This window comes from Rhodococcus sp. T2V, from assembly GCF_029269925.1.
Lineage (GTDB): Bacteria > Actinomycetota > Actinomycetes > Mycobacteriales > Mycobacteriaceae > Rhodococcus_F > Rhodococcus_F koreensis.
Map to the genome: position 1 here is coordinate 1 of NZ_JARJBD010000073.1, position 51,966 is coordinate 51,966.

The window sequence follows — 51,966 nt, forward strand, 5'->3', positions numbered from 1 at the left end:
AGTACAACACCACCATCTACGGTCTCGACGACCGCTACCGCGGCGTCAAGGGCGGCCGGCGGGTGCTGTTCATCAACGAACTCGACATCACCGCCCTCGGGTACGCCGATGGGGATCGGGTGGACCTGGTCTCCGAATGGTCGACCCCGGACGGCAGTATGGAGGAGCGGCGGGCGGAGGATTTCCGCCTGGTGCCCTACCCCACCCCTCGGGGGAATGTGGCCGCCTATTATCCGGAGACGAATCCGCTGATCCCGCTCGATCACGTCGCGCGCAAGTCGAACACGCCGGTGTCGAAGGCGGTCACCATCCGCCTCGAGAAGCGCAACGCTGCCGAAGGGGCTCATACAAACCGAGCACCTTCCGCGACACAGCGAGATGGCGTCGGCTTCCTGGAATCGAGCCGTTGATCATGCTGCAGCTGTTCCTCCACATGATTCTCGCGTTCGCCTACCTACTTTTCCGCCGAATCGGACAGCGACCACCTGACTTCGATGCCGCCAAGCAGAGCCCGATGTCGCCGGCCAGTGAACCTAGCTACTACGCAGATACCGACCTCGAGGGGCGCTGTCGATGGGAAGAGTAAGCAGACGGACCGTGGTGACGCGGATCAGCGACACCCGGCAGTCGACCCGCCCGGACACCGTGGTGGTGGAGGAACCGCTGGAGATCCGGGTGAACGGGACCCCGTTGGCGGTGACGATGCGGACCCCCGGGTTCGGATGTGGAGTTGGCGCAGGGGTTTCTGCTGACCGAGGGCATCACCGCCGGGCGCGGTGATGTCGCGTCGATCCGGTACTGCAACAGTGTCGACGAGCACGGCGTCAACACCTACAACGTCCTCGACGTGGATCTGGCGCCCGACTCTCCGGCCGACTCGGAGTCGCTGTCAGCCGGGACACCCTGCTGCGGGCAGTGCGGTCGATACCCGACCGACCCACCGGTGAGGTGCCCGTCCTCGGTATCGACGACTTCGCACTCCGCCGAGGGCATGTCTACGGCACCGTCGTGGTGGACATGAAGACACGAACACCGATCGACCTGCTGCCCGACCGCACCGCCGGCACCGTCGCCACCTGGCTGCGAGACCACCCCGAGATCGAGGTGGTCTGCCGAGATCGGGCCGGGGCATACGCCGAGGGCATCCGCACCGGGGCCCCGGACGCGATCCAGGTCGCCGACCGCTGGCACCTGTGGCACAACCTCGCCGGTGCGGTGGAGAAGACGGTGAACCGCCACCGCGCCGACCTGCGCCCACCCACCGAGACCACGAGCCCCGACGACGGGACCGACAAACCCTCCGCGACCATCGACCCGACCGAAAGTGGCCTGGCCGACGGTCGCCTGGCCACCCGAACCCGGGAACGCCACGCCCCCGTCCACGAATTGCTCTCGCAGGGAAGAACGATCTCGTATATCGCCCGGACACTGCCACTCGACCGTAAGACGGTCCGGCGCTTCGCCCGCGCCGCCGACGTCCACGACATGCTGCCAACTACACGGACCGGCCGCAGCCTCCTCGACGAGTACGCACCCTACCTGCGTGAACGCGCCGCCAGCGGATGTGTCGACGCGGCCGTCCTCACACGTGAGATCACCGAACTCGGCTACCGCGGCAGCACCAAGACCCTGCGCCGATTCCTGCAGCCACTACGCACCGCCCACACCGCACCGCCCTCGAAGCCGGCCGTCCCCAGCGTCCGGCGGGTCACCGGGTGGCTGACCCGACGACCGGACCGGCTCACCGACGAGGACCGGGCCGGGCGCGACGCGCTCCTGGCGCGCAGCCCCGCACTCGCCACCACCGGCCGACTCGTCCGGGACTTCGCCGAGATCATGGTTGACCGTCGCGGCCACGACCTGAACGCCTGGATCGGCCGAACCCGGCGAGAAGGATCACCGGCACTTCGATCGTTCGCTGCGGGCTTGGTGCGCGATCTCGATGCCGTCACCGCGGGGCTGACACTGCCGCACAACTCCGGCGCTGTCGAGGGGCACGTGAACAGGATCAAGATGCTCAAACGGCAGATGTACGGACGAGCCAACTTTGACCTACTCCGCAAACGCGTCATACACGCCGGATAGTCAAGTGCCACATAGAAATCACGAAATTTGCGCCAGATCCAATTACGTGACGGTCGACACCGGGAGGACGTCGGCCGGCACAACGCCGTCGACAAGCTGATCGGATGGGCCACCGAACAGGACCGGGTCCCGCTGCGGGGCACGGTGCTGCTGGTGTCGGGTCGGGCGTCGTTCGAGTTGGCGCAGAAGGCGGTGATGGCCGGGATCCCGATCCTCGCGGCGGTGTCCGCGCCGTCGTCGCTGGCGATCGACCTCGCCCACGACACCGGGCTCACCCTGATCGGGTTCCTCCGTGGCACCACCATGAACATCTACACCCACTCCGACCGCATCACCCGGTTCGACTTACTCAACCGTGCACGTACGCCACCTGTGCCCTGCGGGCAGTAAGACTAACTGTCTTGGTCGACGCAGGACTTGTAACCGCGTCGACCAAGAGGCGTTCCGAATTGCACCGCGAAGTCTCGCTACGAATATACGCACGCTAGGAATTAGATTCAGGACGAACAGGTGCCGGACATGCTGCCGGGTCCCAGTAGTACGCGACGATCTCGCTGACCAATCCATCGTTGAAAACCCACTTCTCGGTGGCTGTCGAACTGGCGCGAAGCCCCGAATCTCCGGTACCAGCCCAGTCGAACCGGACCTCCGCGAAAACGACGGACTCGTCGCCTGCAAGCGCAACAATCCGCGGGCCAACCGGACCTACCACCGGCGGGGCCGCCGCGACTGCGGTGAACATCGATTCGAGCTTCGCTGCACCCGAAACGGTTCCACCGTAGGGAAGCCCGGGAGGCAAACGAAGCACCACGTCCGAAGCGAAATGCTCGGCCACGAGAGTGCCGATCGCCTCCGCATCACCCTCAGCGAGCGCCTCATAGAATCGGGTTACCACCGACACCGACGCCATATCACGATTCACGACCATATTGACCACCTTCATCGGCGGAACCAGACGGTTCCGCGACACATCTACCAGTACAGGCAACCAGGGACTCGTGGCGACTCCACTGTTGGCGACGATCGTTCACAACGTGACCCACAGAGCACACCGCCAAGCATTTTTGAAGAGAATATCTCATAACTATCACTTGGTGTTTAACTTCCGTCAACTCATACCGACATCCGACGAGTTACGGTCCGTGGACGGCACGCCGATTCGGCGCCACTGTCTCCCGAAAGGAATATTCATGAGGACGGCTGTCGAGATCGCGGGCACAGGAGTGACGCTAGTCGCGGACCGGTGGGCGGTCCCAGACGGAACGGAATCCCAGGGTTACGCGCTGTTGCTTCACGGCGGCGGGCAAACGAGGCATTCGTGGAGAACCACCGGCGCGAGGCTCGCCGCCTCCGGATGGAGCGCGCTCGCCGTAGACATGCGCGGCCACGGAGACAGCGAATGGCCGTCCGACGGCGATTACGGCACCGAAGCGCTGATTGCGGACCTCCGCGCGGTCATCGCGACCTCGACCGAGAAACCCGTGCTGATCGGCGCCTCGATGGGCGGAATGACATCCCTTATCGCGCTTGGCGAAGATTCCACCATTGCGCGCGGACTGGTGTTGGTCGACATCGTGCCCCAACCCGACCCGGACGGGATCGACGAGATCATCGGCTTCATGCAGAGCGGGCTCGACGGGTTCGAAACACTCGACCACGCGGCAGCCGCGATCGGAGCCTACAGCCCCAGCCAGGCACGGCGCTCGAGCATCGACGGCCTGCGGAAGAACCTACGCCTCCGGGAGGGACGCTGGTACTGGCACTGGGACCCCCGACTACTCGGCGAGTCGAACCGGGCGGAGAAGCAGTCCCGACAGCGCTATCTCCGCGCCTGTGCCGCCGCAGCAGCGATCCGCGTGCCCACCCTGCTCGTTCGCGGAAGTCGATCACACGTTGTCAGCCATGAGGGCGCCGACGAACTACTCTCACTGATCCCCAGCGCCGAACGAATCGACATCGCCGATGCCGGCCACATGATCGCCGGCGACGACAACGACCAGTTCTGCGAGAACCTACTCAGCTTCTTGGAACGCGAATTCCCCCAAAAACGCCGATAGGTCATCTCGCGTTTGAGATGCTTCGGCCGCCACGCGCCGTCCGTGACCGAGGTTGCCAGAAGGTGGGTAGTGAACGTACGTTCCGAACTGTTACATCTCACCAATCCCCTTCGTCGCGAGGAGTCTCCATGTCCGACGCCGTTATCCTTTCCGCCTGCCGCACAGCGATCGGCACCTCGTTCAAGGGCACTCTGAGGGACACCCACGCCACGGCACTGGCGGTTCCCGTCGTGGCCGAGGCGGTCCGCCGATCGGGAATCACCCCGGAAACATTCGACGACATCATCCTCGCGGAGTCTTTGTACGGCGGCGGCGTCCTCGCCCGGTATACCGCCCTCGAGGTGGGGATGCCGGACGTTCCCGGGGTCGCGATGAACCGACACTGTGCGGGCGGCCTCACGAGCGTCGTCACGGCGGCCGCGAACATCCGCGGTGGCTTCGACGATGCGATAGTTGCCGGCGGTGTGCAGTCGTCTTCCACAGCTCCGGGTCTGGTCCAGCGCCTCGATAGCACGGTCGAATGGCTGTCGGAGTCGCACCGCCCGACCCCGGAGGCGCCCGCCCACGATATGTCGATCACGGTTGGCTGGAACGCGGCCCAGCAAGCAGGAATCAGTCGGGAGGACATGGATGCGTGGGCTTACCGCTCTCACGTACGGGCCCACGCAGCGACAACCGGGGGCCAGTTCACGGACGAGATCGTACCGCTGAAGGTCACCACCGCCGACGGTTCGATCTCGACGTTCGAGGTCGATGAGCACCCTCGCTCCGATACCAGCCTGGAACGGCTCGCCGCTCTGCGCGTCCTGCACCCGGAGATCGAGGGCTTCTCCATCACCGCCGGCAATTCGAGTGGCATCAACGACGCCGCTGCCGCCGTGACGGTGGCGAGTTCCGACCTAGCGGCCCGACTGAACTTGACCCCTTTGGCCGTGGTGCGCGGCTGGGCCGCGGTCGGTGTCGAACCCGCACAAACCGGAACCGCGGCCATCGCAGCGATTCGGAAGGCACTGCAGCGCACGGGCCTGAGTCCGGCGGAAGTCGATCTCTGGGAGATCAACGAGGCTTTCGCGGCCGTGCCGATCGCGGCGGTCCGGGCCCTCGACCTTGACGAGGACCGCGTCAACCCGTGGGGCAGCGGATGTTCACTCGGCCATCCGGTCGCGGCGTCCGGAACCCGAATGCTCACCACCCTTTCGCACGAATTGGCACGCCGCGGCAGAGGCATTGCCGTCGCCGCGATGTGCGCTGGCGGCGGGATGGCGGCGGCGGTCGTCATCGAATCCGCCTGAGTCAGGCAAGCAGCGCTCACCCTCCACGGAACCTTTTCGGGCGGCCCTCACCCCACATTTGATGCAACGCAGCGCATCTCCGTACACCCCAAAGTGCGGCAGCACGCATCCGGAGTTCCTCGCGAGCTATCAATGTGCAGAAGCGGACATCGATGTCGGCCCGAGATTCCGCAATCCCCTTCCGGGCTTGTGATGAGTCCCACATGTATGGCATTTTGAGAATGATTGTTCAAATATTCTCATCATCGCACGAATCCGTGTGCAGTACAGTCTGGAGGACTCTCTCACTATGAGCGCACCAACAGCCGGCGCCAGTGCCGACCCCGCTGCCGCGAACATCGCCCTTCCAGTCCAGGCACCCACCCTGGCCGCGGCGTTCCAGCGCACCGTCGCCCTTCACGGAGATCGACCGGGACTCAGGACGATCGGCGGCAACGTGGAGCTGACGTGGAAGCAGGTCGGCGATCGCGTCGAGGCGATCGCCGGCGGGCTGTGGTCGCTCGGACTCCGCAGGGGGGACACGATCGCGATCCTTGCCACGAACTCGATCGAGAACCATCTCGTCGATTTCGCGGCGGCCCACATCGGGGCAATCCCGTTCGGAATCTTCAACAGCTCCTCCCCCGAACAGATCGCCTTCCAGGTTGGAAACGCCGAGTCGAGAATCGTCGTCGTCGAGCAGCAGTTCCTCACCAAGACCCGGATCGCGATCGCCGAACTCGGCGATCTCGTCGAACATGTCGTCCTTCTCGACGGTGAGCCGGACGGCGCTAGCCTGCCGCTCACCGAACTCGAAACTCTCGTCGATTCGGAGTTCGACTTCGAGGCAAGTTGGCAGAGCCTCACCGAAGAGGACCTCGAGTGCATCATCTACACCTCCGGTACCACCGGTCCGCCGAAACCGGTCCAATGGTCGAACCGCACTGTGATGTCGCAGTTGCGCGCGCTCGATGCCGCCCTACCGCTGCCGCGTAACGCCCTCATCTCGTTCCTCCCGATGGCCCACGCCGGGGGTCGGATCAACGGACCACACACCGCCGTCGTCTACGGAGCCACAATCACGGCGTGCCCGGTCATGAACGACGTACCCAAGGCACTCGTTGATGCGCATCCCGACGTGTTGTTCTCGTCACCCAGGCTCTTCGAGAAGCTGCAAGTTGCCATCGAATCGCTCATCGAGTCGACGACCGATTCGGACTTACTGGCACAGATGCGCGCGGCCCTCGAATTGGGCCTGCGGATCGCACGCGCGGAGGAAGTCGGCACGGATGCGACGATCGAGATGACGCCGGCCCTTGCCTCCGAGCGAGCGGCGGGTCTGACACTCTTCAAGTCGGTCCTGCACCGGCTCGGGCTCGACGAGATCAAGGTTGCCATCATCGGCGGTGCACCTGTGGCCGCCGAAGTTGTCCACTTCTTTCGCGCGGTCGGCGTTCCGATGCTCGAGGCCTACGGCGCTACCGAGGTATCGCTCAACATCTTCAACCGGATCGACGATTACAAGACGGGGACCGCCGGCAAGCCACTACCAGGTGTCGAGGTGAAGCTCGGCCCCGACGGCGAGATCCTGTGCCGCTCCGACCTCAATATGGTCGGTTATCGCAATAATCCCGAGCAGAACGCCGCCACGATCGACTCCGACGGCTGGGTTCACACCGGCGACATCGCCGAGATCGACGAAGACGGCTTCGTGAAGATCGTCGACCGCAAGAAAGAGATCATCATCAACTCGGCAGGCAAGAACATGTCGCCGGCCAACATCGAGATGGCGATCCTCGGCGAGAGCTCATTGATCGGCCAAGTCGTCGCGATCGGCGACGGCCGCAAGTACGTGACGGCACTAATCACTCTCGACCTGGATGCCGTCCCGAACGTTTCACACAAGCTCGGCCTCGCCGGGATGACGGTCGAGGACATCGTGAGGTCGTCGGAGCTCCGCGCGGAGATCCAGCGAGCCGTCGATCGGGGAAACTCACGCCTCAACAGCAACGAGCAGATCAAGAACTTCATGCTTCTGCCCGGAGCGTGGGCGCCCGACAGCGACGAGCTGACACCGACAGCCAAACTTCGACGCCGCGTCATCCATCGGAAGTACGCGGGGCAGATCGACTCGCTCTACTCCTGACCTGCCTCGTCGCTATCCACACTGCGGGAGCTGGCATGGCGAGAACCCAAGGCCGCTGGATTGACGTCCTCTGACGAGCGCCCACGTCCCACTGCCTGCGAGCCGGGGCGGTCCCCATCCAGCCCACGGGAACCACACTGCTATCGGCGGCCGGGCCGCCGGGTCGGCGAACAAGGCGATCGCTCCACTACGTGATTCGCCGCCGACTGTGCAATTATGAGACGACCCAGCTCTACGATCGCGAGGTACTCGCAGACATGACCGACGACACCGCAGAATCGACTGCTGTCGACCTGAGCGCCAGCCGCGCCGACGAGCCGACCCGGCGTGGACCCGGACGGCCGCGACGACGCATCTCCATGGAGGACGTAGCCGATGTTGCGGTCCAGTTGTTCTCCGAGGGCGGTTACGACGCGGTGTCGGTCGAAGCTGCCGCCGAACGCCTGTCCGTCTCACGCGCCACGCTCTACCGCACCGTCGCCACCAAGGACGACCTACTCGGCATCGTCCTCGAACGACTCACCCATGAGTTGAGCGAAGGCGCCGCCGAGCTGATGGACGCCACCGAAGATCCGGAGGAAGCCCTCCTCGGTCTGCTGCGCCTGCAGATCGCGGCCGCGATCAAGACGCGCCGCTACCTCGCTGTATTCTTCGGTGGCGTCGGGCTCGCACCTGAGGCCTACGCCCGCTGGCAGGAATGGAGCCGCGACTACGAGGCTCTGTGGACTACCGCCGTCACCCGCGCGATGAAGGCCGACGTTCTGCAGTGGTCCGACCCCCGCATCACCACCCGGCTCCTTCTCGGCATGGCTATCTGGGTCTCCCGCTGGTATCGACCCGCCGAAGGCTTCACCGCCGAGGAGATCGCCGAAGCCGCAGCACAGCTCATCTCTTCACACCGTGCCACATGATGATGTAGCGCCGACCGAGTTCAGCGTCGGGTGGACGTGGGATGCCACGTCCAACCGACGTCGAATCGCTCGGTCCACCAGCCGCGGTGTCAGCCGGCCCGGCGGTCCGCGCCGAAGATGACCGACAGGACCCTCGCGGTCGAGGCTCCGCGGTTGCGCCATGTATGGACTACGCCATTGACAACGATCGAGTCACCGGCCTCGAGTACCCGTTCGGCGCCGTCTTCGAGTTCGAACACCACGGATCCCGACAGGATGACGTTTACGTCGACCGAGTCGGTTGCATGCGCACCTCCGGATGGAAGCTCGCCGGCACTCGTCACACCGGCTTGATCCTCACCTGCGGTGCTGTGGGGTGGGATGGTCCACGCGAGAACCCATGCACCCCCGGGGGTGGGGAATCCGAAGCCGTCCTCGACGGGCACCTTCGGCGGAATCTGCAGTCTGCCGTTCGACCGCCACACCGACGACAAGGTGGTGTTCGCCTGGAGCAGTCCCTCGAGTTGCTCGTCGGAAACGAAGACCGACTTGCCGTTCTCGTCGAAGCCGGTCACCACTCTTCGTGTACTCACAATTGAACTCCGTTCCGTGGGGATTGCGCCGGGTCTGGGCCGAAAATCGTGGCGTGTCAGAGTGCGCCGCCGGCGTCGACCGAGTGAGTGCTGCCGGTGACGGCCCGGCCGCTGTTGCCGACCAGATAGAGAACCGCTGCAGAGATGTCGGAAGATTCCGTCAATGGAAGCGGTAGCGCGTTCAAGGTGCTAGCGGCCCGGACGAAGTCGTCTCGAGTCGGCTCCTCGAGATCGGGCCTGAACAGTTTGTAGGTTGCGTCGTTGAGGACCATCTCGGTTGCCACGGTGGTCGGATGAATCGTGTTGACGCGGATACCGGTCGGCGCGAGTTCTTTGGCGAGGACTCGCATGAATCCCACCAGCCCGGACTTTGCGGCCGAATAGTGGGCGATGTTTCCGTTCGGTCGCAGTGCCGCGAGTGAGCTGGTGATGACGACCGAGCCGCCGCGCCCGCCTGCGATGATGTGGGGAACCGAGGCGCGGATTGTCTTCCACACGCCGGTGAGGTTGACGTCGATCATCGTTGACCACATCTCCTCCGACATCGTGAGTGTGGGCGCCGGGGCCGAGATGCCGGCGTTGGCCAATACGACATCCAGTCGGCCGAACTGCGCAACTCCCTTTTCCACCACCGCTTCCAGGCCGGCGAGATCGCGTACATCGACGTGTTCTGCAACGATTCCCCTGCCGAGCTGTTCGACCTGGCGCACCGTCTCGGCGAGGTCGTCCTGCGACGCCAGGGGGTACGGCACGGTGTCGATCTGCCGGCAGACGTCGACCGCGATGATGTCTGCGCCCTCACTGGCGAGGAGAAGGGCATGACTGCGTCCCTGTCCACGCGCAGCGCCGGTCACGAACGCGACCATTCCATCCAATTGGCCCATGGTGCGAATTCCTTTCGAATTGCCGCCGTCATCTAACAATCGGCGGGTTGACCGGCGGGACGGAGCACGATCTCGTTGACGTCGACCGATGCCGGCTGGTCCAGTGCGAACAGCACTGCACCAGCGACGCTGTCCGGCTCGAGTTTCGGTCTCGCGCGCAGATCGTCCCGCAGGTCACCTGAATCGATGACACCGGGGTGGATCACGGTGACCCGGACACCCGTTCCGACAGCTTCGGCCCGAATCGACGCCGCCATGGCCGACACCGCCCATTTGGTGGCGGAGTAGAGACCTGGGCGCATTATGCGTCCGGCAACCGAGCCGAGGAGAACGAGGTGGCCCTGCGTGCGAGCGAGGCCTGGTAGCGCGGCGCGGGCGGTGAGCGCGGTCCCGAGGACGTTCGTCGACACCATCTGACTCCAGTCCTCCGGGTCCGACCCTCCGTCGCCGAAGAACGACACCGGCAGCGCAATACCGGCGTTCGCGATGGTGCCGTCAATGCGGCCGAAATGCTGCTCGACAGCCGCCGTCGCATCGGCGATCTCGGACCAATTGGAGACGTCTGCCGTGAGAGGGAGGATGTCCCCGTCGCCGAGGTCGCGCACCACCTTCTCCAGATTCGCACTGCTGCGTGCGATCAACGCGAGACGAAATCCCGCGCCGAGCGCCGAGCGCGCTAACGCTGATCCGAGTCCACGAGAGGCACCCGTGATCAGCAGAACCCGACCCTTTTCCGTCGATGTCAATGGATCTGCCGAATCATGCCGTACTCGCTCTGACCGTATCCAACTCGACCGTCCGTGGTGTGCAATGCGAGGATCTCATCGAACGCTGCGAACGTGGGCCCTTCCCGACGCGGGAGGCCAATCGGGCACCATCCGCCCCACAGTCGTTCCTGGTCAACGAGTACCAACTCGGTTCCATCCGCGAGGTCGTATCGGGTCTCGATGGCGAAGCCCGAGATGTTCTTGGGGATATGAACATTCAGGATGGGGACGGTGCCGGAATCGTTGATTAGTGCGCCGCCGGTCCTCTGAACGCCGTCAGGGTGCAGGTGCTTGATCACCGCGATATCGAAGTCGTCGAAGGTGGCCCACAGGTAGTAGTACTCGGGAAACTGTACCGAGTCGTCCCGGAAGCCCCAGGTGCGCGTCCGGTAGCCGAGGGCATCGATCGCGAACTCGCGGCCATCTAGCGACAGGTTGCCGGTCATGCTGAGGGGATGCTGGAAGTGCTGCAATGGCTTTTGGTCGCCGAACTTCGGAATAGAGCCGCCGGACCCGAAGTCGATCGGCGCACGGCGGGGGGCGAGCGACAGCCGTCCCTGAACACGTTGATGATCGATCTGGATCGTGCTCTTCATGTCGAACTTGATCGACTCACTGTCGAAGCGGTCGACCCGCGCTGGCAATTCTTCCCGAAGGTCGAAGATCTTTCCGCCGATCGATAGGTTGAGTTGCGCCTTCGTTGTCGGGTGGTTCGGAGACGAGTTCCAGTGAAAGAATCCGTATGCGTCGTTGGCCACATCCCAGAATGCCAGGTAGATGTGGTCTTTCCAGGGCGCGGATCCGTCCTCGATGGAATCCTTGGCGGGATAGCTGTTCGGCCCCCACACCGGATCGAGTTCGTAGAAGTGCCGGTCGATCGGTGGAGCGAGGGAGCTGTCGACGGTCATGGATCCTCCGTGAGTAGTGTTGATACATTGTTTGTTTCGTCTTGAAGGTGAGTCAGTGGGCGTGGGTGCGCTCGAGGACCTCGATGGATCCGGAGGCTCCGTCGATCCGCACTCGGTCGCCGGTGCGGATATGGTGGGTGGCAACTTTTGTGTTGACCACGCAAGGAATGCCGAGTTCGCGGGCCACCACGGCGGTATGACTCATGACACCGCCGATATCGGCCACCAGCGCCGACGACAAGAACATCAAAGACGCCCAGGCTGGGTCGGTGTCACGGGCGAACAGCACCTCACCCTTCTCGACATGAGCATCCGACGGATCGAGCACCACACGCGCTCGGCCTTCGACGATGCCGGGGCTCGCCGGCGTGCCGCTGATGGTGTCGATGGTCTCGTCTGGCGTGATCGAATGGGGAAGGGGTACTCCCTGCCAGGCATCGGCGATCTCGATGGCCTCGTATCGGCGCCGCAGTGCGCGGCGTTCCCGGACGAGTCGCCGACCGAAGGGAACTCGGAGGGATCGAATCTCATCGACGGTGAGGTAGAAAACATCGTCCGGAGAATCGATGTCGCCGCGTTCCGCAAGGAGAACACCTGCGCGCCGCGTCGCAGACCGCACAACGTCCAGTCCTTGCAGGAACGCCGTCTTCGACACGCCTCGCATCGGCAGGTAGTGCGCGGACACAAGCAGCACGAGCCGGGCGAACGGGCGTGCGGTGACCGGAAGAGACCTCAGCAACCTGCGTTCGAGCGCAATTCGAGTCGAGGTCCGCTTCTTCGCCGATGCACGTGGATCTTCCGAGTCCGACCTTTCCCGGTAGGCATCGATCTGGCTGAGGACCATGGTCGGGTCTTCCCGCCAGCTCTTGTTCGACAACTCCCCTTCACGCCATCCGTGGTACCCGTGACGAGCCAGGAAGTCCGCCAGGCCCAGCTCGTCGCGCGAGCAGCTCCACAGGTCCTCGACGAGAACGGTCTCCTCGTGGCCTCCGTACCCGGCAACAATCTCGTGCACCGACACGTCCGAACCCTCGGCTACCTTTCGTAGCATCTTCGAGGCGGCCAGGAACGCCCCCTGGGTGAGGTTCACCTGGAGCGCAAGACTCCGGCTGAACGCTCGGACACCCTCGTCAAGGATGGCCACAGTTTGAGGAAGATCCGCGGTGTCCAGAGCGGCGATGGACTCACGCCAGAAGTCTTCGACTGCCACGCGGTTCCGGCGCATCCGCCGGGGCACCACGAGGAACGGCAGCGGTTTGCGGATAAGCGCTCTCACGTAACTCCTGCGACGTCGTGAGCGACGCTGCACACCTTCCGGCACCGAGGAGAAGAACTGAGCGATCAGGTCCTGGCCACTCATCCCGGGAACGCGATCGGCCCATTCGGCCAACAGGTCAATGCGCAAAGCGGCGCGGCCGTAGAACGCGCCGACCATCCAGTCTTGTGTCCGGTGCGGAATCATCGCTTCACGACGCGACAGGGCTCCGAGGAAGCGGTAGTGATTTCGATTCACGAATTCCGCGACCGGTAGCCAAATCGACCACGTCAGTGGAGTCTCGACGCCCGGGATTGCTTCCTGCATGTTGGTGAGGGTCCACAATCCGTTGCGCGCCGCATGGCCGTGGAGGAGCGTCACCTCGTCAGGGTCGACAACGTCGCCCTCTTCCACTACAACGCCCGCCGAACGACTCCACACCGTCTCCGCCCGGGTTTGCAGCAGAAAGAGCTCGCGTTCGCCGGGCGGCCCGACGAGCGCCCACTCGACGTCCTGGGGGCCACCGAGCGAACTTTGCAGATGTCGTCCGATCTCGGCGATACGAGCGGCTTCGTCGCTGCTGATCGACGGCAGATCCCGAGTATCGGCATCGACTGGCACCAGTTCCACCGCACCGGACGCCGGCACGTATCGGTGTGCGTGCTCCTTGGTGCGGATCTCGCTACGCGTGACCCCGCCGTCGACTGCGGAGATCCAATAGCTGTCGGATGCCACATCCCCCTTGACCACGCCCTCTCCGAGGCCGAAGGTCGATTCGACGTATGTCGTCGACCTGTTACCGGTGGCCGGATCGAGCGTCATCATGACTCCGGCCGCATCGGCAGGGACCATCGCTTGAACAACGACGGCCATCGCGAGATCCACAGTGGAGACGTCGAATTGCCGGCGGTACCCGATCACCTGAGCGGTGAACAGACTTGCCCAGCACTTGACGATGTTTTCGAGGACCGCTTCCGTTCCGATGATCCACAAGTAGGTGTCCTGCTGACCAGCGAAGGACGCCTCTGCGAGGTCCTCCGCCGTCGCGCTCGATCGCACTGCGACGGCCGTGTCCTCGGGCGGGCCGAGTTTTCCGTAGGCTTCGAGGATCTCTGCGCGCAGTTGTTCCCCAAGCATGTCGACCGTGAACAACTTCCGGATCGCCCGAGACGCTGTCCCCAGTTCCGCGGGTGTCTCTGCATCGTCGAGCAGGCGATCGATTTCAGCGAGCATCTCCCTCGTCATCGACCCTCGGTAAGCCTCGGTCGTGACCACGAAACCTCGTGGCACATTCAGTCCGAGTCCAATCATGGATGCCAGGCCAACCGCTTTGCCTCCGAGGTATTTTCGTGAGCCTTCATCACACAGACCCAGATCGAGCACGTTTCTCATCGTTCCTCCGATTCGGGCACGGTTGCCCTCTGGACCAATCGCGTAGTGGCGGGTTCCGCTACCGGGCCCTGCACACCAAGGGCCAACTGGCAAACGTTGGAATGTGATGCGGGCCACTCAGCGAGTCATATTAAGAGACGATACATCTCAAAGGCAAGAACTTTGGGCTTTTCGGAACAATCAAGATGCCCTACCAGCGAGACAACAGCATCGAAAAGTGCGGCGAATACACGAACGATGTTCGATCGACGCCGTGTGGTGCCTTTCATTCGGCGATCGCCGGGGGGTCGTCACGCAACCCGTCGATGGTCGCGGTCGAAATATGCTTCACCGAAACCGAATTGATCCCGCTGCTCCCGACAGGTTGCCGGTTGATCAATTCCCGTGACCTTGCGGACACCCAGGCACGGTGGAGTCGGGCACGGCCGTACCCGCGTAGGCGAGGAGCATCAGGGCTCTCGGCGCTCGTCCCCCGCCGCAGTGACCAAGTCGCCGAGGACACCGCCGGGGCCGCGGACGGGGTACGAAGGAATTCTCCCCCTGCTGGAGTCCGACCACGACATGCACCGCAGATCGACCACTCCAATCTCGGCGGCAGAGAAGTGGTGGCGCAAGCTGGATGGTGCCGTTCAACGAGCCTGAGGCATCGAGATGCCGTGGGGTCGGCGCCCATCACACGCTCAGGGCTTGTTCGGCCACCAAACTAATGAGGTCCGTCGAGTAGCCACACTTCGACCACGTCACCCTCTGCCCCCTCGACGCCAACGGGCAGGATGATCAGGCAGTTCGCCGCACCGAGCGCCCGGATCGAGTGAGACGCACCAGTCGATACGGGATCGGCTACACCGTCCTCGTATGTGCCGAGCCGATACTGGTCAGCCTGACCGCGCTTGGGAATTGCAGAGCCGAGGCACGCGCGCACCACTTGCCGCGTGGTTGCCCGATAACCCATCACACGCCGCAACTGAGGCCGCAAGAACACCTCGAACGAGGTATACGCACTGACCGGGTTGCCCGGAAAACACACGATCGGCGTTCCACGATAGTGGCCGATCCCCTGCGGTCTCCCCGGCTTGATCGCGACCTGCATGAAGGAGACGTCCTCCTGCGATAAGGCGCTCTTCACGACTTCATGCGTGCCGGCACTGATTCCACCCGTAGTGACGATCAAATCCACGCTCTGCGAGTACTCCGCCAAAGCGTCGCGGAAGAGGCGAATATCGTCGGAAACGAAAGGCACCCGCTCGGCACTCGCTCCGGCTGCGCGTATCGCGGCCGACAGCATCACACCGTTCGATTCGTAGATCTGACCATGATGGAGCTGCTTTGACTGTTCAGTGAGCTCCGTGCCCGTCGACATTACTGCGACCCGCAGCGGCCGGTACACCGACGCACTTGTCGCACCCAGCGCTGCCAGAACTGCCGTCCGAGCGGGATATAGGACATCACCCGCCCGAAGCGCCACCGCCCCTTCGCTCAGGTCCTCGCCGCGCCGGCGAATGTTCGCACCGCATTCGGGATGCGCGGTGATCCGCACCGGCTGACCGAGTCCAATGACGAACCCAGTCGTCCATTCCACCGGAATCACGGTATCCAGGGCCGGTGGGAGCGGAGCACCAGTCATGATCTGGACAGCGCTCCGCGGCGGCAGATCGCCCAGCCGAGTATCTGTCCCCGCCGGGGCGATCGCATGCACGGTCAGTTCTGCCGGGCGAACAGACGACTCACCCACCACTTCGTCGTGCCGAACCGCGAACCCGTCGACAGCGGAATTGTCGAAGGATGGGATTGGAAACCGCGCACATACATCTTTCGCCAAGACTCGCCCCACCGCTTCGTCGAGAGAGACGGACATCGGGGTGGGCGCGGGCATTAATGTAACTCACTCACACCCTGACGGTACTCATCCACGGTCTTCAAGGAACCGGCTGGCGACAATGTGCACATGACTATCCGACTCCGCCTTCACCTTGCGATCGCTGGTCATGATCCGGGAGCGATCGCGGAGTGTGATGTTCACGCGTCCATCGCCCACGCTTTCCGCCTCACTTCTCGATGAGACGGATGCCAGTCAGGCATGCGGCGGGGTCTACAGCCTTGACCATGTCGTGGAGTGTCAACCCTCCAACCGCGACGCAGGTCAACGCCTCCATCTCGACTCCCGTCGGCCCCGTCGTTCGAGCGGCGGATTCAATCGTGGTCGACCGAGCAATGAATCCAAAGGTGACCTCAACCGACGACAGCGGAACATGGTGGCACAGGGGAATCAACTCTGCCGTGCGTTTCGCTGCTTGAATTGCGGCGATACGCGCAGTCGCCAGGACATTGGCCTTGGGCAACCCATCCGCCCGAACCCGCTCGACGACTTCCTCGGTTGTAAACAGCACACCAGTCGCGATCGCAGTGCGAACGGAGTTCTCTTTGCCACTCACGTCGACCATCCTCGCTCGGCCATCGCTGCCGACATGTGTCAGCTCACCGCTACGCATTGCCATCCCTTCCAGGATCAAGTTCGGGGAAGGTGCCGATCCGGACCGAGCCCGTTGTCGATTCAGTGTGTGCGGAGATCATCCGCCCGCTACGGCAGGCAGGATCGCTACTTCGTCCCGGTCCGAAAGAGGTGTAGCACCGGCACTTCCCGGTGCCTCCCCATTGACCCACACCCGTGAACAGGCCACGACTTCCCCGAAAGCAGCGCCGTAACGGTCACACGCCTGATGAAGCAGGTCTTCCAGCGAGCTCACCGGAAAGTGATCCTTCGATACGCCCGATGCTTGCCGGGCCACCGAGAACATTACCAATGTTGCCATGCGCTACTCCAGTTTCAGCCGCCGATGTACGACATCTCGATCTTGTTGTTGCGGTCAGCCTGTAATGAGCCACGAAGCTCCGAGTACCGGTCATCCCGAGATGCCCATCGCCCGGTAAGGGCGGCGGCCAAGTCTCCGGGCGTTCTGCGACCTCGCAGTATCGCGCGCAGATCAAGACCGGCAGAGGCGAACAGACACGTGTACAGAGTGCCTTCTGCGGACACACGGACCCGAGTGCACGTGCTGCAGAAAGGCTTACTCACAGACGAAATGACACCGAACTCGCCTCTCCCATCGCGGTACCGGAATCGAGTCGCAACCGCCCGGCGATCCGAATCATCGACGACGTCCGCCGGAAACCGTGACCGAACGGCGTCGACAATCTCTGACGCAGGGACCACGTGGGAGGCGTCCCATCCGTTCGTCGACCCGACATCCATATACTCGATGAACCGGACGATGTGTGGGGTATCGCGGAAGCGAGCCGCCATATCGGCGATCTCGGAGTCGTTGACGCCACGCTTCACTACCATGTTGATCTTGACCGCACCCAAACCCGCACGCTCCGCTGCCGCGATGCCGTCGAGAACATCCTGCACTTGGTAACGGCTGTCACTCATCGCCTCGAATGTGGCTTGCTCGAGGGAGTCCAAGCTGACAGTAACCCTGCGGAGACCACTCGCCGCAAGGCTTTCCGCATATCGAGGAAGCAACACCCCGTTGCTGGTCATTGCAAGATCCAGCCCGGGAAGCGACGACAGCGACGCGACAAGCTCGCAGATATCACGATGCATCAACGGCTCACCACCGGTCAACCGGATCTTACGAACACCGAGTTCATAAGCAGTTGAGGCAATCTCCTTCAGCTCGCCGAAATCGAGCAGAGCGTCTCGCTCGAGAAACGCATGCTCGGATCCGAACGTCTCCCGGGGCATGCAATACCGGCAGCGGAAGTTGCACCGATCGGTCACCGAGATGCGTAGGTCGCGGAGAGGCCGGCCCAATCGGTCACGCACAGCCGTGGGCAAACCCCCGGTCACGAAATGCCCCTGTTACGTGTGCGCGTGCTGGACGCGTGGTCGAGATCCCAGTGCCGGGCGGACTCGGCAACCGTCTCGATCAGCACACCGGTTTCGACCCACTGCGATTCGGTGGACGAATGTTCCAACTTCCAGACCGGAACAGCACGTTTGAGCACGTCGATACAGAACTCGGCTGCCTCGAATGCATCACCACGGTGCGGCGAGGACACAACGACCACCACACTGCTCTCCCCGAGCTCCACCCTGCCGCAGCGATGTCGCAACACTATTCGCCCGAGCATCGGCCACCTCCCGAGCGCACATTGGGAGATCTCGAACAGCCGCGGGGTCACGCCCGCGGCGTACACCTCATAGTCGATCGACCCGACGCCCACACAGCCGTCGGACGCCTCACGAACCACACCCGAGAACGTCACGATTGCACCGCACTGCGGAAGCACAGCCCACTGCATCGCCGCATCGACCGAAAGCGGACCACTATCGACACCAACCCACACCGATCCGGTACAGATGTCATCCCCTACCTCGAACGGCACAGCCACACCGGGCGGATTCGGGTGGATCGTCATTGATCGCCTCCGTCAGATCATTCACAAAGCTATTGCTCGTACTTACATCGGATAGGGACGCGGATTTCGTCGCGGAGCAACAAGAACGAAGCAGCCGACCGCCGTCGCGTCGCAGGATCTACACTCTCGGGCCGAAGCCCCCGGCCGGAACGCACCTTTTTGCGATGACAAGTATCATAACCCGGCTACCTCTAGAGCACCACCCCGATTCAACAATCGTCAACACGCCTGTTCGCTCCGGGAGATACCGCTGAGACCAAGTCCGCCACCAGACTGCTCAGCGACACACTCCCAGCACACCCACGCTGACCAGGAAGTTCCCGCGCCCGGCTAATTGGAGTAACTCCTTCGCCATCGCGACCCGAGGGGAAGCCACCATGAGCCCTCCATTCACCATCAACAGTATCTTCACGAAGCCCGTGTACGACCCAGCCGCTGACCATCCCCCGTTGGCGTGGGCGGACGCTGAATGCGTTCGCAGCGCGTGTTGCCGAGCGCCGACTGCCGTGCGACGCAGTCGACCGGCGTCATCATGCTGCGTCTTCGGTCTGCCCAATGGGCCTTGACTGTGACGCGCGTCATCTATTAATGTTCATCTCGTCTCAAAACGTTCCACATAGTCGTCAAACCACAGACAGAGAATTGCGGGCGCAGTCGGTGACACACGGTTGAGCCATGGGTCCACGACGACACCTTGCTGACCGGAAGCGTGGGGATTCGTAGCGCGAATTCTCACTTTTCCGTGACAGCGACAATCGAAACATCGCGCGGCTGTGCGGCTTTGCCAGCGCTCCTTCACCCTCAGGCAGCCAGCATGTCGGACAGGTCACCTGGTCTCTCACACAATAGAACTCGATTTCAGGCACGGACGGCGACCGATGCAGTCACGACAGCCGCAAAGGAACCCGTCGGTATAGCTGAGACGCAACACAACCACGAGAAACAGGAAGACATATGGCTCACGTGATCGCTGCACCGTGTATTGCGGACTACTCCTGCCTGGAGATCTGTCCGGTCAACTGCATCAGCCCGGGTCCGGACGATGCCGACTTCGACGACGTCGAGCAGCTCTACATCAATCCCGATGCCTGCATCAACTGCGGTGCCTGCCGAGACGTGTGCCCGGTGCTGGCCATCCGCGAGGACGACAACCTGCCTCCGCAGTGGGCGCACTACGCGGACGTCAACCGCGAATACTTCGAAGCCAGGGGTTGACATGGTGGGACAACCGCTGCGGATCGCCGTCGTCGGCGCCGGCCCGTCCGGGCTGTATGCGATCGAACACCTGCTCGAGCAACAGCGCAGTGCGGTGGAGGTCGACCTGTACGAGCGCCTGCCTACCCCGTGGGGCCTGGCCAGGTTGGGAGTCGCGCCGGATCACCCGGAGAAGAAGCTCGTCATCGACCGGCACTTCGCCTACCTGCTGCAGGACCCACGGGTGCGTTTTCTCGGTAACGTCGAGATCGGCACCGACGTCGCGCATGCCGAGCTCGCGTCGTGGTACGACGCCGTCCTCTACGCCTCCGGAGGCACCGGCGACGTGCGGCTCGGAATTCCGGGTGAGGACCTTCCGGGGTGTTGGTCCGCCCGCGAGTTCGTCGGCTTCTACAACGGCCACCCCGACCTCACCGACCTGCCCATCGACCTGTCCGCCGACCGTGCTGTCGTGGTGGGCAACGGGAACGTCGCGCTCGATGTGGCGCGGATCCTGACAATGCCGACCGCCGAACTCGAACGCACCGACATCTCCGATGCCGCACTCGACGCGCTGCGCCGGTCCCGGATCAAGGAAGTGGTGGTGCTCGGGCGCCGCGGACACCGGCAGGCGGCGTTCAAGAACCCCGAGTTGGAGGAACTCGAGCACCTGGACGGTGTCGACACGGTGGTCGACGACCGCGGGCTGCCGAGCGAGGAATCGATCCAGCGGGAAGTGCACGATCCCGAGATCCGCCGGAAACTACGCACCCTCCACCGGCTCATCGAGCGCCCACAGGTTTCGGCCGGCAGGCGGATCATGCTGCGATTCTTGGAATCGCCCGTCCAGTTGCTGGGAAGCGGCCGGGTCGAGCAGATGGAGGTGATGCGCAACCGGCTCGAACGCGACGAGCGGGGCAGGGTTCGCCCACAACCGACCGGGGAAACCCACCTGCTCGATGCCGGCCTGGTGTTCCGCGCCGTGGGCTTCCGCGGCAGCCCGCTCCCCGGCATACCGTTCGACGATGCGCGTGGTGTGGTGGTCAACGACCACGGCCGCGTCACCGACAGCGAGCGCAACCCCCTCCCGGGCGTGTACGTCACGGGGTGGGTGAAACGCGGCTGCCAAGGAATCATCGGCAGCAACAAGAAGTGCGCCGCCGAAACCGTCGCCTGCCTGCTCGACGACGTGGCGTCAGGACACTTCACACCGACTGCGCTGTCCGCCGACGCCGCCCTCGCACGAGTCCGCGAGAGGGCCTCCGTCGTTCGTTGGGGCGGCTGGCTCGCCATCGACCGCGAGGAGCGCGCGGAAGGGCGCCTGCACGGCCGACCCCGGGTCAAGATCACCGAACGCCGCCACCTCCTCCACACCGCCTCTACCGCTGGAGAAACCCCATGACTCAGACGAAGTCCACCTTCTGCCGCATTTGCGAGCCGAACTGCCCGGTGACCGCCGAAGTCGACGACCACGGCACAGTCATCGAACTCCGCCCCACCCCCGGCCACCCCACAGGCGGCACCGCCTGCCACAAGGGACTCGGATACCTCGACGTCCACAACGATCCCGACCGCGCCAACTGGCCGCAGCGACGCACCAATGACAAGTCGCAGCCCGAGGGAAACTTCGTCCGGGCGGACTGGGACTCCTCCCTACAGGACATCGGTTCCCGGCTCCGCGACATCCGCGAACAACACGGCCCCAACACCATCGCCGTGTTTCACGGCAACCCCTCGACCTTCGATTCGGCAGGCCTCATCTGTTACGACCCCTTTCTCGACGCAGTCGGAACCAAGATGCGCTTCGGTGGAAGCACCCAGGACATGGCGAACAAGACCACAGGCGCCGCACACGTCTACGGGTCGACAAGTTCGTTCATGATCCCGGATCTCGCCAACACTCACTATCTGCTGTGCATCGGTGCCAACCCGCGGGTATCGCGTTGGTCGATGATGTCGGCTCCCCAGGACAACCTCGATGTGGTGAAGCGGATCGTCGAGCGGGGCGGCCAGGTGCGGTTCGTCAACCCGCGACGGGTCGAGTCCTCGACGACCGAGACCGGCCCGACCTTGCTGATCAAGCCGGGCACCGACGCATATTTCCTGGCAGCCTTGCTCCACGAGATCCACCTGCAGGGCGGGATCGACGAGAACCTTGTGCGCACCAAAGGCAAGCACCTCGACGAGCTGATGACGTTCGTCAAGGCCTACTCACCGGAGAGTGTCGAGGACGTCACCGGCATCTCCGCGGCCATGACCAAGCAGGTGGCGGCCGAAATTTGCGCTGCCCCTTCGGCAATCGTCTACATGTCGACAGGTGTGAACCAAAGCCGCCAGGGCGTGCTGTGCTATTGGCTGACCGAGATGATCAACTTCGTCACCGGAAACTTGGGCCGCGAGGGCGGAACCTTCAAACCCACAGGCCTGATCGATGCCTGCCCCCCGCTCACGGGAATGCAGGTCATCGAGACCTCCGTCGGCCCCCTCGAGCTTCCCGATCCTGTCGGATACTCGCAACTGCCCGCAACCCTGTTGGCCGACCTGATCGAGAACGGCGACATCCGTGCGTTGATCCTGTGGAGCGGGAACCCACTCATCACAGCGGGTGGCGAGGAACGGCTGCGGGCCGCCTTCGAAAAGCTCGACCTCTTTGTCAGCATCGACATCTACCGCAGCGTTACCGGTGAAATGTGCGATTACATCCTGCCCGTGACGGACTGGCTGGAGCGACCGGACATCAACCTCGCCGGAACCGGCATGCAGTCCAAGCCTCACGTGGTCTACACCGACGCGGTCGTGGCTCCGACCCACGACCGCCGCGATGCGTGGTGGATCCTGGCACGTATCGCGCAGGAGATGGGCATCAGCTCCCCCTTGGATGCCAACCCCGACGCTGCCGACGCGACCTTCCTGTTCGACGCGGTCCTCAGCATGCGAGGCCTGAGCGTCGACGCCATGCGACAGAGCCCGTCGAACACCGTCATGTTCCCGGAGAAGGACAAGGCTTCCCTGTTCGAACAGTGCCTGCAGCACCCGGACCACCTGATCGACTGTTGCCCTCCCGCCTTCACCGAGGCAGGACTCATCGCGCGGTGCGCCGACATCTTCGAGACCTTGTCGAATGAACCGCCGGACACACTCAAGATGATCAGCCTGCGCACGCCCTACATGAACAACAGCTGGCTGGTCAATATCCCGCGGTATCGACGCGGCCGAAACCGCGACAACCCGCTGCACATGTGTGAACAGGACGCGGCATCGCGCGGCATATTCGACGGCGACGCCGTCCGCGTATCCACCCAGTACGGCCAGATCGACGCCCGAGTCCTCATCGACGATGACCTGAGGCCAGGTGTCGTGGCGATGAGCCACGGCTACGGCACAGCGCGCGCCACCACCCAACGCACCGCGATGAAGAAGCCGGGTGTGAACTGTAATGTCCTGATGCCCAGCGGTGTAGGCACCTACGAACCCCTGAGCTTCATGTCGTGGCTCTCGGGTGTACCGGTCGACGTGCAACCTGCAGCGGCTCGCGCGGAAAATAGACTCACCTGACAGCCGTGGCACACTGATCGTGAACCTACAACGGTCGCGATTTCATGCTGTACTCGCGCGCAAAGCGTGGTCCGCACTTTCCTGCACCGGTGGACTGCCGCCGCGCTCGCGCTCGCCGCGGTCACAGCGCGGGAACGCGCAGCGAAGCGGCGCCCCGTCTCCGGGGCGCCGCTCTTCGGGCTCTCAGTAACTCGGCACCGACGCGCCGATGGCTTCGGCCGCCGCGGCCACGGTGTCGCGCTGTGAACCCGCGACCATGAGCGACACGAGGTCGAATACCACGGTAGCGGCTGCGACACAGGTGATCTCGGCGTGATCGTAGGCCGGGGCCACCTCGACGACGTCGGCGCCGACGACGTTGAGCCCGGTCAGCTGGCGCAGCATCCGGAGTAGTTCGCGGGATGTCAGGCCACCTGCCTCCGGCGTGCCGGTTCCGGGGGCGAATGCGGGGTCGAGGACGTCGATGTCGATCGACACGTACACCGGGACGTCCCCGACGCGCCGGCGGACCACGTCGACGGCCGCCTCGATGCCCATCACGTCCAGATCGCCCGCGCGGATGATCCGGAATCCCATCCGCGCGTCGTCGTTCAGGTCGGCCTGGTCGTAGATCGGACCGCGGATTCCGACGTGGATGGAGTGGTCCTCGACCAGGAGACCCTCTTCGAACGCGCGCCGGAAGATCGTCCCGTGCGTCACCGGTGCGTTGAAGTAGGTGTCCCAGGTGTCGAGGTGAGCGTCGAAGTGCACCAGGGCAATCGGTCCGTGCTTGGCGTGCAGCGCCCGCAGGTTCGGCAGGGCGATCGTGTGGTCGCCGCCGATCGAGACGATCTTGCGGTCGCCGCCGCCGAGAATCTCGGCGGCGTGTGCCTCGATCTGCCGGCAGGCCTCGCCGATGTCGTATGGCGTCACCGTCACGTCACCGGCGTCGACGACCTGCACTTCTTCGAGCGGTGCGACGCCGAGTTCGACGTGATAGCCGGGGCGGAGCGCACGCGCCGCCTGCCGGACGGCCATGGGACCGAACCGGGCGCCGGGCCGGTACGACGTGCCGCCGTCGAAGGGAACACCGAGGATCGCGATGTCGTAGTCGTCGACCTCGTGGATGTCGGCGATCCGGGCGAACGTGCCCTTGCCGGCGTAACGGGGAACCTGGGTTGCGGGCAGTGCACCGACGAGGGATTCTCTGGGCTGGGGCATGGCTGTCTCTCCTGTACTCGGGAAGGTTCTTGTCAGGTCAGGCGCGGGTCACGGGCGCCGGGTCGGGATCGGCGGACTTCTCTACTTCTTCCGACTCGGTTTTCGACGCGGTGTCCGACAGCGACGCGCCGCGGGTCTCCGGCGCGAGGAAAATGGAGGCGACGAGTCCGACCAGGGTGACCACCGCGCCGATCATCAACGCCCCGCCGGCTCCGAACGTCACCAGCGCCATCGGCATCAGATAGGTGCCTGCGGCAGAGCCGATGCGGCTGATCGCCGTGCCCATACCGACCGCGGTGGCCCGAACCTCGGTGGGGAACAATTCGTTCGGGTAGACCACCTCGAGGAAGCTCGAGGCACCGGAGCTGATGGCGAACACCGCGAGTGCGAGGAAGAAGATCTTCGCCGAGACGTCGGGAATCAGTGCGGGCACGGCGAGGGCGACGACGATGATCGCGAACGAGCCGATCAGCAACTTCCGGCGGCCGATCTTCTCCACCAGCCACAGTCCGGGGATGCCGCCGACCACGAACAGAATCGCGATGAGGAGCGAGCCGCCGTACAGGTTGGCGTCGCCGTACAGCCCGAAGGATTCCAGGAGGTCGGGGGCGAACGTGTACACCGCGAACAGCGGGATCACCTGGGCCGTCCAGAAGATCGCCACGAAGATGGTGCGTCGCAGGTAGGGCTTCTGGAACACCCGGAAGAAGGACGTGCTGACGACGGGTTCCTCGGGAAGGTCGGCGACGCCGTACTGCTCGCCGAAGACGCGCTTGATGGACGCGTCGGCCTCCGCCATCCGCCCCTTGCTCATCAGCCAGCGCGGAGACTCCGGGGTGCCCATCCGGGCGAGCAGCGTGATGATCGCGAAGATCGCCGGGCTCGCCAGCAGGAAGCGCCACGCGTCGGGTCCGAGGCCTCTCGCGAAGAAACCGACCACGTACGCGGCCGCGGCGCCGACGGCCCACACCACGAACATGGCGCCCAGCAGCCGGCCACGCTGCCGTTTCGGCAGGAACTCGGCGAGCAGCGACGTGGCGATCGGATAGTCGGCGCCGATGGCGACACCCAGCAGGAACCGCAGCAGGATGATCTGCCAGGCCTCACCGCAGAACGCGGAGAGGACGGAGAAGACGGCGAGCGCGACGAGGTCGGCGATGTACATGACGTGCCGGCCGATCTTGTCCGTCACGTACCCGAACACACCGCCGCCGACGAAGATGCCGACCAGGCTTGCCGCGCCGATGAGACCGATCTCGGTGGCACTGAGATCCATGGCCGGTTCGAGGGTGATCAGCGCGACGCCGATGATCGACAACGCGAAGCCGTCGATGAACGGCCCGCCGGAGGAGAACGCTGTCAGCTTCTTGTGGAAGGAGGTCAACGGTGCATCGTCTATGAGATGACCGGTACTTGTCATTGGGGCTCCTGGACTGGATCAAGTGCGGGTGCTGCCGATTGTGACGTCCAACACAGAGTGCCTGGCCGTTCCGGCGCAGCACGAGTAGCCAATGCGCAAAACCGGTGGTTACGCTTTATTCGATCGCACAAACATGATTGGGCATTGACGCAGAGGAGGCTCCGTGGCCATCACCGTCGGTGAGCTCGTCGAGATCCCGCATCTGCGCCTGGACGTGTATTCCGGGGCGTCCGGTCTCGGTCGCGAGGTCACCTGGACCCACACCTCCGACCTGCCCGAACCGTGGCGATGGGTCACCGGCGGCGAGTTCCTGATGACCAACGGCATGTCGTTCCCGAAGTCGGCGAAGGAGCAGGCGGATCTGGTCCGGCACCTCGCGGACGCCGGAGTAGCCGGGCTGGGTATCGGCGAGAACATGTACTGCCCGCGCCTGACGGCGGCATTCACACGCACCAGCGACGAACTGGGCTTCCCGGTCCTGTGGATCCGGTACCCCCTCCCCTTCGTCGCCATCTCCCGGTCGGTGGCCGAAGCCACCCTCGTCGACCAGTCACAACGACTCGGTCGCACCGTCCGCATCTACGACCTGATCCGCAGGCACACCGCCCGCGGCGCCGCGCCCGCCGACCTTCTGTCTGCACTCGCGCGCGAACTGGGTTGCGAGATTCAGGTGTGCGACCGCGCCACCGGGGAGCCCTGGTTTCCGGGCACGACCCCGCTGGACCCGACGATCAGCGACGCCGTGGTGGCGTTGTCCGAGGCGTCGAAGAACGTGGCGGGCGGCGCGTACGGACTTCCGTCGGTCGGCGACCGGGCGGCGATGCTCACCGACATCCCCCGTCACGCAGGCGCCGCACTCGTCACGCTGAGCGATCCGCGGGTCGGCGTCGACCCGATCCAACTCCAGCACGCCGCCACGGTGGTCGCCATCGAACTGTCCCAGACACAGTTGATGCTCGAACACGAACGCCGTTACGGTTCAGGGCTTCTCACCCAGATGCTCGAAGGACGCATGGATATCGCCGGGGTCACCGCCCAGCTCGCCGATCTCGGCGTGAAACCCGAGTCCGCCGTGTTGGTGGCGGCGCGCAGCGAAGAGCCGGAACGGATGCTCGAACTGCACAATTCGCTGTGGCGGCACACCCTTCCGTATCTGTGCCTGGTGCGCATGGGTACCGCGCACGTCCTGGTGCCGGACGGCCCGGACACCGACTCCGTGCTGTCCCGCGCACTGGGCCCGACCGCCCACATCGGCATCAGCCGAACCCTCGGGTCCCTCGCACGTTTTCAGGACGCGGCCCGGGAGGCCGTGTGGGCACTGTCGATCGCCGAACGACGCGAGACGATCGTTTCCCGATACGGCAGCGCCGTCCCGTGGGTCGGGCTGTCGAGCGTGGCCGACGCACAAACCCTGGTGGACAGGATCCTGCGCCCGGTTCTGGACTACGACGAACAACACAACTCGAGACTCGTCGAGACGCTCGACGCGTTCCTGCAGAACCAGCGGTCGTGGCAGCAGACGGCGCAGGCGATGCACATTCACCGGCAGACGGTCATGTACCGCATCCGCAAGGTCGAGGCGCTGACGTCCCGCGACCTTGCGGACACCAATTCACTGTCCGAACTCTGGCTCGCCGTGCGCGCTGCGGAACTGCTCTACACCCGTGACCGGGACTGGCCGGAGTCGACGGACGACAATCTCACGCCGACACCGAGAAGACGTCGGCCAGGTGGGTGATTCGCAAGGCGCGAGCGAGTTTGGGGAGGTCGCTGCCGTCGGCGACGTTCTCGCCCTGTGCGCCGAGCTGTGCGATGACCTCGGTGGCCCAAGCCACGTCGGTGTGTTGCGGGGACAGTTCACGATTGACGGTCGCCGTGTCGCCGGCACGCATGCAGAGCTTGCCGGTCATGCCCATCGTCCTGGTGACGGCCAAGGCGTCGGTGAGATCGGGTTCGCCCGTCAGGCACGGGCCGTCGATGGGACCGGAGATCCCGGCGGCGCGGCTGGCGACGACGAGTCGCCCCCGCGCGTACGCCAATGCGTCGGGCGCATCGCCGGCGCCGGTGTCCCGGCGGAAGTCGCCGGTGCCGAACGCTATTCGGGTCGTCGCGTCCGCCGAAGCGATGTCGAACGCGAATTCGACGCCCCGCGCCGATTCGACCAGGGCGAGGATCGGCGTCTGCGGCAGCTCGGCGGCCGTGCGGTCGACGTGGTCCGCGGATTCGGTCTTGGCGAGCATCACGCCGTGCAGGCCGGGGAGCCCGCGGATCGCGTCCAGATCATCGGCCCAGTCCGCGGTGGTGACATTGTTGATACGCACCCACCCGGCACCCCCGCCGGCGAGGAAGCCGGCCACATGGTCGCGGGCTCGCGTTTTCGACGCCGGAACGACGCCGTCCTCGAGGTCGAAGATGACGGCGTCGGCCGCCGAGTTCGCGGCTGCGGCGAACTCTTCCGGGCGCGATCCCGCGACCAGGAGCCAGGAGCGCGCATGTGCCGCGGGGACTACGACGCCGTGCGCCGGAGGTGTGAGGGTCATCCGTTTCTCGTTTCTCTCGATGGTGCGGGTGGATTCGCCGGTCAGTGCGCGGCGACGCCGCTGACCGGGTCGAGGGCGGTGAATTCTCGGTCCACGGTGGGCGCGGTGAGCAGGCCGGCGAGGCGCGGGGGCGACAGGATGTCGTCGACCTGCGCCTGGGTGAGCAGACCGTCGTCGACGGCGAGGTCGCCGACGTAGGCCCCGGTCGCCAGGGCGCGCTTGGCGATGTCCGCGCTGGCGGTGTACCCGATGAACGGCGAGAGCGCGGTGACGATGCCGATCGAGCGCCGCACCCCCCGCTCGAGGTGGTCGCGGTTCGCGGTGATCCCGTCGACGCACTTCACAGCCAGGGTGTCCGCTGCCGCGGCCAGGTGCGTCGTCGAGCGCAACAGGCTGTAGATGATCACGGGTTCGAACGCGTTGAGCTGGAGTTGCCCGCCCTCGGCGGCCATCGTGACCGTGAGATCGTTGCCGATCACCTCGAACGCGACCTGGTTGACCATTTCGGGGATGACCGGGTTGACCTTACCGGGCATGATCGACGAACCGGCTTGGGCCGGAGGCAGATTGATCTCGCCGAGCCCTGCCGTCGGCCCCGAGGACGTGAGCCGCAGATCGTTGCACGTCTTGGACAGTTTCACGGCGACGCGCTTGAGGATGCCGGAGACCTGGACGAATGCTCCGCAGTCCTGGGTTGCCTCGACGAGGTTGCCTGCCGGCACGACCGGTTCGCCGGTCAACTCACGCAAATAGTTGCAGGCGAGCGCCGAGTACTCGGGATGACCGTTGATCCCGGTGCCGATGGCGGTGCCACCGAGGTTGGATTCCAACAGCAGAAGCGCTCCCTCGGAAAGCCGGGCGCAGTCCTCGTTCAACATGATCGAATAGGCCGCGAACTCCTGGCCCAGGGTCATCGGTACCGCGTCCTGCAGCTGGGTGCGACCCATCTTGACGATGTCGTCGAATTCGATCGACTTGCGCTCGAACGACTCCGCGAGCCGGCCGAGCGACGCGATCAACCGTCGGAGATGCTCGACCAGCGCCAGCTTGATCGCGGTCGGATACACGTCGTTGGTGGACTGCCCCAGGTTCACATGGGTGAGGGGGTCGAGTTCGGTGTAGGCGCCGCGTCCGAACCCCAGGATCTCGAGAGCACGATTCGCAATGACCTCGTTGGCGTTCATGTTCGACGAAGTACCCGCTCCGCCCTGGATCGGGTCGATCGGAAACTGGTCGAGCAGCGCCCCGCCGCGGATCTCCGCGCACGCGGCCACAATGGCATCGGCGCGCCGGTCGTCGATGAGACCCAGGTCCCGGTTCGCTTGGCAGGCTGCCTGTTTCACTGTCGCCAGCGATGCAACCAGCGCCGGGTACTGACCGATCGAAGACCCGGTGATGGCAAAATTTTCCCTCGCGCGGGCGGTGTGGACGCCGTAGTACGCCCGCGCCGGTACCCCCAGATCTCCAATCGAGTCGTGCTCGATCCGCACATCGCTGTCGCTCAACTTTTCCACCAGCACCTATTTCGCCGTTCTACTCGACAGGGTCTATGAGGTCGATCGCCGCTTGTCGAACAGTACACCACATCCAATATATTGGTTGCCCGACGGAAGACGTCCTCGGTATGTTCACGGCACGGCGCCCGGCACTCGCCCACGCAGCCCCCAGGAGCGTGCAGAGTGCAGCGTTACAGTATCCAGTATGTTGCGTGATAATCCGGTGGAGCGCCCTCGCATGAGCGACGTCGCGTTCGAGCGGATCTGCGACGCGATCGTCACCGGTGAACTCGCGCCCGGATCCAAGGTCAAAGACAGCGAACTGGCTGAACATCTGGGCTTGAGCCGGACCCCGGTCCGTGAGGCGCTTGCACGGCTGATCGACACCGGACTCGTCGAGGCCAAACCCGCCGCCTTCACCCGGATCACCCCGCTGAACCGCGCCGACGTCGAATCAACGCTCGCAGTGATGGAAGTTCTGGACCAGCTGGCCGTGAAGACGGGGGTTCCCAACCTCACCGACGACATGATCGCCGTGATGCGCAGCGCCAACGACGACCTCGCGCAGGCGATCAAGGCCAACGACATCGGTGCCGCTCTCGCCGCGGACGACACCCTTCACGGCATCATCGTCGAGGCGGCCGCCAACCCACTGCTCAAGCGGCTCATGCACCAGGTGCACCCGCAGATCCACCGGATCTACTACCGCAAGTTCTCCAGCCTCCGCGGCTGGCAGGACGCCATCGAACACCACGACAAACTGATCGACCTGTGCGCAACCCGCAACGGCGAAGCGGCGGCCGAGGTGTCCTCGCAGCACCGGCGATTCCTGGGCGGTCTGATCGGCGAACTCTTCGACATCGACGAGTCCGCCTCCGACACGTCGTAACCAGCTACGACAGACCGGCCCGCCGCGGGTGCTCACTCGCGGCGGGTCGGTCTGGGATATCGGCGAGGTTTCCGGCCACCGTCAATACATACGTACGTATGGTCAGGCGAGCCGCACCCGGACCGGCACCGATTCCCACGACCGCAGCGTGTTGTTGAGGTGACGGCGCACCGGCCCGGCGATCTCCAGCGACTCCACCCGGGATGCCAGCGCCGTCAGCAACGCCTCCGATTCGAGGCGCGCGACATGCTGGCCGACGCACTGGTGGATGCCCATCCCGTACCCCACGTGCCCGGACGGATTCCGGCCGAGATCGAACGCGTCCGGATCGTCCCACCTGCGCGGATCACGGTTCGCGGCGCCGAGGAACATCAGAATCTTCATTCCGTCGGGGATCACCGTGCCGCCGATCTCGGTGTCACGCGTGGCCGTGCGGAAGAACGTCTGGACCGGCGACTCCCACCGCACGGCCTCGTCGAACGCCGTCCGGGCCAGCGTGCGATTCTCGCGCAGCCTCGCCCACTGCTCCGGATGCCGCGCGAACGCGTAGAGCACGGCCGCGAGCCCGTTGACCGTGGTGTCCACTCCTGCCGTCAGCAGCGAGCGCACGGCGAGCGGCGCCTGCTCGTGCGTGATGTCGCCGCGGTCGGCCGCCGCCCAGATCTGCGCACCGAAGCCGTCGCCGGTGAGCGCGTCGCGCACGCACTGCTCGTTGACCCAGCCGGACAGTTCGGCCACCCGGGGCGCCCCCTTCTCCACCAGGCTGTTGAGCGGACCGAAACTGTTGAAGGCGTGGTCCCCGTACGGCAGCAGGTTCTCCCGTCCGGTGCCGGAGATGCCGACGGCGTCCGGGAAGACCCGCAGCGGGAACGCGGCAGCGAGGTCGGTGACCGCGTCGAATTCGGTTGTGTTCGAGAGCAACTGGTCGACAAGAATGTCTGCGTCCTGAATCCACGACGCCCTGAGCTTCTGCAGTGCGCGCGGACCCAGAATCTTGCTCAGCACCGCCCGCGGGGCGTCGTGGTGCGGCGGGTCGGCCTCGAGCAGGATGCTCGGGGGCCGCCACGGGGTCTCGTACCGGAAGTTGCTCAACCCGACCCCGGCGGCGGAGTGAAACGACTGCCAGTCGGTCAGCGCGGCATGGACCTGCTCGTAGCGGCCGAGCGCGAAGACGTCGTAGCGCCGCAGGTACACGACCGGGCCCGCATCCCGCAGGTCCGCCTGGAACGGCAACGGGTCCTGCAGGACGTCGAGGGCGAACGGGTCGGCGTCGCTGACCGGCAATGCGGGGGCGGGGGCGAACATCGTCACGGGAAATCCCTTCGCTGGGTGTGTCACGTATGGGTGGGTCAGAGGTCGAGCACGAGACGGTCGGAGCACGACCGTGAGACGCAGATGAGCATGCAATCGCCTGCGGATCGCTCGTCGTCGTCGAGGACGGAATCGCGGTGGTCGGGGGCGCCGGCGAGGACGGTGGTCTCGCAGGTCCCGCACGTGCCCTCGCGGCACGAGGACAGGACGTTGACCCCGGCCGCCTGCACCGCGTCGAGGACGCTGGCGCCGGGAGTCACCGTCACCGCGAGGCCGGAGCGCGCGAGTTCCACCTCGAACGGTTCGTCGCGCAGCGGTGCGCCCCGGTCCCGCGGCACGAAACGCTCGGTCCGTAGCGAGCCCACACGCCAGTCGGCGCAACAGCTTTCGACGGCCGCGAGCAGCGGCCCGGGTCCGCACACGTAGACCTTCGCCTCGGCGGCGGCCGCGGCGGCGAGATACACGGGCAGGTCGGGATGACCCTGCTCGTCCCGGGGCACGACGACCACCCGGTCGCCGTAGCCGGCGAGCTCGTCCCGGAACGCCATGGACGTCCGGGTGCGGCCGCCGTACAGGAGTTGCCAGTCGATTCCCATCAGTTCCGCCTGGCGGATCATCGGCAGCAGCGGTGTGATTCCGATGCCGCCGGCGACGAACAGGTACCTCGGCGCGGGGACGAGCGGAAAGTTGTTGCGCGGGCCGCCGACCCCGACGAGGTCGCCCTCGGCCAGTTCGTCGTGGACGTACGCGGACCCGCCGCGGCCGGCGGGTTCCCGCAGCACCCCGACCCGGTAGGTGTGCGCGTCCCAACGGTCACCACACAGCGAGTACTGGCGGGTCAGCCCGTTCGGGAGCATCAGGTCGATGTGGGCGCCGGCCGCCCAGTCCGGCAGCCGCCGGCCGTCCGGGCGCCGCAAGGTCAGCGCTACGACACCTTCCGCGACAACCTCTTTGGCGACAACTCGCAGCGCCGCGTCCGCTGGCGCACGGGAAGAAACCGGGTTCTGTGGCATCTCGACTCCTCGATCTCGCGTTTGTTCGAGGATCTTCCGAGCCGGGGCCGAGCCGCCAGAGCATTTTCAATAGTTGAAAGTCGAGGCCGTAACCGGGGTCACTCAGCGCGCAGGACAGCCCGCTCGACCGCCGCTCGAGTCCGTCGAGGATCAGGTCGAGTCCGCCGCTGACCGTCGGCCGTCCTATACGGTGTGGGCCCGCCGGTTCATGTCCTTGTCGACCGCCGTGGCGATGTCGTGGACGAGCCGGGAGTGCCAGTGTTTGTGGGCCTCGAGGTCCGCGGTGAGGGCGTGGCAGTCCGGGCATTCCAGGGGGTCTGGTCGAGAGGTGCTTTCCATGGCGCTGCGCTTTCCGGGAGAAGTGGTTCCGATTCCACCGTGGCACGGGCGGGGCGGATAGTCCACCGCCCACACAGCGTCACAGATATTGGTCATCCGCCCACGCAATTGCATCGGATTCCGGCAAATCCGTGGGCGTCTGTGTCTGGGCGTGCCTCACGTCGGCGCCGCCGCCATCACCCGGGTGATGCCCTTCGCGGCCGCCTGCAGCGCGGGGATCTGCGCGTACGCCTTCTCGTCGTTCGGCACGACGACCGACAGCGCGGCGACCACCTTGCCGGTGCCGTCCCGCACCGGAACCGCGACACCCGTCGTGTCCGGGTACAGGTGGCCGGCACAGAGGATGTAGCCGTGCCTGCGCACGTCCGCCAGCACACCCCGCAACTGTCGTGGGGTACGAATCGTCTTGTCGGTGAACACCTTCAACGGCTCCCCCAGGATCCGTTCCTGGAGCTCCGACGGTCCGTGCGCGAGCAGGATCAGCCCGGACGAAGAGACGTGCAGCGGCATCCGGCCGGCGATGCGCGTGTAGTTGACGACGGCTCCGGGCGCCGTGAGTCGCTCGATGAACAACACCTCGTCGCCTTCGAGGACACCGAGTTGCGTGTGCTGCCCGACGACGGCGTGCAGGTCCTCCATGAACGGCATCGCCGCTTCCCTGAGCCCGAGGGTCGGGGACGCCCGCGACGCGACCTCCCACAGGCGGACGCCGATCCGCACCTTCCGGTCCTCACGCTCGAGCCAGCCACATCCCACCAGTTCGTCGATCAGCCGCGACGTCGTGGAGATGTGGAGACCGGACCGCCGGGCGATCTCGGACACCGTGAGCAGCGAATCGTCGGAACGGAACGATTCGACGATCCGCACCGTCCGGGCCAGGACGGACTCGCCGGTGTGCACACGTGCCATGCCTTCAGTGTGCACACCGGCCGGGGATCAGCGCAGATCGCGCCGCCGGAACGCCGCCACACCCGACACGATCAGCGCGGCCGTGATCAGCAGCAGCCACCCGATCGGCGCCCATTCGAACGGGCCGCCCGGCAGCTTCGGAGCGTGGCTGAACGGCTCGAGATTCAGGACCGCCTGCGGGAACTGCGCGATCGACCCCACCATGAAGATCAGCAGGAACGCGACGAGCACTCCCCACGCCACCGGCGTGAATCGCGGAACGACACCAAACAGCAGGACCGTCACTCCGGCCGACATCCAGATCGCGGGAAGCTGCACGAGCGCCGCCCCCACCACACGTGGCAGGGCCCCACCCACGTCGCCGACGGACGCGCCGTAGGTGAGCCCGGCGGCCACCCCGGCCACCACCATCGCGACCGCCGGACCCAGCAACGCGAACAGGATGTGGCTCGACGCCCACCGGACCCGGCCGACGGAACCGGCGGTCACGGGCTCGAGACGCTGAGCGTTCTCCTCCGAGTACAGGCGCAGCGACGCGGAGATCGCGTAGGCCGCGGCGGCGATGGCGAGCATGGTGAACGCGTAGCCGATGAACGATTCCTCCAGCGACTGCGACCCACCCATTCGCAGGATGATGTCCCGGATCGTCTGACTGTTGCCGACCTGGCCGCCGACGCCGTTCGCGGCGCTGCCGATCAGCAGTCCGTACAGTCCGAGCCCGGCGGTCCAGGCCGCGAGGGTGCCGCGGTGCATCCGCCACGCCAGTCCCAGGGTTCCGGCGAGCGCGGGCGACGCGTCGGTGGGACCGGGCCGTTCGGCGATCAGGCCGGCGCCGACATCGCGACGGCGCAGGAGAGCGTATGCCGCCCAGGTGAGTACGGCCGCCGTGATCAGGCTGGGGATGACGACCCACCAGCGTTCGTCGGCATACGGACGGATCTGCAGGGCCCAGCCGAGCGGCGAGAACCACGACAGGGCCCCGCTGCCGGCGTCACCGATCGCGCGCAACGCGAACGCGACGCCCAGCACCGTCAACGCGATGCCGCGCGCGACGCGGGCGCCGGTGCTCACCTGGGCCGCCACGGCCGCCACCGCCGTGAACACCAGACCGGAGCAGGCCAGCGCCGTCCCGAAGGCCACCGAGCCGCCCACCGGGAGGTCGCGGGCGAGTAGCGCTGCCGCACAGAGAATCCCGGTGACAACGGAGGCACCACCGGCGAGGATCAGCGCCGCGGTCAGGCCTGAATACCGTCCGACGGCGGTGGAGTCGAGAAGCTCGGCCCGGCCGGTCTCCTCCTCGGCGCGGGTGTGCCGGATGACGGTCAGGATGACCACCAGCCCGATCAGCGTGTAGTAGATGCCGGCCTTCCAGACCCCCACCGAACCGAGGCTGGAGTTGAAGATCGGCCCGTACATGGCGATCTGAGCGGGGCTGGCCGCCGTGGTGGCCGCGAACTCCGCGAGGTCGGCCGGGGAGGTGTAGATGTCGGCGATGCTCGCGACGTACAAGGCGGGTGCGAACGCGAAGATCAGCACCCACAGGGGCAGCGCGATCCGGTCCCGGCGCAGGAACAACCGCAGAAAGTGCAGCGTCCCCGTGAAATCCGAGGAAGATACCGGCGCCGGTTCCACGGGCCGGAACCGGGACACCGTTGCGGTAGTCATGCCCGCACCTTCTCCACTGTGTCGGACGACGCCGTCGGGCCGTCGTCGATCTCGTAGTGCCGCAGGAAGAGTTCTTCGAGGGTCGGGGGCTTGCTGACGAGGCTCCGCACCCCCGTGTCGCCGAGCACCCGGATGAGTTGGCCGAGATGCTCGCTGTCGACCTGGCAGTGCAGCGTCGTCCCGTCGAACTGGATGTCCGCGACGCCGTCGATGCGACTCAGATCGCCGGGATCACCGAGAAGTTCGGCGGTGATCGACGTTCGGCTGAGGTGCCGCATCGACGCCAGCGTGCCGGATTCGACGGTCCGCCCCGACCGGATGATGGTCACCCGCTCGCACAGCGCCTCCACCTCGGACAGGATGTGACTGGACAGCAGCACCGTCACCCCGCGGTCCCGGGCCTCGGCGACGCACTCGCGGAACACCTGTTCCATCAACGGATCCAGGCCCGACGTCGGCTCGTCGAGCAGCAGCAGGCGGGCATCGGACGAAAACGCCGACACCAGGGCCACCTTCTGCCGATTACCCTTCGAATACGCTCGCCCCTTCTTCCGCGGGTCGAGGTCGAAACGCTCGATCAGATCCCGCTTGCGGGTCTCGTCCAGTCCGCCGCGCATCCGCGCGAGGAGGTCGATGGTCTCGCCGCCGGACAACGACGGCCACAGTGTCACGTCGCCGGGGACGTACGCCATGTCGAGGTGCAGTGCGACGGCGTCGCGCCACGGATCGCGGCCGAACACGGTGGCCTCACCGCTGTCGGGGTGCAGGCTGCCGAGGAGGACGCGGATGGTGGTGGACTTGCCTGCCCCGTTCGGCCCGAGGAACCCGTGCACTTCCCCTTCGCCGACCTCGAGGTCGAGTCCGTCCAGCGCCCGGGTTCGTCCGAACGTCTTCACCAGGTTGCGCACTTCGATGATCGCGCTCATAGCTGCTCCTAGTTCGGGGAGTCGGTATGTTCTGGGGGTGCCGCACCCGCCTGCGCGGCGCCGTCTTCGGTGGCCAGATATGCCTCGAGCATCGACGAATCCGGCAGCAGACCCTCGGTGTACATCTCGAGGGCGGGCAGCGTGACGTCGGTGGCGAGGTCGCGGATGGCCGTGGCGTAATCGAGCGGAACTTCCTTGTCGGCGCGCATCTGCAGGTAGAGCAGCATCGCGCCGACGTTGTAGAGGGTCAGGTAGCGGGCCCGCGCCGCCGGGTTGCGGCTGGGCCGGACACTTCCGGTCGCCACTCCCAGTTCGAGGTACTGGGTGGTGTCTTCCACCATGTGCTCGAAGAGGGATTCGCCGAGACCTCCGCCCGCCTGGAAACTCCGCACGATGTACGCGACCAGTGGGGCGTACTGCTCGATGTCGGCGAGGGCCTGCATGGCTCCCGCCGGCCCGGGCGTCGAAATGGCCTCCGCCTTCTGTTCCCGGATGATCCGCAGGACGTGCTCGTCGCATTCGGCGCGCAGACCGTCCTTCGAACCGAAATGGTGGATGACCAGGCCGGGTGACACCCCGGCGGCGGTGGCGATCGCCCGCACTCCGGTGCCGAAACCGTGATTGCCGAACACCGTGATGGCCGCGTCGCGCACTCGGGCGCGGGTGGTCAGGTCGGGTTGCGGGACCCCGAAAGCGGCATTGGTTGAACGCACGTTTAATACGCTAAACGCGCGTTCAACCGGGCGCAAGGGGTGACTGCGTCAAGATTTCGTCAAGGCGGAAACAGCCGGGCGCCCGGTGAACACGACACTCGGGCGGGGGAACCGATTCCGGGCGCAGGCCTCGTCCAGGGCCTCGTCGACGGCCTCGCGCAGATCGACACGATCCTCGTCCGCCAGGACCAGTTCGGTCAGGATCACCCCGTAGTCGCGCCGGACCTGTTCCATCAGCCCGATCGCGTCGTCGATCGCTTCGGAATCCGCGGCGCAGCGGAAACCGACGAGCCGCGGTTGCGGCTGGTCCATCACCGCGCGCAGCGCATCCTCGATGCCCGGGCCGGTCGCGCCGAGGACCGACAGGTCGAGCAGCGTGTCCTGCCGCGACTGCTCGTGCGCGAACAGGTGGGGAAGATGAAGCGACATCGGAACCTCCTCGATCCGTCGACGGCCGTGGGTGGGCCGACTCGGGGATTCAGTTCCAGTCCTACCCCCGTGGCGCGAGGATTCGGCGGGCCTTGACGCCGATCTGACTCCGGCGACCGCAATCCTGACGCGGTGTTGGCGCGGGGCTATGCCGTGGTGGCCTTCGCGACCGCGTCGCGCGTGAGACCGGTCAGCTTGTCGACGTTCTCGGGGGTGGCCGGATAGCCGGCCGACGTCACCCCGACGACATAATCACCGGCGAGCGCGCCGTACCCGATGTGCGTGTCCGGTCCCTGGGTCACGGATCCGGCGAACGCCTTGTCGCCGACGTCGGTCGGCGCCGGCAGCGGTGTGAACCCCTGAACGACTTCGCTTTTGTCGATCGCCTGCTCGAATGCGGTGGAGGCCGCGTCGGGGCTGGCATAGTGATCCACGGAGATGGTGACCCTTCGCCCGTCGCCGCCTTCGTAGATGACCATTCGCGTCGCGTCGGGGGCGTCGGCCGCCGTGGAGTTCTCACCCGTCGCGGTCTGTCGCTCGATCTCAGGGAAGTAGCTCTGCACTCCGTCCAGCGCGACGACCACGTCCTCGGGCAAGAGGTTCGCCTCGGACGTCGTCTGGTCCTGCTGCGACTCGGCATCGGACCCGGAGTCCTGCTGCCCGCACCCCGCCGCGAGCACGACCCCGGCCAGGACGATCGAGAGGAGAGCGAGAGATCCGCGACCGCCGCGCCTACGCACGCCGTGCCGCTCCGTCGATTGCACCACGCCGGAAACCCCCTACTACTCGGGACGAGCCACCCGTCGAGCCTAGTATGGAAAAGATCCGAGTACCTGCAGTTTCGACGCCGCCCACCCGGTTTCGGCGTCGGGCCGACACTGTGAGGAGTCCACGTGACCAGCGAGGGAAGCATCCGGATCGGCAGCCGGACCATCACGTATCTCGAAGCCGGTGACCCGAGCGGGCCGCTCGTGCTGCACAACCACGGCGGACCGTCGAGCCGATGGGAGGCCGATCTGTTCGACTCGTACGCGAAGGCCAACGGACTGCGATTCGTCTGCGCGGATCGGCCGGGGATCGGCCGGTCCGACCTCCAGCCGGGGCGCACCTTCGAAAGCTGGACCGACGACCTCCTGCTGCTGGCCGACTCGTTCGACGCCGACCGGTTCGCGGTGACCGGCTGGTCCGAGGGCGGGCCGTGGGCCCTGGCGGCGGCCGCGTATCTGGACCCGATGCGACTGGTCAGCGTCGTGTGCATCGCCGGCGGCAACTACGGAACGTTCGGCGCGAACTGGGCCGCGAAGCATCTGAGCAGTGTGGACGCGCTGGGCGGTCGCCTGGCGCTGCACTTCCACCCCGGTTTCACGCTCATGTACGAACTGCTAGGCATGAGTGCCACACATTTCGAGGATCGTTACGGGCAGGCGATCACGAAGTCGGCGTGCGCGGCAGACCAGGAGGTACTGGCCGACGAGGACGTCCTCACAGCCTTTCTGAAGGCAAGCCGGGAGTGTTTTCGTCACGGCGCAGACGGACTCGTCGTCGACGCCACGATGCTCTACGAGGCCTGGCCGTTCGACATGACCAAAGTAAAACGCCCGGTGCACTTCTGGCAGGGCAGTGCAGACACTCTGGTCCCCGAGATCATCAACAAGACGGTGGCCGATCGAACCCCGGGCGCCGTCTGGCACCCGGTCAGCGGTGGTGGTCATTTCATTGCCGTCAGCCACGCCGACGACATCCTCGCGCTGACAGCGAGCGATCTTGCGTCAGCATCCAACTGAAGGACCCGGCCGAGAATTGCCACGCCGCTGCCGCTTCCGGCATCCGGTCGGGACCGAAATTCACTGTGTAATGGTCATGTTCCGAGCTACTTTGGGTGAATGCCACCCCGCTACCACGTCACCTCGGTGTTGAATCGTGCATCCATTTCCCGATACGGGTTGGACTGGAGTCGGATGGGTGCGGCTCGCGGTATCGCAGGGAGCTACCGCCCCGAGCAACAGGGCTGTTTCCTCGCTGCAGGCGAGCGGGAACGCGACTGGTTCGTGCGGATGAACAACACCGGTGGAGCAGTGGACGTGTGGGAAGTCCACGGCATCGACGATGCCGATCTAGTCCAGTCCCCGGAGGGCTACTTCTACTTCCCCGGTGTCATCGCCGCCTCCGAATTGCTGTTGGTGCAACGCGACCTGCCACCGGCCCGGAACTAGTGAATACGTGTGCGTGAGAGAGGCCCGACTCGCACGATCTGTAACGAATTCTTGTCCGCCGCCGAAAGTCCAGGGGGCGAGGTACGTCTCGAGTCTCGGGGAATGAAGAAATGGGAGGGCTCATGAGCAACCAGTTGGGGCGCCGCGCATGCGCTGCGGCACTCACTGCTGTCGGGTTGGGAACCGCCGTCGTGGCAGGAGGGGGTGCGGTCGCACATGCTCAGCCCGCACCACCGACATCGACGACGATGACGTGCTCGAGCGCGAATCCTCTCGTCTGGGCACCGCCGTTCACGTGGACCGTCAACGCCTCGTCCGGGGAGTCGCTGCGACCGGGCGGGTCGGCGCTGGAGCCGGCGATCCTGCTCAGCGGCGGGAACGAACTGCCGACGCCGCCCGGCGGTCTGATCCCGAGCATCGGAATCAACTGGTACGGCACGCGGGTGTCGGTCGACTGGCACAACACGACGACGGGCACGACCGGCCACAGCGTCAGCGACGAGGCGGCGTGGCAGCAGAAGCCGGGAATCCCGATCAACCGGACCTGGACGGGAACCGGAACGGTGTCGTTCACCGTCACCGTCCAGACCGGCGCGGGTTGGTGGTTCGTCAATTCCCAGAACGCCGTCTGTCAGGGAACGATCTCCGTCGTCCCCGGGCGGTAATTCGGAGCCGTCGGCGGCGTGGCGCACACTGCCCGCCGCCGACAGGCCTCGATTGTCAGACGGGTGGTTGCCCGTCGCTCGCCTCGGCGAGTTCGGCAAGCCGGTCCGCCGACGCCAGCAGCCAGTCGGAGGTGGTGATGCGGGCACGCTCTTGGCGTTTCGGATCGTCGGCCAAGCGCGACCAGTCATAGGTGTGCGTGACCCGAACGCTTCTCTCGTCGAGCGGCTCGAGTTCCCAGCGCCACAGATGCCCCGGCGGTGGATGGCCCTGCTCCGAAGGCGTCCAGGCGATCAGACGCCCCTCTTCGAATTCCACCACGTGGTTGTCGCGGATGCCTGCGTTGGTCAGTGTCATGGTGAACACGTCGCCCACGGCGCGCACCCGCTGTCCGGGCGCGGCCTCGGCCAGGTTGTCGCTGCCGTCCCAGCGCGGCTGTTGCGCCGGGTCGGCGATCAGTTCGAAGATCACCCGCGCCGGGGCAGTGATGACGCGGCTCGCGGTGACGATGGTGGGAATCCCATTCTCCTCGGTCATGACTCGATCACACCACGGAGTGACTACAGGTTCGACGCCGACGCTCGGTTTCCGAGGTACCGTCGGAACCATTGACCGACAGCGATCTGGAGCACCATGCCTCTTCCTACGCTCGGCAAGTCGATCGCGATCACCGGACTGGCGCTGGCCGGATTGTTCGGTGCCGCCGCTCCAGCCGCGGCGGACCAGACCCAGGACAGGTGGGTGAACATCCCGGACACCGCGACGGTAGCTCACGGCATTGCCTGCGGCGGCCGGATCGGAGGAGTCACCGTTGCCACCGACGCGCTGCCCGGGCTGGTCTACGTCCGGCTGAACGCGACGTTCGTCGGTGTGTCGACGACGCCGGGAGTGCTGTGCTCGGTAGTCGCGACGCTGCACTGGCGCAACCTGGAAACCGGCGCCGCAGGTTCGTGGTCCGCCGACGTCAGTGGCGGGCTGCTCGACTTCCCGGCGGAACCGTGGGCCCACCTCGAGACGGGATCCGGCCGCGTCGAGGTCACGCTGACCACCGACCGCCCGCACATCCCCAGCACCACCGAGATCAACGTGTACTGAGTTGGCGCGCCGGCACCGGAGACACCCCTGGCCGACCTCGGAAATCACGGATCCAATGAACTTTTTCAGAATATTTAAGAAGAGCCATTGACTCGCTGAAGATCTTCACTATAGTTCTGTGAGTCAGGTCACCCAGCGGGAGGAAAAGCCGATGACGGCGGAGAGCACCACACACACTCCTCCCGCGACGAGTGCGCTGTTGACGACCGTGGGCAACAAGATTCGCACCATGCGCAAGGAGAAGGGCCTGACCCTGGCGCAGCTCTCGGACATCACCGGACTCAGCCCGGCGATCGTCAGTCAGATCGAGCGTGGTCTGGCCAATCCGTCCTTCACCACACTCGCCCAGCTGGCCCACGGGCTGGACATCCCGGTCGGCAGATTCTTCATCGGCCAACCGGACACCACGTCGCCCGTCGTGCGAAAACACGAGCGGCGCAACCTCGTCGGCGTCACGAAGAAGTCGATGGGGGAAGCCGTCTACGAGCTGCTCACCCCCGAACTGGGCGGCGGCGCACTGGAGGCGCAATGGATCGAAACTCCGCCCGGACATGACACCAGCGCAACCCCGTTCCGGCACAGCGGCGAAGAGTTCGGCATCATCCTCGCCGGCCGCAAAGACATCTATCTGGACGGGGAATGCCATTCCCTGGAAGCGGGTGACTCGATCACCTTCTCCTCGGACATTCCGCACTGGTACAAGAACAGCTACGAAGAGGTATGCGTAGCGATCTGGGTCAACGCACCACACGCGTGGTGACCGCGGCGCACATCCGCCCCGGTACCAGAACAGCTACGAAGAGGTATGCGTAGCGAATTGGGTTGACGCACCACACCGTGGTGCCCGGCGTCCACCGCCTGCCGTCAGCCCAACCTCCTTACCGTCAGGCCGTCTCCCCGGCCGGACACAACGCGTCGCGTTGCCGTGATGCGTCATACCCTCTTGCACCCTCGAGGTGCCAGCGTAAGGACAAGACCATTGCTAGACACCACTGTGACAGCACCGAGCAGGCATCAACAACTCACCCCCGAGGTCCGCAAAGGCCTTCTCGGCCTCGGCCTCGGCAACGCCCTCGAATGGTACGACTGGATGGTCTTCGGGCTCCTGTCGGCGTTCATCGGACCCAACTTCTTCCCCTCCACCGACCCCCTCAGCGCCACGCTGAACACCCTCGCCGTCTTCGCCGTCGGCTTCGCCTTCCGGCCGCTGGGCGGCGTCATGCTCGGAACACTCGCGGACCGCATCGGCCGACGCCGGGTCATGTTGATCTCCATCAGCACGATGGCCGTGACCACCCTGATCATCGCGATCACCCCCGGCTACGCTCACATCGGCGCGTGGGCCGGAGCCATCCTCGTCGCGTGCCGCATCGTGCAGGGCGTCTCCACCGGCATCGAGGCGCCGCTCTCCACGGCCCACGCCGTCGAACTCGTCCCGGTCGGACGAGAAGGCCTCGTCGCCGGCGTCATGTCGTTCTACGTCAACCTCGGTGTGCTGTTGGCGTCGCTGGTCAGCTTCCTGTGCAGCCTGATCGTCGGCGGGACCGCCATGGGTGAATGGGGCTGGCGGATCCCCTTCGTCATCGGCGCCGTCTTCGGCATCGTCGTCGTGTACCTCCGCCGTGCACTCCCCGAGACCATGCGCCCGGAGGAACTGTCGGACAACACGACCGGTGCCGTGTGGACGGGCGTCCGCAAACACTGGCTCAGCGTCCTCGCCATCATCTTCGTGGTGGGCGCCGCCCAGGCCTACAACTACGCGTGGAACGTCGGGCTGCCCGCGACCGCGCGCAGCAACTTCAAGGAAGATCCCACCGCGGTATTCGCCCTGACGACGGCACTCGGTGTCATCCTGGTCATCGGCAGCTGGGTGGTCGGGAAGCTGACGGACGGCAAGTCCATGTCGCGCTGGTTCCTCTGGACCCGCGCGCTGTCGGTCCCGGCGATCTTCCTGATGCTGATGTACGTCCAACCCGGAATCGTCGGCTTCGCGGTCGTGCTGCTGGGCGGCTCGGTGGTCCTGGTGCTGAACATGACCCTCTACAACGTGGTCAGCACGTCGCTGATGCCGAAGAACTGCCGGGGCGCCGGGGTGTCACTGGGGTACGGCGTCGGTGTGGCGCTCTTCGGCGGCACCGCGTCCTACCTGCTCGTCTGGTTCCAATCCGTGAACGCCAACTGGATCTTCCCGGTGTACGTGGCCGTTCTCTCCATCCTCAGCATCGTCTTCTATCTGCTTGCTCGCCGTGCCAACGGCATCTTCGTCGGAAAGTAAGGACTCCCATGACCACTCTCGATCTGCGCGTCACCAGCCAGGACCTCGGTGCCCCCGTCGTCAACCGCTCCCAGGTGCTCGTGGTGGGCGGTGGCCCCGCCGGCGTGGCCGCCGCCGTCACCGCAGCCCGTTCCGGTGTCAGTGTCACCCTGCTGGAACGCTACTCGTCGCTCGGCGGCCTCGCGTCCGGCGGCATGGTGCTCGTCCTCGACGACATGATCAACGGACAGGACATCACCGTCACCGGCATCGTCTCCGAATACGTGGAGCGACTCCAGGCACTGGGCCTCGCCGTCGTCCCGCCGAGAGAAGACCGCACCACCTCCACCGAACTGTGGAACAAGTGGGGCCGCTACGGAACGTTCGACTTCCACTCCCACACCAACCCCAAACCCATCTGCTACGCCGCCGCATTCGATCCCGACGGCTGGAAGCGGGTTTCCAACGACCTCGTCCGCGAGGCCGGCGTCAACCTCCGACTGCACACCTGGTTCTCCCGTCCCGTCGTGGACGACGGCGTGGTCAAAGGCGTGGTGTGCGAAACCAAGTCCGGCCCGCAGGCATTCCTGGCGGACGTGGTCATCGACACGACCGGCGACATCGACGTCGCCTCCCGCGCCGGCGCCTCCCACATCAAGGACAGCTACATCACCACCCTCGTCTTCCGGCTGGGCGGCGTGGACACGGCAGCGGCCGAGCGCTTCGAACAGGAAAACCCCAAGGAAGCGCGGGCCATCAACCGCAAGATCAAGCGGCTGCTCGGCGGCGCCTGGGAACTGTGGTGGCTCAAGACACCGCTCGACGGCGTCGTCTGGTGCAACGCCCCGCACATGAGCGGATTCGACGGCACCGACCCGGGCGACCTCACGGCCGCCGAGTTCGCGGCCCGCGACCGCATCACCGAGGCGGTGGAGTACGTCAAGGAGCACCTCCCCGGGTTCGGCAACTGCTACATCGTGGACGTCGCATCGCAGTTGGGTGTTCGGCAGACCCGCCTCCTCCAAGGCGAGTACGTCATGACGAAGGAAGACGTCACCACGCGCAGGCATTTCGCCGACTCCGTCGCCCGCGGACGCGACTACTACTACCCGTACCGCGCGCTGCTCCCCAAGGGAGTCGATCAGCTCCTCGTGGCCGGACGCCACTACTCGGCAACACCGGACGCCCAGAAGATGTCCCGCGAGATCCCGCCCTGCATGGCCATGGGCCAGGCGGTCGGTGTCGCCTCCGCCCTCGCCGTCCGGGACGGCGTGACCGTCCGCTCCGTGTCCGCCCTCGACATCCAGGCGGGCATGCGCAGCCACGGCGCGGATCCCGGCGACATCCCCTCCGCCAACGCCACCCTCGACCAGGAAGCGACGGTCCCGGCATGAGCACCATCACCGAAGAGCTGACTTTCCCGACGACAACCACCCCCGACCCGGCTCCCGCCGGCCCGCAGCTTCCGCTGACCGGCGTCAAGATCGTCGACTTCACCCAGGTCTACATGGGACCGAGCGCGACGCAGATGCTGGGCGACTACGGCGCCGACATCATCAAGGTCGAGCGCCCCGGTGCCGGTGACATCGCCCGCAACTCGTTCCCGGACCCGGACGGGCAGGACAACCCGATCTTCCTGGCCATCAACCGCAACAAGCGCAGCATCAGCGTGGACACGCGCACCGAGGACGGCCGGGCGGTGCTGCGCAAGGTCATGAGCGATGCGGACGTGGTGGTCAGCAACTTCCGGGCCGGCGTCATGGAACGCATGGGCTTCGGATACGACGAGCTGAAGAAGGACAACCCCGGGATCATCTGGGCGTCCGGCACCGGTTTCGGCACCGAAGGTCCGTACTCCCACAAGGGCGGTCAGGACGCGATCGCGCAGGCGTATTCCGGCGTCATGTGGCGCCGCGAATCGGACGACGCGCCGCCCGTCGTCTACCCGACCACCCTGTGCGACTACACCACCGGCATGCACCTGATGCAGGGGATCCTGCTGGCGCTGCGCGCCCGCGAGCAGTACGGCACCGGGCAAAAGGTCGAGGTCACCATGTACGACTCCATGCTGCACATGCAGATGCAGGAGGCGTGCATGCAACTCAACCGTGGCTACGAGGTCAACTGGGGCGCAATGCCGTTCACCGGCGTGTTCCCCACCACGGACGGCGCCGTCTGCATGGTCGGCGGATTCACGGCCGACCCGCTCCTGCACATTTCCCGCGCCCTCGGCCTGGACGAGGACCTCACGCTCCGACCGGAGTTCTCCACGAAGGAACTCCAATTCGACAACAAACCGGCACTGCAGGCGATCTTCCGGGAACGCTTCGCGCAAAACACCACGGAGTACTGGACGGCGAGACTCGAGGAGGAGGGTCTGCTGAACGCCCCGGTGAACACCCTCGAGCAGACGCTGGCCGACGAGCAGACCCGCATCAACGGCATGATCGTGGAAGCCGAACATCCCACTGTCGGCACGGTGAAGATGCTGAACGCCCCCATCCGGCTCTCGGCGACCCCACCGTCCATCCGGCACAGCGCACCCCGCCTCGGCGAACACAATGCCGAGGTGTTGCGGGAACACGGATTCGACGACGACGTGATCGCGCGTCTCGTGGCGCTGGGGGTCCTCGCATGACCGACAGCACGACCGAGAACGGTGACGACGTCATCCTCACCGTCGACGACGGTGTGGCCACCGTGACGATCAATCGGCCGCACGTGCTGAATGCAGTCGACGGTCCCACCACGGCACGCCTGAACGGCATCTGGGAACAGCTGGAGCGGGACCGCGGCATCCGCGCCGTCGTCGTCACCGGCGCCGGCCCGAAGGCCTTCTGCACCGGAGCGGACATGAGCTCCGCCGCGGTGGACAAGACCGGACTGGAGTACTGGGCCGAACTGGACGCCAACGGCTTCGGCGGACTGAGCCTGCGCACCACCCTCGATGTTCCGGTGATCGCCAAGGTGAACGGCTACGCACTGGGCGGTGGCATGGAAATCGTTCTGGGCGCCGACATCGTGGTCGCCGCCGACACCGCCCGGTTCGGGCTGACGGAGCCGCGGGTCGGGAGGCTGGCCCTCGACGGCGGCATCCACCAGTTGGTGCGCCGGGTTCCCTACACCCAGGCCATGGGCATGCTGCTGACCGGACGCAAGGCCGACGCCGCCGAGATGCAGGCCATGGGGCTCGTCAACGAGGTGGTGCCGGCCGAGGAGCTGGACGCCGCCGTGGATCGCTGGCTCGACCAGATCCGGGCGTGTGCGCCCACCTCACTGCGGGCCGTCAAGCAGATGGTCACGCGCACCGCCCATCTCACCGCCGCCGAGGCGCGGGGGCTGCGACTTCCGGCGCTCATGGACGCCTTGGACAGCAAGGATTCCGCCGAAGGCGTGCTGGCGTTCCAGGAAAAGCGCGCGCCCGTGTGGTCCGGCGCGTAGCTCGAACGGAAAGGAAGAACCATGCGCGAATCATTGGAACACGGGGTGTGGGGCGTCGTCGCCACACCGTTCATCGGCAGCACCCAGGATGTCGACACCGACAGCCTCGCGAATCTGGTGGAGCACTACGAGAGGATCGGCGCCGTCGGGTTGACGGTGCTCGGAGTGTTCGGTGAAGCCGCGGCACTGTCCACGGACGAACGAGCCCTCGTGCTCGAAACCGTCACCGAGGCTTCCGATCTCCCGCTGGTGGTGGGTGTCACCGCCCTCACCACCCGCCCGGTCGTCGACGAGATCCGTGCCGCCCGCGCCGCGGCGGGCGAGCGGATCCGGGCGTTCATGGTGCAGGCCAACTCGGCCGACGCCGACGTCGTCACCGACCATCTGCAGGCCGTGCACGGAGTGACCGGCGCCGCGATCGTGCTGCAGGACTACCCCGCGGCCAGCGGCGTAGCCATCGGCACCGCCGCGCTGGCCGCAGTCGTACGGCGTTGCGAGTTCGTCGCGGCCGTCAAGGCGGAGTCACCGCCGACGTCCGTGGCCGTCGCCGAACTCACCGCCGCCGTCGACGTCTCGGTCTTCGGCGGACTCGGCGGCCAGGGCCTCCTGGACGAACTGGCCTCCGGCGCGGCGGGCGCGATGACGGGATTCTCCTGTCCCGAAGCGCTGGTGGCCTGTGTCCGGGCCTGGCAGACGGGCGGATATGAGGCCGCACGCGAAGTCCTGCAACCGTTCCTGCCCCTCGTCAACTTCGAGCAGCAGGCCAGGATCGCCCTCGCCGTCCGCAAGGAGCTGTTGCTACAGCGCGGACTGATCCGGGACTCGGCGGTGCGCGCCCCGGCCGTACCGTTCCCGGAGGTGCTCCGCGACAGTCTGACAACGCATCTGGCCGAGGCCTCGCGGGCCATCGAGACGCTCACCGCCGGGAGGATCTGATGGATCTCGGAATCCGCGGCAAGACCGCGCTCGTCGCAGCGTCCACCGGCGGCCTCGGCCTCGCCGTCGCCAGGGCCCTCTCCGCCGAAGGCGCACGCGTGGCGATCACCGGACGGCGGCGCGAGCGTGCCGAGGAGATCGCGTCATCCCTCGACGGAGCGATCGCCGTCGAGGCCGACCTGAGCACCCCGGACGGCACCGCGACCGCCGTCGAGCGCACCGAGGCGGAACTGGGACCGGTCGACATCGTGGTGCTCAACGGGCCCGGGCCCAGACCGGGCGCGGCGGCGACCCTGGGCGCGGACGATCTCGCGGCGGCCTTCGACATCCTGCTCCGCCCGCACCACGCACTCGTCTCGACCGTCCTCCCTGGCATGCGGGAGCGTCGCTGGGGCCGGGTGCTGGCCATCGGCTCCTCCGGAGTTGCTGCGCCCCTGCCTAATCTGGCGATGTCCAACACCGGTCGCGCGGCCCTGGCAGGGTACCTCAAGACTCTCGCCGCCGAGGTCGCCCTCGACTGCGTCACCGTCAACCTGCTGCTGCCGGGACGGATCGCCACCGACCGGGTGGCCGAGCTGGACGCCGCCGCGGCCAAGCGCCGAGGTGTCACCGTCACCGACATCGAAATCGAATCGCGCAAGACGATCCCGGCCCGCCGCTACGGCGACCCCGACGAATTCGGCGCTGCCGCCGCGTTCCTGTGCAGCGCCCCGGCGTCGTACATCACCGGCGTCGCACTCCGCTGCGACGGCGGCCTGATCCGCAGCCTCTAGGGCAGAACGCAGCCCTCCACCTCCCGAGGAGACACGATGACCACGACCGTCACCGAGCCCACCGGCTCACACATCCGGAACGACGTCCCGACCGCGCAGCACCTCGTCAACGGCAAATGGCTGGGCGGCGCCGACACCGCGCGCTGGAACCCGGCCCGCCCGAACGAGCTCGTCGCCTACTCGCCGAGTGGTGGTACCGCCGAGGTGGACGCCGCCGTCACGGCCGCCGCCGCGGCACAGCCGGCCTGGGCCGCGCTCCCCGCACCCGCCCGGGGCGCCATCCTCATCACGGCGGCAAACCTGTTGCAGGAACGGGGTTCCGCGGTGGCCGCGGACCTCGTCCGCGAAGAAGGCAAGACCCTTGCCGAGGCCCGGGGCGAGGTCACGCGCGCCGTGGACGTACTGCGGTTCTTCGGGTCCCTCGGTTGGGCGGCCACCGGCGAGGTGCTCCCCAGCGGGCTGCCCGGAACCAGCATCACCACCCGCCGCGAGCCCCTGGGCGTCTTCGGGCTCATCACGCCGTGGAACTTTCCCATCGCCATCCCGGCGTGGAAGACGGCACCCGCTCTGATCTCGGGCAACACCGTGGTGCTCAAGCCGGCCGAACTGACGCCCCTGTCGGCCACCCACCTCGCCCGCGCCCTGCACGACGCCGGTCTCCCCGCCGGGGTATTCAACGTGGTCCACGGCAAGGGGCGGGTGGTCGGTGACGCCCTGGCCCGCGACCCCCGCGTCGCGGGGCTGTCCTTCACCGGTTCCACCACCGTCGGGTTGGGGCTGCAGGACGTCCTGAACGCGCGCCGGGCCCGGGTACAGCTCGAGATGGGCGGCAAGAACGCGGTGCTGGTGCTCGACGACGCCCGGAACGCCGCACAGGTGGTGGCTGCGGGCGCGTTCGGGCTCACCGGGCAGGCCTGCACGGCGACGTCCCGCGTGTATGTCACCCCCGGGATCCGCGAAGCATTCGTGGACGCGCTGGTCGAGGAGGCCGCGCGGTATGTTCCGGGTGACGGTTCGGTCGACTCGACCCGCATGGGCGCGGTGGTGAGCCGCGCGCAGTTCGAGCAGAACCGGGCGGCGGTGCGCTCCGCGGTCGAGCGCGGCGCCACACTGCGGCACGGCGAGGACGCCGGCGATCCGTCCGCCGGGCTCTTCTTCCCGGCCACCGTGCTCACCGATCTGCCGCTCGACGATCCGGCGGTCACGGACGAGATCTTCGGGCCGGTCGTCGCCGTCCTGGAGGTCGCCGACTATGAGGCCGGGCTCGCCGCCGTCAACGATTCCCGCTACGGACTCACCGCGGGCATCTGCACCGACAGCCTGGCGCGCTCGACGGACTTCGCCGCCCGGGCGCAGGCCGGCGTCGTCAAGATCAACCGCCCGACGGCCGGGCTGGACCTGAACGTGCCGTTCGGCGGGGTGAAGGACTCGTCCACGAACACGTTCCGGGAGCAGGGCCGCAGCGCCGTGGACTTCTACACGTGGGGGAAGACCGTATACACGGGCGTCTGATCGCAGGGGTGCGATCGTGCGTGTGTGGCGGAAACGGTGGCTGTGCTGTAAAACTGAAACAGCGAGACCGGTTTGTGATATGAACCACACCTAAACGTTACTTTTACACACGGCAATATCGACATGAACGACAGTTCCGGGGGGAACGGATCCGCGCAGGCAGATCCCGTTTCGGGAACGGTAAGGACACCACATGCTGTTCCCGATGGCGCCGACCGACTCACTGTTTCTGCTCGGCGAGTCCCGCGAGCATCCGATGCACGTCGGTGGCCTGGCGGTGTTCACCCCACCCGAGGGATCGTCCGCGTCCGACGTGCGAGCGATGTTCGATGCGGCGCTGGTCGGCGACCAGGTGGCGGCGCCGTTCCGTAAGCGGGCCCGCCGCTCGGTGACGTCGCTCGGCCAGTGGGGCTGGGACACTCTTCCGCACGACGAGGTCGATCTGGAACATCACGTGCGCCGCGACGCCCTGCCGCAGCCGGGCGGAATGGCCGAACTGATGACCCTGGTGTCGCGGCTGCACGGCACGCTGCTCGACCGCAGCCGGCCGTTGTGGGAGATGCACCTGATCGAGGGCCTCGCCGACGGCCGCTACGCGATCTACACCAAGATCCACCACGCCCTCGCCGACGGCGCGTCCGCGATGAGGTTGCTCCGCGACAGCATGAGCGAGGATCCGCACCGCCGGAACATGCCCACCCCGTGGCAGCCCCGGACCCCGCTGGCGGCCGTGCCGGACGCGGGCACGGTCGTCACGACCGGTCCCGGCTCCGCGCTTCCGGCCATGGCGTGGGACGCGGCCCGCGCCGC

The 51,966-nt window shown here is 65.9% G+C and carries 47 protein-coding genes and 4 pseudogenes; 26 read left to right on the plus strand and 25 right to left on the minus strand.

The features are described from left to right. The 4 genes and pseudogenes from P3H15_RS39155 to P3H15_RS39170 all read left to right on the plus strand — a co-directional run. A pseudogene (locus tag P3H15_RS39155) lies at positions 1 to 410 on the plus strand (hypothetical protein); the annotation flags it as partial. A gap of 163 nt (positions 411 to 573) precedes the next feature. After that, positions 574 to 859, plus strand: a pseudogene (locus tag P3H15_RS39160) (formate dehydrogenase accessory sulfurtransferase FdhD); the annotation flags it as partial. Then, positions 799 to 2,085: an ISL3 family transposase gene (locus P3H15_RS39165; RefSeq protein ID WP_276142221.1), complete on the plus strand. Its 1,287-nt coding sequence runs from the start codon at positions 799 to 801 to the stop codon at positions 2,083 to 2,085. The pseudogene P3H15_RS39160 and the gene P3H15_RS39165, both read left to right, overlap by 61 nt. 60 nt (positions 2,086 to 2,145) lie before the next feature. Further along, positions 2,146 to 2,475 (plus strand): annotated as a pseudogene (locus P3H15_RS39170) (formate dehydrogenase accessory sulfurtransferase FdhD); the annotation flags it as partial. 94 nt (positions 2,476 to 2,569) lie between these two features. Here P3H15_RS39170 and P3H15_RS39175 read toward each other — a convergent pair. Next, the gene (locus tag P3H15_RS39175; protein WP_276142175.1) at positions 2,570 to 3,028 is read right to left on the minus strand and encodes a nuclear transport factor 2 family protein; all 459 of its coding nucleotides are present in this window, start codon (positions 3,026 to 3,028) and stop codon (positions 2,570 to 2,572) included. Between the two features lie 247 nt (positions 3,029 to 3,275). On the opposite strand from P3H15_RS39175, the gene P3H15_RS39180 reads away from it, so the two are divergent. The 4 genes from P3H15_RS39180 (at position 3,276) to P3H15_RS39195 (ending at position 8,470) form a co-directional block, all read left to right on the plus strand. Continuing rightward, the gene (locus P3H15_RS39180; RefSeq protein ID WP_276142176.1) at positions 3,276 to 4,142 is read left to right on the plus strand and encodes an alpha/beta fold hydrolase; all 867 of its coding nucleotides are present in this window, start codon (positions 3,276 to 3,278) and stop codon (positions 4,140 to 4,142) included. A gap of 128 nt (positions 4,143 to 4,270) precedes the next feature. Then, complete coding sequence (locus tag P3H15_RS39185; protein WP_276142177.1) at positions 4,271 to 5,434, plus strand: thiolase family protein; 1,164 nt, start codon at positions 4,271 to 4,273, stop codon at positions 5,432 to 5,434. 289 nt (positions 5,435 to 5,723) lie between these two features. After that, entirely contained in the window at positions 5,724 to 7,559 is a 1,836-nt protein-coding gene (locus tag P3H15_RS39190) for a long-chain fatty acid--CoA ligase (RefSeq protein ID WP_276142178.1), read from the plus strand. Positions 7,560 to 7,816: 257 nt separating this feature from the next. Beyond that, a complete protein-coding gene (locus P3H15_RS39195) occupies positions 7,817 to 8,470 on the plus strand; it encodes a TetR/AcrR family transcriptional regulator (RefSeq protein ID WP_276142179.1) in 654 nt (217 codons plus the stop codon). Between the two features lie 89 nt (positions 8,471 to 8,559). On the opposite strand, the gene P3H15_RS39200 is transcribed toward P3H15_RS39195, so the two are convergent. The 10 genes and pseudogenes from P3H15_RS39200 to P3H15_RS39245 form a co-directional block, all read right to left on the minus strand. Beyond that, positions 8,560 to 9,042 (minus strand): cupin domain-containing protein, encoded by a 483-nt coding sequence (locus P3H15_RS39200; RefSeq protein WP_276142180.1) that lies wholly within the window; start codon positions 9,040 to 9,042, stop codon positions 8,560 to 8,562. Between the two features lie 56 nt (positions 9,043 to 9,098). Continuing rightward, positions 9,099 to 9,926, minus strand: coding sequence for a mycofactocin-coupled SDR family oxidoreductase (locus P3H15_RS39205; protein WP_276142181.1), 828 nt, complete (start codon positions 9,924 to 9,926; stop codon positions 9,099 to 9,101). A gap of 32 nt (positions 9,927 to 9,958) precedes the next feature. Beyond that, the gene (locus P3H15_RS39210; protein WP_276142183.1) at positions 9,959 to 10,672 is read right to left on the minus strand and encodes an SDR family oxidoreductase; all 714 of its coding nucleotides are present in this window, start codon (positions 10,670 to 10,672) and stop codon (positions 9,959 to 9,961) included. Further along, positions 10,669 to 11,601: a hypothetical protein gene (locus tag P3H15_RS39215; RefSeq protein WP_276142185.1), complete on the minus strand. Its 933-nt coding sequence runs from the start codon at positions 11,599 to 11,601 to the stop codon at positions 10,669 to 10,671. Before P3H15_RS39215 ends, P3H15_RS39210 begins: the two co-directional genes overlap by 4 nt. Before the next feature lie 52 nt (positions 11,602 to 11,653). Continuing rightward, positions 11,654 to 14,248 (minus strand): PEP/pyruvate-binding domain-containing protein, encoded by a 2,595-nt coding sequence (locus P3H15_RS39220; RefSeq protein WP_276142186.1) that lies wholly within the window; start codon positions 14,246 to 14,248, stop codon positions 11,654 to 11,656. 703 nt (positions 14,249 to 14,951) lie between these two features. Further along, entirely contained in the window at positions 14,952 to 16,121 is a 1,170-nt protein-coding gene (gene glp, locus P3H15_RS39225) for a gephyrin-like molybdotransferase Glp (protein ID WP_276142188.1), read from the minus strand. A gap of 175 nt (positions 16,122 to 16,296) precedes the next feature. Further along, positions 16,297 to 16,737, minus strand: a pseudogene (gene moaC / locus P3H15_RS39230) (cyclic pyranopterin monophosphate synthase MoaC); the annotation flags it as partial. Positions 16,738 to 16,815: 78 nt separating this feature from the next. Further along, positions 16,816 to 17,058 carry a MoaD/ThiS family protein gene (locus P3H15_RS39235; RefSeq protein ID WP_276142189.1) on the minus strand — a complete coding sequence of 81 codons (243 nt, stop codon included), beginning with the start codon at positions 17,056 to 17,058 and terminating at the stop codon, positions 16,816 to 16,818. A gap of 14 nt (positions 17,059 to 17,072) precedes the next feature. Next, on the minus strand, positions 17,073 to 18,098 hold the full coding sequence (gene moaA, locus P3H15_RS39240) for a GTP 3',8-cyclase MoaA (RefSeq protein ID WP_276142190.1): 1,026 nt from the start codon (positions 18,096 to 18,098) through the stop codon (positions 17,073 to 17,075). Then, complete coding sequence (locus P3H15_RS39245; protein ID WP_276142191.1) at positions 18,095 to 18,670, minus strand: molybdenum cofactor biosynthesis protein MoaE; 576 nt, start codon at positions 18,668 to 18,670, stop codon at positions 18,095 to 18,097. Before P3H15_RS39245 ends, moaA begins: the two co-directional genes overlap by 4 nt. Before the next feature lie 954 nt (positions 18,671 to 19,624). Here P3H15_RS39245 and P3H15_RS39250 point away from each other — a divergent pair. From P3H15_RS39250 to P3H15_RS39260, 3 genes are read left to right on the plus strand one after another with little or no spacing between them, the layout of a single operon-like run. Further along, positions 19,625 to 19,885: a ferredoxin family protein gene (locus P3H15_RS39250; RefSeq protein ID WP_276142192.1), complete on the plus strand. Its 261-nt coding sequence runs from the start codon at positions 19,625 to 19,627 to the stop codon at positions 19,883 to 19,885. Position 19,886: 1 nt separating this feature from the next. After that, the gene (locus P3H15_RS39255; RefSeq protein ID WP_276142193.1) at positions 19,887 to 21,266 is read left to right on the plus strand and encodes an FAD-dependent oxidoreductase; all 1,380 of its coding nucleotides are present in this window, start codon (positions 19,887 to 19,889) and stop codon (positions 21,264 to 21,266) included. Then, on the plus strand, positions 21,263 to 23,419 hold the full coding sequence (locus P3H15_RS39260; RefSeq protein WP_276142194.1) for a molybdopterin-dependent oxidoreductase: 2,157 nt from the start codon (positions 21,263 to 21,265) through the stop codon (positions 23,417 to 23,419). Before P3H15_RS39255 ends, P3H15_RS39260 begins: the two co-directional genes overlap by 4 nt. 183 nt (positions 23,420 to 23,602) lie before the next feature. Here the strand turns inward: P3H15_RS39260 and speB are convergent, their stop codons facing one another. Together speB and P3H15_RS39270 are read right to left on the minus strand one after the other, a co-directional pair. Next, positions 23,603 to 24,619 (minus strand): agmatinase, encoded by a 1,017-nt coding sequence (speB, locus tag P3H15_RS39265; protein WP_276142195.1) that lies wholly within the window; start codon positions 24,617 to 24,619, stop codon positions 23,603 to 23,605. A 37-nt stretch (positions 24,620 to 24,656) separates the two neighbouring features. After that, positions 24,657 to 26,039 carry an MFS transporter gene (locus P3H15_RS39270; protein WP_276142196.1) on the minus strand — a complete coding sequence of 461 codons (1,383 nt, stop codon included), beginning with the start codon at positions 26,037 to 26,039 and terminating at the stop codon, positions 24,657 to 24,659. A 163-nt stretch (positions 26,040 to 26,202) separates the two neighbouring features. On the opposite strand from P3H15_RS39270, the gene P3H15_RS39275 reads away from it, so the two are divergent. Next, complete coding sequence (locus tag P3H15_RS39275; RefSeq protein WP_276142197.1) at positions 26,203 to 27,777, plus strand: PucR family transcriptional regulator; 1,575 nt, start codon at positions 26,203 to 26,205, stop codon at positions 27,775 to 27,777. Here P3H15_RS39275 and P3H15_RS39280 read toward each other — a convergent pair. Next, the gene (locus P3H15_RS39280) at positions 27,740 to 28,579 is read right to left on the minus strand and encodes a CoA ester lyase (RefSeq protein ID WP_276142198.1); all 840 of its coding nucleotides are present in this window, start codon (positions 28,577 to 28,579) and stop codon (positions 27,740 to 27,742) included. The two genes, P3H15_RS39275 and P3H15_RS39280, sit on opposite strands and share 38 nt — an antisense overlap. Positions 28,580 to 28,620: 41 nt before the next feature. Then, positions 28,621 to 30,069 (minus strand): aspartate ammonia-lyase, encoded by a 1,449-nt coding sequence (locus P3H15_RS39285; protein WP_276142222.1) that lies wholly within the window; start codon positions 30,067 to 30,069, stop codon positions 28,621 to 28,623. Positions 30,070 to 30,313: 244 nt separating this feature from the next. Here P3H15_RS39285 and P3H15_RS39290 point away from each other — a divergent pair, with 244 nt between their 5' ends. After that, complete coding sequence (locus P3H15_RS39290) at positions 30,314 to 30,964, plus strand: GntR family transcriptional regulator (protein ID WP_276142199.1); 651 nt, start codon at positions 30,314 to 30,316, stop codon at positions 30,962 to 30,964. A gap of 102 nt (positions 30,965 to 31,066) precedes the next feature. On the opposite strand, the gene P3H15_RS39295 is transcribed toward P3H15_RS39290, so the two are convergent. The 9 genes from P3H15_RS39295 to P3H15_RS39335 all read right to left on the minus strand — a co-directional run bounded on the left by P3H15_RS39295 (position 31,067) and on the right by P3H15_RS39335 (position 39,036). Beyond that, positions 31,067 to 32,269, minus strand: a complete 1,203-nt coding sequence (locus tag P3H15_RS39295; RefSeq protein WP_276142223.1) for a cytochrome P450 — start codon at positions 32,267 to 32,269, stop codon at positions 31,067 to 31,069. Between the two features lie 44 nt (positions 32,270 to 32,313). Continuing rightward, entirely contained in the window at positions 32,314 to 33,288 is a 975-nt protein-coding gene (locus P3H15_RS39300) for a PDR/VanB family oxidoreductase (protein WP_276142200.1), read from the minus strand. A 183-nt stretch (positions 33,289 to 33,471) separates the two neighbouring features. After that, positions 33,472 to 33,627, minus strand: coding sequence for a hypothetical protein (locus tag P3H15_RS39305; protein WP_276142201.1), 156 nt, complete (start codon positions 33,625 to 33,627; stop codon positions 33,472 to 33,474). Between the two features lie 156 nt (positions 33,628 to 33,783). Next, the gene (locus P3H15_RS39310; RefSeq protein WP_276142202.1) at positions 33,784 to 34,536 is read right to left on the minus strand and encodes an IclR family transcriptional regulator; all 753 of its coding nucleotides are present in this window, start codon (positions 34,534 to 34,536) and stop codon (positions 33,784 to 33,786) included. Between the two features lie 27 nt (positions 34,537 to 34,563). Beyond that, entirely contained in the window at positions 34,564 to 36,201 is a 1,638-nt protein-coding gene (locus P3H15_RS39315; protein ID WP_276142203.1) for an ABC transporter permease, read from the minus strand. Further along, a complete protein-coding gene (locus tag P3H15_RS39320) occupies positions 36,198 to 37,127 on the minus strand; it encodes an ABC transporter ATP-binding protein (RefSeq protein ID WP_276142204.1) in 930 nt (309 codons plus the stop codon). The genes P3H15_RS39315 and P3H15_RS39320 overlap by 4 nt, the downstream gene beginning before the upstream one ends. An 8-nt stretch (positions 37,128 to 37,135) precedes the next feature. Then, positions 37,136 to 37,840 (minus strand): TetR/AcrR family transcriptional regulator, encoded by a 705-nt coding sequence (locus P3H15_RS39325; protein ID WP_276142205.1) that lies wholly within the window; start codon positions 37,838 to 37,840, stop codon positions 37,136 to 37,138. A 48-nt stretch (positions 37,841 to 37,888) separates the two neighbouring features. Next, the gene (locus P3H15_RS39330) at positions 37,889 to 38,269 is read right to left on the minus strand and encodes a decarboxylase (RefSeq protein ID WP_276142206.1); all 381 of its coding nucleotides are present in this window, start codon (positions 38,267 to 38,269) and stop codon (positions 37,889 to 37,891) included. A 146-nt stretch (positions 38,270 to 38,415) separates the two neighbouring features. Further along, positions 38,416 to 39,036: a hypothetical protein gene (locus P3H15_RS39335; protein WP_276142207.1), complete on the minus strand. Its 621-nt coding sequence runs from the start codon at positions 39,034 to 39,036 to the stop codon at positions 38,416 to 38,418. 126 nt (positions 39,037 to 39,162) lie between these two features. On the opposite strand from P3H15_RS39335, the gene P3H15_RS39340 reads away from it, so the two are divergent. The 3 genes from P3H15_RS39340 to P3H15_RS39350 all read left to right on the plus strand — a co-directional run bounded on the left by P3H15_RS39340 (position 39,163) and on the right by P3H15_RS39350 (position 41,147). Further along, complete coding sequence (locus P3H15_RS39340) at positions 39,163 to 40,053, plus strand: alpha/beta fold hydrolase (RefSeq protein ID WP_276142208.1); 891 nt, start codon at positions 39,163 to 39,165, stop codon at positions 40,051 to 40,053. Positions 40,054 to 40,227: 174 nt separating this feature from the next. After that, positions 40,228 to 40,482: a hypothetical protein gene (locus tag P3H15_RS39345; RefSeq protein ID WP_095861851.1), complete on the plus strand. Its 255-nt coding sequence runs from the start codon at positions 40,228 to 40,230 to the stop codon at positions 40,480 to 40,482. 122 nt (positions 40,483 to 40,604) lie between these two features. Then, entirely contained in the window at positions 40,605 to 41,147 is a 543-nt protein-coding gene (locus tag P3H15_RS39350) for a hypothetical protein (protein WP_276142209.1), read from the plus strand. A 55-nt stretch (positions 41,148 to 41,202) separates the two neighbouring features. Here the strand turns inward: P3H15_RS39350 and P3H15_RS39355 are convergent, their stop codons facing one another. Continuing rightward, positions 41,203 to 41,682 (minus strand): SRPBCC family protein, encoded by a 480-nt coding sequence (locus tag P3H15_RS39355; RefSeq protein ID WP_276142210.1) that lies wholly within the window; start codon positions 41,680 to 41,682, stop codon positions 41,203 to 41,205. Positions 41,683 to 41,778: 96 nt separating this feature from the next. Between P3H15_RS39355 and P3H15_RS39360 the strand changes: the two genes are divergently transcribed. The 10 genes from P3H15_RS39360 to P3H15_RS39405 all read left to right on the plus strand — a co-directional run. Beyond that, the gene (locus tag P3H15_RS39360) at positions 41,779 to 42,240 is read left to right on the plus strand and encodes a hypothetical protein (protein ID WP_276142211.1); all 462 of its coding nucleotides are present in this window, start codon (positions 41,779 to 41,781) and stop codon (positions 42,238 to 42,240) included. 118 nt (positions 42,241 to 42,358) lie between these two features. After that, positions 42,359 to 43,000, plus strand: a complete 642-nt coding sequence (locus P3H15_RS39365; RefSeq protein ID WP_276142212.1) for a helix-turn-helix domain-containing protein — start codon at positions 42,359 to 42,361, stop codon at positions 42,998 to 43,000. A gap of 219 nt (positions 43,001 to 43,219) precedes the next feature. After that, entirely contained in the window at positions 43,220 to 44,515 is a 1,296-nt protein-coding gene (locus tag P3H15_RS39370) for an MFS transporter (RefSeq protein ID WP_276142213.1), read from the plus strand. A gap of 8 nt (positions 44,516 to 44,523) precedes the next feature. Beyond that, positions 44,524 to 45,888, plus strand: coding sequence for an FAD-dependent oxidoreductase (locus tag P3H15_RS39375; protein WP_276142214.1), 1,365 nt, complete (start codon positions 44,524 to 44,526; stop codon positions 45,886 to 45,888). Continuing rightward, positions 45,885 to 47,132: a CaiB/BaiF CoA-transferase family protein gene (locus tag P3H15_RS39380; protein WP_276142215.1), complete on the plus strand. Its 1,248-nt coding sequence runs from the start codon at positions 45,885 to 45,887 to the stop codon at positions 47,130 to 47,132. The genes P3H15_RS39375 and P3H15_RS39380 overlap by 4 nt, the downstream gene beginning before the upstream one ends. After that, positions 47,129 to 47,935 (plus strand): enoyl-CoA hydratase-related protein, encoded by an 807-nt coding sequence (locus tag P3H15_RS39385; RefSeq protein ID WP_276142216.1) that lies wholly within the window; start codon positions 47,129 to 47,131, stop codon positions 47,933 to 47,935. Before P3H15_RS39380 ends, P3H15_RS39385 begins: the two co-directional genes overlap by 4 nt. Positions 47,936 to 47,956: 21 nt before the next feature. Next, entirely contained in the window at positions 47,957 to 48,871 is a 915-nt protein-coding gene (locus P3H15_RS39390; protein WP_276142217.1) for a dihydrodipicolinate synthase family protein, read from the plus strand. Then, positions 48,871 to 49,644, plus strand: a complete 774-nt coding sequence (locus P3H15_RS39395; RefSeq protein WP_276142218.1) for an SDR family oxidoreductase — start codon at positions 48,871 to 48,873, stop codon at positions 49,642 to 49,644. Before P3H15_RS39390 ends, P3H15_RS39395 begins: the two co-directional genes overlap by 1 nt. Positions 49,645 to 49,680: 36 nt before the next feature. Further along, positions 49,681 to 51,156 carry an aldehyde dehydrogenase family protein gene (locus P3H15_RS39400; RefSeq protein WP_276142219.1) on the plus strand — a complete coding sequence of 492 codons (1,476 nt, stop codon included), beginning with the start codon at positions 49,681 to 49,683 and terminating at the stop codon, positions 51,154 to 51,156. 193 nt (positions 51,157 to 51,349) lie between these two features. Beyond that, positions 51,350 to 51,966 (plus strand): wax ester/triacylglycerol synthase domain-containing protein (locus P3H15_RS39405; protein ID WP_276142220.1); only part of this gene is annotated, 617 nt, incomplete at its 3' end.

What these genes read in the sequence shown, in the direction of transcription:
- speB (WP_276142195.1), bottom strand. Translation starts at nt 24,619, where the DNA reads ATGCCCCAGCCCAGAGAATCCCTCGTCGGTGCACTGCCCGCAACCCAG.
- glp (WP_276142188.1), bottom strand. Translation starts at nt 16,121, where the DNA reads ATGCCCGCGCCCACCCCGATGTCCGTCTCTCTCGACGAAGCGGTGGGG.
- P3H15_RS39190 (WP_276142178.1), top strand. Translation starts at nt 5,724, where the DNA reads ATGAGCGCACCAACAGCCGGCGCCAGTGCCGACCCCGCTGCCGCGAAC.
- P3H15_RS39355 (WP_276142210.1), bottom strand. Translation starts at nt 41,682, where the DNA reads ATGACCGAGGAGAATGGGATTCCCACCATCGTCACCGCGAGCCGCGTC.
- P3H15_RS39220 (WP_276142186.1), bottom strand. Translation starts at nt 14,248, where the DNA reads ATGAGAAACGTGCTCGATCTGGGTCTGTGTGATGAAGGCTCACGAAAA.
- P3H15_RS39235 (WP_276142189.1), bottom strand. Translation starts at nt 17,058, where the DNA reads ATGGCAACATTGGTAATGTTCTCGGTGGCCCGGCAAGCATCGGGCGTA.
- P3H15_RS39260 (WP_276142194.1), top strand. Translation starts at nt 21,263, where the DNA reads ATGACTCAGACGAAGTCCACCTTCTGCCGCATTTGCGAGCCGAACTGC.
- P3H15_RS39250 (WP_276142192.1), top strand. Translation starts at nt 19,625, where the DNA reads ATGGCTCACGTGATCGCTGCACCGTGTATTGCGGACTACTCCTGCCTG.
- P3H15_RS39385 (WP_276142216.1), top strand. Translation starts at nt 47,129, where the DNA reads ATGACCGACAGCACGACCGAGAACGGTGACGACGTCATCCTCACCGTC.
- P3H15_RS39255 (WP_276142193.1), top strand. Translation starts at nt 19,887, where the DNA reads ATGGTGGGACAACCGCTGCGGATCGCCGTCGTCGGCGCCGGCCCGTCC.
- P3H15_RS39375 (WP_276142214.1), top strand. Translation starts at nt 44,524, where the DNA reads ATGACCACTCTCGATCTGCGCGTCACCAGCCAGGACCTCGGTGCCCCC.
- P3H15_RS39345 (WP_095861851.1), top strand. Translation starts at nt 40,228, where the DNA reads ATGGGTGCGGCTCGCGGTATCGCAGGGAGCTACCGCCCCGAGCAACAG.
- P3H15_RS39175 (WP_276142175.1), bottom strand. Translation starts at nt 3,028, where the DNA reads ATGAAGGTGGTCAATATGGTCGTGAATCGTGATATGGCGTCGGTGTCG.
- P3H15_RS39330 (WP_276142206.1), bottom strand. Translation starts at nt 38,269, where the DNA reads ATGTCGCTTCATCTTCCCCACCTGTTCGCGCACGAGCAGTCGCGGCAG.
- P3H15_RS39180 (WP_276142176.1), top strand. Translation starts at nt 3,276, where the DNA reads ATGAGGACGGCTGTCGAGATCGCGGGCACAGGAGTGACGCTAGTCGCG.
- P3H15_RS39270 (WP_276142196.1), bottom strand. Translation starts at nt 26,039, where the DNA reads ATGACAAGTACCGGTCATCTCATAGACGATGCACCGTTGACCTCCTTC.
- P3H15_RS39305 (WP_276142201.1), bottom strand. Translation starts at nt 33,627, where the DNA reads ATGGAAAGCACCTCTCGACCAGACCCCCTGGAATGCCCGGACTGCCAC.
- P3H15_RS39295 (WP_276142223.1), bottom strand. Translation starts at nt 32,269, where the DNA reads ATGTTCGCCCCCGCCCCCGCATTGCCGGTCAGCGACGCCGACCCGTTC.
- P3H15_RS39350 (WP_276142209.1), top strand. Translation starts at nt 40,605, where the DNA reads ATGAGCAACCAGTTGGGGCGCCGCGCATGCGCTGCGGCACTCACTGCT.
- P3H15_RS39390 (WP_276142217.1), top strand. Translation starts at nt 47,957, where the DNA reads ATGCGCGAATCATTGGAACACGGGGTGTGGGGCGTCGTCGCCACACCG.
- P3H15_RS39400 (WP_276142219.1), top strand. Translation starts at nt 49,681, where the DNA reads ATGACCACGACCGTCACCGAGCCCACCGGCTCACACATCCGGAACGAC.
- P3H15_RS39215 (WP_276142185.1), bottom strand. Translation starts at nt 11,601, where the DNA reads ATGACCGTCGACAGCTCCCTCGCTCCACCGATCGACCGGCACTTCTAC.
- P3H15_RS39195 (WP_276142179.1), top strand. Translation starts at nt 7,817, where the DNA reads ATGACCGACGACACCGCAGAATCGACTGCTGTCGACCTGAGCGCCAGC.
- P3H15_RS39315 (WP_276142203.1), bottom strand. Translation starts at nt 36,201, where the DNA reads ATGACTACCGCAACGGTGTCCCGGTTCCGGCCCGTGGAACCGGCGCCG.
- P3H15_RS39395 (WP_276142218.1), top strand. Translation starts at nt 48,871, where the DNA reads ATGGATCTCGGAATCCGCGGCAAGACCGCGCTCGTCGCAGCGTCCACC.
- P3H15_RS39185 (WP_276142177.1), top strand. Translation starts at nt 4,271, where the DNA reads ATGTCCGACGCCGTTATCCTTTCCGCCTGCCGCACAGCGATCGGCACC.
- P3H15_RS39290 (WP_276142199.1), top strand. Translation starts at nt 30,314, where the DNA reads ATGAGCGACGTCGCGTTCGAGCGGATCTGCGACGCGATCGTCACCGGT.
- P3H15_RS39380 (WP_276142215.1), top strand. Translation starts at nt 45,885, where the DNA reads ATGAGCACCATCACCGAAGAGCTGACTTTCCCGACGACAACCACCCCC.
- P3H15_RS39245 (WP_276142191.1), bottom strand. Translation starts at nt 18,670, where the DNA reads ATGACGATCCACCCGAATCCGCCCGGTGTGGCTGTGCCGTTCGAGGTA.
- P3H15_RS39205 (WP_276142181.1), bottom strand. Translation starts at nt 9,926, where the DNA reads ATGGGCCAATTGGATGGAATGGTCGCGTTCGTGACCGGCGCTGCGCGT.
- P3H15_RS39280 (WP_276142198.1), bottom strand. Translation starts at nt 28,579, where the DNA reads ATGACCCTCACACCTCCGGCGCACGGCGTCGTAGTCCCCGCGGCACAT.
- P3H15_RS39360 (WP_276142211.1), top strand. Translation starts at nt 41,779, where the DNA reads ATGCCTCTTCCTACGCTCGGCAAGTCGATCGCGATCACCGGACTGGCG.
- P3H15_RS39300 (WP_276142200.1), bottom strand. Translation starts at nt 33,288, where the DNA reads ATGCCACAGAACCCGGTTTCTTCCCGTGCGCCAGCGGACGCGGCGCTG.
- P3H15_RS39320 (WP_276142204.1), bottom strand. Translation starts at nt 37,127, where the DNA reads ATGAGCGCGATCATCGAAGTGCGCAACCTGGTGAAGACGTTCGGACGA.
- P3H15_RS39310 (WP_276142202.1), bottom strand. Translation starts at nt 34,536, where the DNA reads ATGGCACGTGTGCACACCGGCGAGTCCGTCCTGGCCCGGACGGTGCGG.